This is a genomic window from Streptomyces dengpaensis, assembly GCF_002946835.1.
GTDB classification, from domain to species: Bacteria; Actinomycetota; Actinomycetes; order Streptomycetales; family Streptomycetaceae; genus Streptomyces; species Streptomyces dengpaensis.
This window is the reverse complement of sequence record NZ_CP026652.1, coordinates 3,951,842-4,009,270: the sequence shown is the minus strand read 5'-3', so window position 1 is coordinate 4,009,270 and position 57,429 is coordinate 3,951,842. Positions and strand designations below refer to the sequence as shown.

Below are 57,429 nucleotides of genomic sequence, written 5' to 3'. Positions count from 1 at the left end.
CGCGACGAGCCCGCGGATTCCGGGCCCGCCCCGGCGTCGCGGCGTGCGTGACCGATGTGTGTGTCCGGCGGAGGACGGCAGTATGTAGGTGGTCCCGGGGCTGGTTTCCGGAGTATGCGGCACCTGTCCGGAGGGGGAGCTGTACGTCGGTGGCGGCGCGGACCCGGTCCCCGTCGCGGTGGCCGCGGCGGGCAGCGGCTCGGGCCGGCCCTGCCAGGAACCGCCGGCGAACCAGTCGGCGGCCTGTTGCGCGGTGGGCCGGTCCTCGGGCCGCTTGGCGAGGAGACCGAGGAGGTAGTTCTCGAAGGCGGCCGGAAGTTCCACGCCCAGCTGCCGGGGCGGCACGGGGGAGGCGTCCAGGTGCTGGTGGAGGATCGCGACAGCGGTGTCGGCCCGGAACGGCGGGCGCCCGGTGAGGAGTTGGTAGAGGACGCAGCCCAGGGCGTACACGTCGCAGGCCGGACCGGCGGGCTGACCGAGGGCACGCTCGGGGGCGAGGTAGAGGCTCGTGCCGACGATCTGCCCCGTCGTGGTGAGGGCGGCGGCCGGATCGTCGACGAAACGGGCGATGCCGAAGTCACCGATCTTGAGGGTGCCGTCGGCGTCCAGAAGGAGGTTGGCGGGCTTGATGTCGCGGTGCACGATGCCCTGCTGATGGGCGGAGGCGAGCCCGGCGGCGGCCTGGGCGGCGATCCGGGCCACGTGCTCGGCCGGCAACGGGCCGGCGGCGGTGAGACGGCGGTCGAGACTGTCGCCCTCGACCAACTCCATCACCAGGAAGAGACGATCCTCGAACTCACCGAAGTCGAAGACGCCCACCACATGCGGGTGGTTGAGCCTCCCCGCGGTCTGCGCCTCCAGTCGGAAGCGTGAGGCGGCCGTGGGGTCCGTGTCCTGGGGGAGCAGGAGCTTGACGGCCACCGGCCTTCCGAGGGTCTCGTCGAAGGCTCGCCAGACCTCCCCCATCGCGCCGCGCCCGATCGGATCGTGCAGCCGGTACCGGCCCGCTATCAGCACCTGTGGTTCATCCTCATGCCGTGAGACGTCTCGACCGCCGCAGGCCAAATCACCGCGTGGGTACGGGTGATGGTGGGGGGTGCCGCAGCCGCCCCAGCCTACCGGCCGCGCCAGGAGGAACCTGGCGGGCGTCCCAGACCAACCACAGGAAGCCAGGGCGGGGCTGACCCTGCCCATCCCTCCGCCCGGCGGCGCCGGCCGGGATTGTGCACGGACCACTGCTGACGGTCAAGTCCCGTGTTTTCCTGCCACGCGATTCAGTGGCATGACGCAGTTCGAGGAGCCGGGCCTAATGGACATATGCGCTCCACAGCCCGAAGTGAATCGCATGTCATGAGACGACCCTTTGTTTACGTTCCCGCCACTCTCACCGGATGTGAATTCCCATGACTTTTCATTCCCAGTTCCGGCGCCTGCTGCTGCTCACCGCTTCATCCTCCGTGATCGCCGCAGGGGTACTACTGCCCAGCAGTGCCTTCGCCGCCACGACGGCACCGCAGACCGGCATCGTCGCCACGGTTGGCACCGCTGACGGCAGCTCCGGACCGAACGGCAGTGCCGCTTCCGCCGCGCGGTGGGTGGACACCATCGACGCCAAGAGCGGAATCCGGATCCAGCTTCCAGGAAAATCAGACGTTCAGCACTTCACCGAGGCCAAGGACGGTGGGGACGCTCGTCTTTATATGGTGGATGCGGATTACGCGATCGTCGGCTTCGCTGTGTTCGACGCTCCCGGTACCGCTCCGGCACCCGACGACGATCTGAAGAGCTTCCTGGACGGCTTCAATAAAACACGGTCGCCTGGTGACAAGCTCACCACGACCGGCGCCGACGAGTCCACGATCGATGGTCGGCCCGCCCTCGACGCAGCTCTGAAGAGCAGCAACGGCCTGGTCGGTGCCACGCGCATCATCTACGACGGCGACCATGTAGTTCTCATGGTGACCATCGGCTCCAACGAGAATGCAAAGCCCCTGGACAAGATGCACCAGCACCTCCTGGCCACCCTCCGCATGCCGCACACCAGCGCCGCCCCGACCTCGGAAGCGCCTGCTGCTGCCTGACGCACGCAAATCCCAGGGGCCCGACCCGCTCAGCGGATCAGGCCCCTGACCTGGTGTTTCTCCGCAGCGCCGCTGCGACCGTCAAGCTGAGCCTCTGACGACGGTCTCGGGGTGGTGCAGCGGCGTCCCGTCGGGGTGGCGTCCGTGCAGGCGGTGTGTGAGCACCTGGCGGTGTCCGAGGCAGAGGTCCCGTACGACCGGTGCCAGGACGGCGCCGAGCATCGGGGCGAGCAGATAGACCCACAGGAAGCCGTACTGTCCGGCGGCCAGCGCTGGGCCGAACTGGCGGGCGGGGTTGAGGCTGCCGCCGGTGCTCGTGCCCAGCAGGGCGATGGACAGGCCGATGAGGAGGCCCACCAGATAGGGGATGAAGCGCGTCAGCCGGTGCACCGACAGGAACAGCCCCACGAGGAGCACGATGACGCCCATGGCCGCCGTCTCCGCCAGGAAGAGCCCCGTGGCCGACCAGCGGGGGGCGGGCTGCAGGGCGGCGTAGGCCACCGGAGGAGCGCTGACGACGCTGCCCCACACGCCCCGCGCCGCGAGCACGCCGAGCAGGGATCCGGCGAGCTGGGCCACCATGTAGGGCGCCACCGCCGCGCCGGGGAAGATCCCGAAACGCCACATGGCGAAGGAGATGGCCGGGTTCATGTGGCCGCCGGACTGCTTGCCGGGAGGGCTGAGGATGAGCCCCGTGACAAGGAGGCCGACGGCCACACCGACGACGAGCAGCTTCAGGTGGATTCCGGGGATCGCGTCGGAGACGGCGGACGGGCCGATGACCCAGCGCACGATGGTCGTCACGCCGAACAGCAGGACGGAGGTCAGTAGGAACTCCTGGGCGCTGTGCCGGAAGGCCGGAAAAGGTGCGGTGGGGTCGTTCATGAGGGGCTCCTGATGTGCTGTGCGCGGATTCCCGGGATCAGAGGACGAAGCAGGTGTCGAAGATCTTGGTGGGTTCTTCGGGGGTGAATCCGCGCTGGGCGCGCCACTGGCGGTGCTGCTCGGATTCGGCGACGGCCTGGCCGAGGAGTTCGGCCTGGCGGGCACCGGAGATGCTGGGCTTGACGGTGGCCTGGTAGCCGCCGAAGTGGGCGACGGGGCTCCATTGCGGGCTGATCGCGGGGAGCTCCTCGTCCAGGCCCTCGTATGCGCCGGCGGCGTAGACGATGCGGCCGCCGACGACGGTCAGCAGCGACTCGATGTGCGGTATGTCCTGCTCCGGCACGGTGAAGAAGTCGTCGGAGAGGATGGCCAGGTCGCCGTAGTAGCCGGGGCGCAGGACGCCCTTGACGTCGTCCTCGCCGGTGAGCTTCGCGCCGCCCTGGGTGTAGAGGGCCAGTGCGGTCTCGCGGTCGACGCGGTTGGCGGGGGAGTGGATGGTGAGGTCGCCGACGGTCTTGCCGGATACGAGCCAGTGCAGGGCTACCCAGGGGTTGTAGGAGGAGACGCGGGTGGCGTCCGTGCCGGCGCCCACGGTCAGCCCGCGCTCCAGCATGGCCCGCACGGGTGGGGCCTGCTCGGCTGCGGCGGCACCGTAGCGGCGGACGAAGGCCTCGCCCTGGAAGGACAGCCGGTTCTGGATGGACAGTGCCCCGCCGAGTGCGGCGATGCGGTCCAGACTCTCGGGGGTGACGGTCTCGGCGTGGTCGAACAGCCAGCGGTTGCCGGCCGGGAACAGCCCCTCGGCGGCCAGCTTCTCGAAGACCGCCAGGTCGCGCCGGATGGTTTCGTCGTAGGTGGCGTGCAGGCGGAAGCCCCAGCCGTTCTCCGACAGCAGGCGGACGGCCTGCTCGAACTCGGCTTCGTAGGCGCCGAGCTGGGGGCGGGGTTCGGTGAAGTTCTCGAAGTCGGCCGCCGCCCAGGTGAGGTTCTCGCCGGCGCCGTTGAGGCGCAGCCACTCGTCGCCGTCGCCGGGCCGGACCATCTCGATCCAGCGCTTGAGGTCGTCGATTTCCTGGCCCACGGTCTGGGGGAAGAGGTGGTAGGCGATCCGCAGGGACAGCCTGCCCTCCTTGGCCAGGTCGGTGACGGTGCCGTAGTTGTCGGGGAAGTTCTGGAAGCCGCCTGCGGCGTCGATGGCCGAGGTCAGGCCGAAGCGGTTGAGCTCGCGCAGGAAGTGCAGCGTGGAGGTCTTCTTGTCCTCGCCCTCCAGCACCGGGGCCTTGGCCAGCGTCGAGTACAGGATCGTCGCGCTGGGCGCGGCCAGCAGGAGCCCGGTGGGCTCGCCGTCGCGGCCGCGGACGATCTGCCCGCCCTTGGGGTCGGGGGTGTCCTTGGTGAACCCGGCGGCCTTCAGCGCGGCGCGGTTGAGGATCGCGGACTGGTACAGGTGCAGCACGAAGACGGGGGTGTCCGGGGCGGCCGCGTTCAGCTCCGCGACGGTGGGCAGGCGGCGTTCGGCGAACTGGTCCGCGGTCCAGCCGCCCACCACCCGCACCCACTGTCCCTTGGGGGTACGGGCCGCCTGCTCGCGCAGCATCGCCAGCCCCTGCCGCAGCGACGGCACGCCGTCCCAGCGCAGTTCCAGGACGTAGTTGAGTCCGCCCCGGATGACGTGCAGGTGTGCGTCGTTGAGGCCGGGGACGACCCTGCGGCCGAGTGCGTCGACCACCCGGGTCCGCGGCCCGACAAGCGGTGCGACATCGGCGTCGTCGCCGACGGCGGTGATGCGGCCGTCCCGGATGGCGACCGCGCCGGCCTGCGGGCGGGCGGGGTCGGCGGTGTAGACCTTCGCGTTGCGGACCACCACGTCCGCGGCGTCGTCGGTGGCGACGGGGACCAGCCCGCCGACGGGAATCGTAGTCATGGGAATCTCCCGGAAGTAGGTCAAGAGAGTGTGGGGTGGGGCTCCGGTGAGTGCCTTCCGGCCGCGGAGCTTGGACCGTCGCCTGCGGTGTACGGTCCGGTCACGCGCTGCGGGATTCCGCCGCGGGGACGCGGAGGAGTACGAGGGCCGTGGCCGCGACGCTCACGGCGCTGATGAGCAGGGGCCAGCCCAGTCCGTGGTGCAGCACGAGCCAAGCTCCCAGCAGGGCGCCGGCGAGCATGGCGAGGACCGCGATGACGCGGCGGGCGGCCCGGGGGTTGGTGCCGCCCGCGAGCGAGGAGTCGGATGCCAGTCCGGTGACGGTGAGGGTGAGCACGGTGGTGGTCATGTCGGGGATCGCCAGCTTGCGTACGGTGCCGTTGCGTATGCCCATGGCCACCGCCGTCAGGACGATCAGCGGGTAGCGCGCCTGGTGCGGGACGGCGAACGCCACGGCCGCGGCCGCGAGCAGGAGCACCGCCTCGACGGCAAGGGAGATGCAGACCCAGCGGTGGCGCGGATACTGACGCAATGCCAGTTCCAGGCGCCCTGCGACGACCGCTCCACCGAGGAACGCCGCAAGGGAGACCAGGGAGGCGAGAAGCGAGAAGCCCGGTGCCCCGGCCGCGGCGAACGCCATGATGACGACGTTGCCGGTCATGTTGGCGGTGAAGACGTGGCCGAGTCCGAGGTAGCTGATCGCGTCGACGAGTCCGGTGACGACGGTGAGCGCGGTGAGTGCGACGGGCAGTCGATCGCCGTGGACCAGTGCCTGCCTGGGACCGTGGTTGCCGGGGGTGCTGCTGTTCACGGCGGGTGGAGCTCCTTCGAACGGTGCGCTGTGTCCGCTACCCGGGGCAAGAGGCCGCGATGGGTTGACCGGTGATGGCCCGTCGGCCTCGGTCGGCGGTTCCGGCAGCGGGCCGACAGGCCGGGGACGGAGGATGTCCGGCCCCGGCCTGCCGGGCTCGGTTGGATCAGCCGGCGGCGTTGGCGCCGATGAACTTCTGCGCGTAGACCAGGCCGAGGCCGTAGGCGCCGTCGTGCTCCTTGGCGATGCCGACGACAGCGTCATAGGTCTCGGTGCGGGCCCAGTCGCGCTGCAGCTCCAGCAGGACCGTGATCCAGGTGACCGGGACAACGCCCGCCTGGATCATGCGCTGGATCGCGTGCTCGTGGGCCTCGGGGGTGAGACCGCCGCAGGCGTCGGCGACGACGTACACCTCGTAGCCCTGGGCAAGCGCGGAGAGGGCGGGCAGGGCGACGCACACCTCGGTCCAGAGGCCGGACAGGACGATCTTCTTGCGGCCGGTGGCCTTGATCGCCTCGATGAAGGCGCTGTCCTCCCAGGGATTCATCGTGCTGCGGTCGATGACCGGCTCCTTGGGGAAGACCTCGGCGAGCTGAGGAAGGAGGGGGCCGGAGAAGGTCTCCGCCGCAACGGTGCTCAGGATGACCGGGACGTTGAACGCCTTGGCGGCCTTGGCCAGTCCGACGGTGGCGTTGACGATCGCCGTCCGGTCGCCGCTGCCGACACCGAAGAACATCTGCGGCTGGTGGTCGACAAACAGGAACACCGAGTTGTCCGGGGTCAGCAGGTCCGGGCTCGGGGTGGGGGTGGCCACGATCTCGGCATCGGTGAGCTCGCGATTCAGACCCATGGGAATGTCCTCGTTTCATGACTTCGGCGGATGACGCACTCAGCGCGTCACCTGTCGCCTCTGTTCTTCTCTGTCAGTAGATGGACAGGACAGAACAGAACGGTGTGACACGCGATGACAGTGGGTCCGGCTCGAGTTGGGCCCCGCGCGCAGCTGAGACACCAGTGGATCAGCGACGCGGAAGCCCGGTCGGACCAGTCCGTATGCCGTGCTCCCCGAGCGGGGATGGAGAGGGTGAACTAGGCGGCGCTGCACCTGCCTTGGCGCTGGTACTCCAGCAGCGTCCCTCTGTCTGGCCTGGTCGGACAGGTCGCCTGTCGTGTGCCGCGAAGCCGGGGGTCAGGGACTGGCGCGTTCCCAAGTCGTTTCGCGGGCGTTCCTCTTGAGTCGTCGAACGTTCAGGGCGTGTTTGCCGCGGCTGGCGGGCGGTCAGCAGACGCCCGCTCTGACCGCCGACGACACGACGCACAGGCCGTCCTTGCCGAGGTGTCGACGGAGTTCGTGGACGTAAGCGCGCCGGGAAAAGCCCGAGCCGCCGCTCAGGGCGAAATCAACTGCACTACCGCGCCGCACGACGCGCACGGGGATGCGGGGCATTTCCTCCCGCTTTCCAGCACCGGCCTGCCTCAACGCCCGCTTGATGGCCTGCTGCAAGCGATGTTTCGCGCTGCTCTTGGTCGCCCACACCCACCGCCAGGTGAAACGGCGGCTGCGCCTTGAACCCGTAGACGCCGCCGCGTGGTTCCGCTAGACCTGCCCACCGTCTCACGAGCGATCACGAACCGTTCCCACGCGGCCTCCGCCTCCCGCAACTCGGCCTGAAGGAGCTCCACCCGCTGCCGGGCAGCAGGCTCCCGCTCTGCGTCGGGGCGCGGCGGTGACGATGCGACCAGCTCCCGGCGAGGCCGACGACCGCGGCTTCGGATGCAGGTCAGTCGGGGCTGGCATTAGGCAGTCGATAGGCGTTCGGCCTCCCCCGACCTCATCGCGTGACGTGGATCACGGGAACCTGGGTTGGCGGTTCGACAGCTAATGAAGGTGAGCACTGATACACGTACCCGGGTCCGGGCCGGGGATCCGCGCGTGTTCGTCGAGCTGTACGACAGCTACGCCCGCCTGGTCTACGACCATGCCTTCCGTCTCGCCCCCGACTGAACCGCGGCCGTGGACGTGATAGCCGAGACCTTCGTGAAGGCCTGGCCGGCTGCACGATCGGGTCGATACCGAGGGTGGCTCCCCGCGGCCCCGGCTGCTGGGCGTGGCGTCCGTCTTCATCTGGCGTGGTGGCGGCTCGTCCGACGTCCGCTCCTTTCGCCGCTCCTTCTCTCACCCCACCCTTTTCCACCCTTTTCCACTGGCACCGGCCATTTCGCCGTGCTCGGAAGAAAGGCACGCTTTGAAGCACAAGAGACGAGCGACGGCTGCTGCGGTCGTCCCGCTCACCGCTGTCGCCCTCGCCACCGCCTTGCTGAGCGGTACGGCTGGCGTCACCCAGGCCACGCCGGCTGATGACGGATCCGGTACCGGATCCGGACTCGGGTCCGCGTCCGGGACCGGGTCCGACGGCACCAGGAAGACGGTCACCCTCGTCACAGGCGACAAGGTGACCCTGGACGCCACCGGAAGGGTCGTCGGTGTGACGGCCGCCAAGGGCCGGGAAGGCACGGGATTCCGCATATCCCGGGCAGCCGACGGACACACCTATGCCGTGCCGGGTGACGCCGAGCGGCTGCTCGCGGACGGCACCGCCGACCGACAGCTGTTCGATGTGACGCGGCTGGTGAGCCAGGGGTACGACGATGCCTCGCGGTCCGATCTGCCGCTCATCGTCACCTACGCCGAGGGCGGCTCCGTTGCGGCAAGTTCGCTGGCCGCCTCCGGCGCCCGGGTCACCCGGGACCTGCCCAGCGTCAACGGCGACGCGCTGCGGGCCCGCAAGTCCGAGGCCTCGGCGTTGTGGCAGACCCTCACCGGCAGCGGTGCGGCACCGCGCTCGACGGCTGCCGCCGCGTCGGAGAAGGTCGAGAGAATCTGGCTCGACGGCAGGGTCAAGGCGACGCTCGACAAGAGCCCCGCCCAGATCGGCGCCCCCGGGGCATGGGAGGCCGGTTACGACGGTGAGGGCGTCACCGTCGCGGTGCTGGACACCGGGGTGGACGCCACACACCCGGACCTGAAGGACCGTATCGACGCCGAGAAGAACTTCTCCGGCTCCCCGGACACCGTGGACCGCGTGGGCCACGGCACGCATGTTGCCTCGACCGTCGCGGGCTCCGGGGCCCGGTCGGGCGGGAAGTACAAGGGCGTGGCGCCCGGCGCCCGCATCCTCAGCGGCAAGGTCCTCGACGACAGCGGCTCGGGCAGCGCCTCCGACATCATCGCCGGTATGCAGTGGGCCGTCGCCGAGGGCGCGAAGGTGGTCAACCTCAGCCTCGGCGGCCAGGACACTCCGGAGACCGACCCGATCGAGCAGGCCCTCAACGAGCTGTCCGCCTCCTCCGGCACGCTCTTCGTCGTCGCCGCGGGCAACAGCGGCCCCGCCGCGGCCACCATCGGCACCCCGGGCAGCGCCGCCGCCGCGCTCACCGTGGGTGCGGTGGACCGCGAAGACGCCATCGCGGAATTCTCGAGCCGAGGTCCCGCCGCCGACGGCTCCCTCAAGCCGGACCTCACCGCGCCCGGCGCGGGCATCGTCGCCGCGCAGGCGGCCGAGGGGGTGGAGGGCGACCCGGCGGACGACGGCTACGTCTCGATGAGCGGTACGTCGATGGCCACCCCGCATGTGGCGGGCGCCGCCGCGATCCTCGCCCAGCAGCACCCGGACTGGACCGGCGAGCGGATCAAGGCCGCTCTCACCGGTTCCGCCGTGGCCACCCCGGATCTCTCCACGTTCGCGCAGGGCACGGGCCGCACCGACATCGCGCGGGCCATGCGCCAGCAGGTGACCAGCAGTCCCACCGCGCTGGGCTTCGGTACCGCCCAGTGGCCGCACGCCGACGACCTGCCCGTCACCAAGGAGCTCACCTACCGCAACGACGGCGACCAACCGGTCACCCTCGACCTGGCCACCGAGGCGTTCGGCGAGGACGGGAAGCCGGCAGCCGAGGGCATGTTCGACGTCTCACCGAAGCAGCTCACGATCCCGGCGGGCGGCACCGCGACCGCCGCCGTGACCGCCGACACCCGCGCGGGCACGGCCGACGGCGCGTTCGGCGGCTCCGTGACCGCGACCGCCGGGGACACCACCGTGCGCACCGCCGTCGGCGTGAACCGCGAGGCCGAGTCGTACAACCTCACGGTCAGGCACCTGGACTTGCGGGGCGAGCCCACCGGCGACTCCGGAACGGGCCTGTTCGGGCTGGACGGCAACCTCTGGCAGGACTACTCCGACCCCACGGACGGAGAGTTCACGGTGCGGCTGCCCAAGGGCCGCTACGCCCTCGAGGGCCGCGTTTCCATCGGAGCGGACCTCGACGACGCGAAGCTCGCTGTGCTGCTGCACCCGAAGTTCGAGCTGACCCGGGACACCACGCTGGTCATGGACGCCCGCGAGGCCAAGCCCGTCCGGATCACCGTGCCCGACCGCGCGGCGACGCACACCGCCGCCGCGCTCAACTTCGGCGTCGACATCGGCGGATCGGGCTACACGTCCATCTACGACATGGGCAGCTTCGGTAACCTGCGCGTCGGGCAGCTCGGGGCCCGGCTGCCGGCCGGCGAGGCGTTCGCGCAGTACAGCGGGACGTGGACCCATGGTGCGGTGAACTACCGCCCGGCCTGGAACCGCACCGGCGATCTCTCCGGATTCACCGCGAACCTGCGGCGCCAGGACTTCGCCAAGCTGGGTATCACCGTCGGCGGACCCGCCGCGGGCAAGACCGGGAGCCTCAGTGCCGCGCCCCTGACGCCCGACGGCTCATGGTTCGACTTCTACCCGGACGGGGGCGCCCTGCCGCGCGCCGTCACCGACTACGTCCTGCCGGGCGTGAAGTGGCAGTACGCCTTCAACCAGTACGGCGCCCCTGGCGCGGACGGCGAACCGGTGTGGGAGGGCCGCCAGACGGTCACCGCGGCCAGGTCCTACACCGCGGGCAAGAAGTACACGCAGCGGTTCAACATCGGCGTCTTCGGCCCGCACCTCTACACCGCCGGTCAGGAGGCGTCGGGTGCGGCCCGGCTCGGCGACAGTTTCGCCGCCTATGTGCCGCTGTTCTCCGACGGCGCGGGCCATGTGGGTGTCTCCGACTACACCAAGGCCCAGAGCGCGCTGTACGCCGACGGCGAGCCGGTGTTCACCTCGGACACGCCCCTGAACGGCGAAGAACACACCCTCCCCGCCGAGCGGCGGACCTACCGGCTCACCACGGACGTGTCCCGCGCCGCGTCGCTCTCCGCGGTCAGCACCCGGGTGACGGCCGAGTGGACCTTCCGTTCCGCCCACGTGACGGGGGACACCTGGGAGCGGCTTCCGCTGTCCGCGGTGCGCTTCACTCCCCAGCTCGGGGCGGCCAGCACGGCCAAGGCGGGCACGGCCTTCACCGTCCCGTTCACGGTCGAGGGCGCGGCCTCCGCCTCCACCGCACGCGAGCTCGCGTTCGCCGTCTCCTATGACGACGGCCGGACGTGGAAGACGGTCAGGGCCGTCCAGGGCAAGCAGCTCGAGCTGCGGCACCCCGCCGAGCCCGGCACGGTCTCCTTGCGGGTGACGCTCACCGACGCCGACGGCAACACGGTGAAGCAGACGATCCACCGCGCCTACCGCACCACCAAGTAGGCACCCCGCTCCACGAGCAAGCCCCCGGACCAAGGACGGCCCGGGGGCTTGCCTGCTGTGTGAGCCGTCCGGTCGTGGCCACTTCTGTCTGTCCGCCCCGCACGTGTGACCGACAGCGCTCATCGGAGACCGACCGCGCGGCCCGGGCGCCCGTGACTCGCGTCATATCCGGCTCTACCGCGGGCTGCTCACGGTCTGAAGGGTGAGGTCGCCGAATCGCCCCGAGCCCGTTGCGCCGGGCGGCCTTTCGGGCCGGACCAGGTGGCCCGGCACGACACGTCACGGCCACCGGCGCCTCGTCGTGTGATGTGGGTCATGGGAACCCGGGGCGGTTGATGAGTCAGCTTGGTGAAGTGAGCACTGACATGCGGACCCGTATACGGGCCGGGGATCCGGGCGCGTTTGCCGAGCTGTACGACAGCTATGCCCGCGCCGTCTACAACCACGCTTTCCGCCTCACCGCCAACTGGTCCGCGGCCGAGGACGTGATGGCCGAGACCTTCACGGAGGTCTGGCGGCTGCGTGAGCGGGTCGATGCGGAGGGCGGCTCCCTGCGGCCCTGGCTGCTGGGCGTGGCGACCAATGTCGCTCGCGGCCACCACCGCAGCAACCGGCGTTACCAGGCGGCAGCGATCGCGGCTGCCGAGGCCGAGACCGCCCTGCCCGACCACGCCGACGAGGTGGCGGGTCGTCTCGACGACCGGCAGCGTATCGCCGCGGCCCTGCGCGCGCTTGCCGCACTGCGCAGACCCGAGCGCGAGGTCCTGACCCTGTGCCTGTGGGAGGGGCTGGAGTACACGGCCGCGGCTGAGGCGCTCGGCATCGCCGTCGGCACGGTCCGCTCCCGCCTCTCCCGGGCCCGCGCCAAGCTGCGCAAGCTCACCGAGGCCGAACTCGCGGATCCGTCGGCGCGGGTGGGTGCACGGGATTCGTCCGCCGAGCGGCGGGCCGAGGGGAACTCGGAAAAGATCGTTCCGGAAAATCGGGAACTCGCCCGGCCGGATCGACAGATAAGAGGAGACCGTATCAACACGATCCGGCCCGTATCGGGAGGGAACCGATGAAAGCGAATCAGTCCCGGCAGAGTCCGGCCGAGTGGGAAGAGAGTGCCTCTCTCCTTCCGCAGACTGGACGCGATCTTCCGGCGGGCCGTCACCAGTTCCACAAGGAGCGTCTGATGGCCCAGATTCAGCAGGACATTCAGCGGGAAGAGCACCCGGCGAGCACCGGCCCCGGCCGGTCGCGGACGCGGGGCTTCCGGCTGCCGCGGCTGGCGATCACACTGCCCGCCGCCGCCCTCGCCGTGACCGGCGTGGTCGTCGCCGGCTCGGTGTTGAACGGCGGGGCGGGCGCGAAGTCCGGTGATGTCGCCACCGGGCCGGCGCTGACCACACAGGTCGGCACTGCGAGCACCGAGGGTGTGCCGCAGTTGCTCGACCAGATTTCGCTGGTGGCAGCGGAGGGTTCCCGCCCGACCGTGAAGCCGGGCCAGTACGTCTACATCGAGTCCGAGGCGGCCCGGACCTTCGTCAAGACGGTCGACGACAAGAGCAGCCTCGCCAGCCACCCCCTGCACAAGCGCCAGACCTGGAAGTCCGCCGACGGCACCAAGGGCTGGCTGATCGACCCCACTGTCAACGACGGCCCGGAGGGCGAGACGCTGAGCCTGCCCGACGAGCAGGGCAAGCCCTTCAAGGCGCACATGGGTGCCCCGTCGTACGACTACCTGGCCACGCTGCCCACAGACCCCGATCAGTTGCTGAAGCTGATTTACAAGGAGACCAAGGGACAGGGCAACACCCCGGACCAGCAGGCCTTCACCACCATCGGCGACCTGCTCAGCGAGACCTACCCGCCGGCCGAGCTGTACTCGGCGCTGTTCCGGACGGCGGCGAAGATCCCCGGTGTCGTCGTGGTGAACGACGCCCAGGACGCGATCGGCCGTCACGGAGTCGCGGTGGCCCGGCTGGACGAGACCAGCGGCGCGCGAGAGGAGTGGATCTTCGACAAGAAGACCCATGTCTTCCTCGGTGAGCGCTCCGTGCAGGTCAAGGAGGTCTCCGAGTACGGCGTCGCGATGAAGCCCGGCACCGTGCGGTACACCGACGCCATCACCAACCGCACCATCGTCGACGACATCAAGCAGACGCCCGGGCACAACGCCTGACGTTCCACCCTCACGGGCTGACGCCCGGCGCTGATCCGTACTCGTGGCCGCCGTCCCAGGACGGAGGCCACGAGCAACGGGAGCGAACACCGCGGCACCGCCGCAGGAGATGAAGGCGGGGCCGAGGGCGCTGGTCTTCGACGACACCGGGTCCCTAAGGACGGCAGCGCCTCGGCGATGCGCTGCCCGACGTCGCCGGCGGCTGGATCGCGCGCCACGGTCCACCCGGACTCTCTCCGGCAGCCCGCCCTGCGGCACGAAAGGCTCCTCACGCACCACCGCCGCGCACAGCGCGGCGAGCACCGACTCCCGCGACGGACACCCGGGCGTGACCACCACCCCCATCACCGCGTCGGTGGCGCAGTCCACGAACCAGGTGATCCACGGACGGCCGCCACGCGCGGATTCGACGGTGGGAAGAGGGTGCGGGCAGGTGATGAGCCAGCCCGATTCGCGGCCAGCGTAAGAGGCCATGATCTCTCGCCCCATGGCTGACTTTCCGTTCCCGCCGGCTCATGGACGAACTGACCGAACAGTGGGGGGAGGGGTTGGAGGCACGGTTGGCCATGTATCCGTGGTCCCCGGTACGTGCGCTCGATGCCTTGCTGAGAACGCGTCTGGGGTGACGGTTGGGGAGTGAATTTTCATGATCCACTCCCCAACCACTCCCGAAAGAGCGCGTCACCATCTGTGGGCGTTTGCGCGTCTTGCGCCGTGGTGACTGGTCGCGGGGTCAGCGGGTGGTGGTCTGGGCGGCCTGTTCGATCAGGCGGGTGACGGCGCCCGGGTGGGAGACCGAGACCGCGTGGGACGCCTTGATCTCTACGGTGTGCGCGTGGGCGCGCTGGGCCATGAAGCGCTGTGCGGCCGGCGGGATGTTGTAGTCCTGGGTGGCGATGAGGCTCCAGGAGGGGATGGTCTTCCAGGCGGCCGTGGTGGCCTTCTCCTCCAGGGCGGAGGCGGCCACTGGGCGCTGGGTGGCGGCCATCAGGTCGGTGACCGGCTTGGGCACGTCGGCGGCGAACTGGTCGTGGAACTTGTCGGCCTTGATGTACAGGTCGGTGCCGGTGCCTCCGCCGGGGAGCGGGTACGGCACGGAGTTGAGGGTGGGGCCGAGGGTGCTGCCGGGGAACTTGTTGGACAGTTCCAGCGCGCTCTCGCCCTTGGCGGGGCTGAAGGCGGCGATGTAGACGAGTGCCTTGACCTGCGGGTCGCCGACGGCGGCCTCGCTGATGACGGCGCCGCCGTAGGAGTGGCCGACGAGAACGACCGGCCCGTCCACGCTCTTGAGCATGCTGTGGACGTACTCGGCGTCGCTGGCGAGTCCGCGCAGCGGGTTGGCGGGGGCGATGACCGGATAGCCCTCACGCTGCAGGCGCTTGACCACACCGTTCCAGCTGGAGGAGTCCGCGAAGGCGCCGTGCACGAGTACGACGGTGGGCTTGTTCCCGGTCGGGCGGTGCTCGGCCTTGGCGGCGTTGGCCGGGGTGTTGGCGGTCAGGGTGAGGGCCGCCAGCCCGGCGGCGGCGCCCAGCAGGGCGACGTGCTTGCGGGTGGGGCGGAAGACGGTCTTGAGGTTCATGGTGGCTCTCCTATACGGGCGGGGTGACGCCGGTCTGGTGGCCGCCCGGGTGTTTCTGCCCCGGCGACATGAGAAACCTAGCGCCCGATTCCCTCGTGCACAAGTTAAGTGTGTGCGAGACAATCGTTTGCACGGAAGATGCGACAATGGTGCCAGGGCGACCACCCGACGACTAAGGAAGGGGAAGGACCGTGAGCGACGACGACAGCACCACACCCGCACCGGGCGACTCCGGTGAGCCCTCACTGCTCCTGGACGACCAGCTCTGCTTCCACCTGTACGCGGCCTCACGCGCCGTCACCGGCGTCTACCGGCAGCTGCTCGACGCGGTGGGGATGACCTACCCCCAGTACCTGGTCATGCTCGCGCTCTGGCAGCACGGCATCACACCCGTCAAGGACCTGGTGACCGCCCTGCAGCTGGACTACGGGACCCTGACACCGCTGATCAAGCGCCTGGAGACCAACGGCCTGCTCGAACGGCGGCGGCGTCCGGACGACGAGCGGGTGGTGGAGGTCGTGCTCACCCCGGCCGGGGCCGCACTGCGCGAACGCATCCTCACCGTCCCGCCGGCGATCGGAGACGCCATGGGGCTGACCCCCGAGGAGATCCAGACCGTACAGAACCTGCTCCGCCGACTGAGCGCCAACGTGATCCGCCACACCACCGGCACCGCACCGACGCCACCTTCCTCCTAGAGGCAATGCCGGAGACCTTGTGGGCCCATCTAGTACGAGATGCGGCGTGCTCTCGTGGCGAGGGCGGCTGCGACGGTCGACCACCAGGCGGTGATCGTGCCGAGATTGTGCACGTCGGCCAGTCGGGCGGGACGCATGGAGTGGGCTGCCAGCATTTCGCTGTCGGCGCGCAGGCCGAGTGTCATGGCGAAGGCGAGGGCTTCGAGGGCGTAAAGCAGGGTCTGGGTCCACAGCGCGGAGACCGGGTGGGCGGTGTCCGTGGCCGTGGCCACAGCCGCACCCGCGAGCGACAGTGCGGTGAAGGGGGCTGTACGACGCTCAGGCGCCGGCTGAGATCGACCGACCAGACGTCTCCGTTGTGCGCCAGAACCCGGACCTTGTTCCGCCACCAGCACTCGGAACCGTCGAAATCCTGGTTCGCCACCAGCCAGCGCGGCGGACTGCTCGCATCCTCGTCGCAAATCGAAGTGCCGAACAGATCTGGGATGGCGGACATGTAGGACGTCACGGCCACCGAGGCAAGCAGTCCCAGCAGGAGTAACAGCACCGCGGCCCACCCCTGGCGCACACACAGCACCGCCCTGCGCCATACCTATGCCGAACCCACTGTCCGCCCCGGTCCACGCCTCCGGATCCAGCCCGGCCGTCTCCCGCGGCGCGTTCGCCGAGACCCGCACCGTCGGGGGCGAGTTGACGGCTGGAGTTCGCGAACGTGCAGATGTGCGCCGCTACGTGCGGGGCGCGTCGCACCTGCCCGGCAATCACGTGTTGGGAGAACCCGACCAAGATCTTCTCCCGGAATTCTCCCAAACGATCTCCAGAAACCCGTCAGGGGCCCGATCCACTCGCTGGATCAGGCCCCTGACCTGGTACTTCACTGTCGGGGTGGCGGGATTTGAACCCACGACCTCTTCGTCCCGAAGCAACTCGGAGGGCGCTCGACCTTGGGCCGGTGTGCCTGTCGCCTGCTGTGATGGTCCGCATGTGTGTGCGCGCTTGTCCGCTGCTGTACGTCGGCGTTGTCACGCAGTTAGACACTCACCGCTGCTGTCCTCCGTCGACGTACGGACTCCGTTGTGAGCACCGCTTTAGGAGTTCGATCGCTGTGTGGCGCGACCGCGTGGAAGGGGCCCTCGTGGCTGCCTGGCGTTCCGGCTTGAGTCGCTGTTGTCCGGTCTCGTTCGGCCTCGTTGATGTCAGCCGGTGATGTCAGCCGGACGGTTTATACGCGGTGGGCTTTGCCCTTGCCTGCTCGCGCGCCTTGACGCGCAACGCCTTGAGACGGTCGTGGGTCGACGTGACGACGACATCAGTGCCGTCATGGCTGGACCTGGCGGACCTGCGGGAGCGAGTCCGCCGGTTCATGGACCGTTGAGCACCATGCGTAGCCGCAGGGGCCTGCCAGGTCCCAGCTCGGCGAGTGACCTGGTCGGCTAGCCGTTGACGCAGGCGTTGCCCGCCGCAGGATTGAGCAGTCCGATGACGTTCACGGTGTTGCCGCACGCGTTGACCGGGATGTCCACCGGGGCCTGTACGACGTTGCCGGACAGCAGACCGGGCGAGCCCGTCGCGGTGCCCACGGCCGAGTCCTTTGCCTTGACGGTCAGGGTCGTGGGGTCCGGGAGATTCAGGCCGACCGTGGTGATCGCTTCGGGGCGGTTGACGTAGGTTCCCGCCTTGTCAGCGGTGACATTCACCGTGACCGTGCAGGACTTGTCGCCGGCGGCCAGGTCGCCGCCGGTCAGAGCGACGGACGAGCCCCCCGCCGCCGCGGAGACCGTGCCGTTGCCGCAGGTCGTCGACGTGTTGGGGGACGGGGCCACGCTCACGCCCGCGGGCAGGCTGTCGGTGAAGCCGAAGTCGTTCTTCGCCGCCAGTTCACTGGTGTTGGTCACCGTCATGGTGAGCGTCGAGGTGCCACCCTCGTCAATGGTGGCGGGACTGAACGACTTGTCCAGCTGCGGAGTCGCATCCAGGATCCGGATGTTGTCGAAGGCGTGGTCGTTGCCGTTCCACTCTCCTTGCCCATTGAGCATCTTGATGCCCAACTGGGTGCCGTTGAACAGTACGGCTCTGTCGCTGGCGAACGACCCGGCCATGAGCCCTCTCATTCCTCCGAAGTAGGGCTTGGATTTGGGGTCGGTACAGGGATTGATGGGGGTGGTGAAGGTCGGGATGTCCGGACCGCTGCCGGTCAGATAGAACTTCAGCAGTTGAAGCCCAACCGAGCGGGTTCAGTCGCCGAGGAACCACAGATACAGGTGCGACCCGCGCTCGACGACCTGGCACAACTCGCGGGCCTGAGCGACCCATTCACCACCACAGGCGGCCGGAAGCCGGTCGAGTTCCGCCAGCAGCAGCGGCATCTGCCGCTGGTTGAACACCGCGTCCCCATACGGAGTCAGGGCGCAGAGCATCGGGAAGCCCGCCGCGTCCAGGTCCGCAATGGCAGCGGTCCACTCCACACCGGCCTTAGCGCGAGCCACGATGTCCCCGCTGTCACCACGCACCGCCAGATTAATCACCCGCCGAGCCTATCGGCGACTACCTCGACCAGCGAAGGAATATACGACCGTGACGTTTCCCCAGGCCCCGGCCCTGCCCGAGGAGTTGGACAGGCTGATGCGCCGGATGCGCCTGCCCTATATGCGCAAAGCCGCCCCCGACGTTCTGGCCACCGCCCGCGCGCAACGCTGGATCCCGCCGAGGTCCTGCGGCTGCTGATCGCTGAGGAGGTCACCGGCCGCGACGCCGCCACCCGGCGTCTTCGCCGGCACTCGGCGAACTTCCCCACCGGCAAGACCCTGGGCTCCTGGCGGGCCGAGGACTCCACCATCCCCGAACCCACCCAGAACTCCCTGATCACCCTGGAGTGGATCGGCCGCGCCGAGAACTTGGTGATCGCCGGCCCGTCAGGGACGGGCAAGAGCCACTTCACCGAGGGCCTGGCCCAGGCCGCGATCGAGAAGGACCTGCGGGTGTCCTGGTTCACCCTTGAGACGCTCAGCGCCGCGATCGGGAAGTCGAAGGTCGACGGGTCCACCGCACGGACCGTCGCCCGGATCTGCCGCGCGGACCTCATCGTCATCGACGACATCGGCCTGCTGCCCGTCGGGGAAGACGCCGCCGAGGCGTTCTACCGGATCATCGACGCCGCCTACGAACGCCGGTCCATCGCTGTGACCAGCAACATTCACCCCTCGAAAGCGCACTTGTTCCGGCGAACTCGTGCGAGGTGCTGCCGAAAGTTCACGGGTTCGGCAGGCGCCCGTCGTCGATGTGATCGGCCAGATAGATCAAAGTCGATTCGGCCGTCATTCCGAAGGCCGCCGCCACGAGCTTGGGATCCATGGTGTTCACCAGGTCGACGAGGCGGGTGCTGCGAATCATCCGCGGCGGGTATCCGCAGTCGTCCAGGACGTGGGAAAGATAGGCAGTCGAGGCCGGGCTCCGCCCGGCCTTTGTTCCTTTGGTGACCATCACGTGCGGGTTGTCGGTTCGCCAGCCGTCGCGATGGTCAAGGCATCTCTGCAGCACGGCCCAGGAGGCAGGGTCCAGTGGCACGGGGCGGGGTCGTTTGCCGAGCCCGACCGTCTGGGCCAGCGGGTTCACGTCGGCGATCTGCAGCAGGCGGATGTCCGAGCTGGAGGCTCCGTGCAACAGGGCGAACATGCCCAACAGGGCTTCATGCGGGTGGACTTGGGGTCTGGTGGTCCAGCGGCGGAATAGCTCACGCTGCTGATCGAGGGTGAGTGTCCGGCCGCGGAAGCCGTTCGACTCCTTTGCGGTCAGGGTCCGGGTGGGATCCACCAGCACCATCTTCTGAGAGCGAGCGAAGCGGAAGAACTGCCGCAGCACGGTCAGCCGCCGCTTGCGTCCCTTGGGCAGCGTGACCAGGAATGCCTCGACGTCATGCACATCCACGAGGGCCCAGTCGGTCTTGCCTCGATGGTTCATGAGGAACAGCGCGAGGTCCCGCATGGTGGCCAGGGCCGTTTCCAGCGTGTGATCACTGCGGGGGCGGGTTCCCGCCCGGCGGGCTCGGTCCTGGGCTCGCATCCGAGAGTCATCGAAGGCGACAACGGCCGGTCTCAGCGGTTCGGGCACGGTGTCGACGCGGCGTTTGCGCCGCCCGGCGGCGAGCCGTTCGGACTGGTCAGTGGGCAGGGCCAGGCCGCGGAGGGTGAAGAAGTCCTCAAGCGCGCGGGCGAAGGAGCCCATGGACCGACCCGGTCTGCGGGATCGTTCGATGAGAGCCTGGGGCGAGTTGGAGTGCTCGTCCTGAAGAAGGCGGCCCAGGTCCACGACGAATCCGCAGGCCCGGCCGACACAATGGCGGGCCGCGACATGAGCGACGAAGTCGTCCAACCATGCAGGCGGGTCGGGTAGTTGGTCGCGAAGGTGTTCGCCGCGGATGAAGGGGCGGCCGGGGTGCTTTTGCCAGCAGGCCGAGCACAGCCCCAGCCCGGCATGACGCCTGAGCTGCCCGCACTCGCGGCAGTTCCGCGGCGGCTGTTTCCCCTGTCGGGGCCGTGAACAGGACCCGCACCAGCCGGTCGCCTCGCGCAGATATCCCGCCCTTCCGCAACGGGGACACCGTTGTTGGGAGGCCAGCCGTTCGGCTCGGCGTCGGCAGTCCCGACACAGCCGGTTCTGCGGTGATCGCACCGGATGCCCGCACTCTTCGCAGACTCGCGAGCACAACACACACCGGCCGGTGTCCTCCTGCAGGACACGGTCCAGGCCGCAGGACGGACAAGTCGCCCTCGCTGCTTGCTCCTTGAGGCGGCGAAAGCAAAGGCAGCACAGGTCCCGGTCGAGAAATCCCACCGGGGCACCGCAGGTGCTGCAGTCCCGTTGCTTCTTGCCCACCACACCCTCCGAGTCACAACGGTGGCATCGAGCGGCCCCGGGCGGAGGCGGCCTGCGGAAGATCTGCGACCGGCCGTGGTGGTGCGACGGGCCCGACGGGGGTGGTGTCGACCTGGATCAGGTCGTTGGGAGTGCACTCCAGCGCGGTGCACAACGCGGCCAGCGTGGTCATCTTCACCTGCGAGGGCTCCTTGGTGAACAGCGCGGAAACCGACGCGGAGGACAACTCCAGGCCGGCCTTCTCGGCCAGCAGCCGCCGCAGTTCGGTGCCCGTCCAGACCTCGCGTTGGGCGGCGGCCATCCGCAGCCGCCATTGGATCTTCATGCGGTGGTGTCCTTCCCGGTCAGTTCGGCCAGGGTGCCGGCGACAGCCCGTTGATAGGCGTCCTCGATGAACGTTGCGGAAGGCCGGACATATCGCATGGTCGAACTGACCGTCCAGTGACCGAGCATCTGCTGGATCGCGACCAGGTCGACGCCACGTTCGTAGTTGTGGGTCGCGCAGGCCCGCCGCAGGGCATGCGGACTGAACCGCTCGGCCGCTGGCCGGCCTTCGAGTTCCATGAGATATCGCAGCCGGTTGCGGATGGTTCCGCGATGGAGGCTGCCGCCGGACTCGTCGGCGAACAGCACAGGCGAGTCAGGGAACTTGGGCCGCACGTCCTCCAGGAACCATCGCAGCACCAGGTCGAGGCCGTCGAGCATGGGCACCCACCGCGGCCGCGGTCCCGAAGTATGGGCGCCTTTGCCGAAGCGGACGTGGAGCTTGCCGAACGGGCCGCGGGTGAAGTGCAGGTCTGGCTTCTCCAGCAGCGATGCCTCCTCCGAGCGGAGCCCAGCGTGATAGAGCGTCCGGAACATCGCATAGTCACGGGCGGCAGGTCCGTACTTCCGGGCGGTCGCGATCCGCTGTTTCATGAAGTCGAAGAATTCCGCCACCCGTTCCGGGGTCGGTGGCGGCACCAAGGCCGGGGAGTCATCGCCGACATGCCTTGACGCGTTGAACTCGTCGACTGGGCAGACCAGCCGGACCCCGAAGGCCGCCTCGATCTCGGCCGACTTGCGGGCCTGCAGGAACCGGTGGAAGCCCTTGAAGATCTGCACGTACTCGCGTCGGGTTGAGGTCTTGCGGCCCTTCACCGCGAGGTCACCGACCACGCGGTCAACGTCCTCGGGCGTCACTTCCCAGGCTGGTCGTCCCAGAGCCGTGAGGGTCCGCTCCAGGAGACCGATGTCGTTGTCGATGGTCACCGGGCTGAACCCGCGAGCCCGCCATGAGGCGACGAACGCATCGACGCACACTGCCTGGAACTGCCAGGGGTCCGTCATCAGCGGCCCCTGCGGAACGGCACCGCCTGCGATGACCTGCAGTCTCGCCTCGCCCACCGGCACACCTTCCTCGCGCCTGAACGGTCAAGGTGGCACCTGGAGAAACTGAGTGCCGCCACGAGATTCAACGAGGACCCCAGGAACGGGATACGGCCAGGTGGCAGCAGGAACTCTCGATGGGGAACAAGTGCCAGCCCCAGATGGCTTCGACACGATCATGCCGAAGACTCTCGCGGGCGCGAGCACCGACCGTCTCATGCACCACGCTCACCTCGTGACCACCACCGGCGACTCACATCGCCTCGCGGAGGCCCTCGCCGGGAAGGGAGTGGTCCCCTTGAACTGACCCCACCCCCAGGAACACCACTGGCCACACGCCTGGGTTTCTGATGGCCACCAGCCTGGACCCCCAACGGCCACCCACCTGGGCATCTCAATGGCTGTTGACAGCACGGGAGGGGCACGTCGTCGGGCGGTCACTAGACGGCAAGCAGCCCGGCGAGCAGCACCACGGCTGCCGCCGAGAAGACTCGCGGCTTCCTCCAGCCCGGTCCCGAAGCCTGGCGGTTCATCTCCCACATGAACACCAGGCCGCCGACCAGGCCCAGCGTGCTCCGCAGCAGGAAAACGAGGGTGTTCACTGGGCGCTTCATGGCCGGGGATCGCATACGCACAGGTGAGGCCACTCGCCACCGCCTGATGTGCCACGGAAGCCGGTGCTGCCGGGCTCGCGAGCTGGGGCTGTGGGACCAGCTTCCCTGGGGGTTAAGATCCGCTGCCGACCTGCGGGAAGTCCGAACGGGCGGTTTCCAGGGGGTGTGAAGTGGCTGGATCGGTCAGGGTGCCGCGCGGGCAGGCCCGGTTCGCCTGCGGCGCGCTCGCCGCGTTCGCGCTGGTGACCCTCGCGGCCGGGCTGGCAGCGTGGCACAAGTACCAACTGCTGACCGGACCGCTGATGCCAGGGCCGTACGTCGACAACCCGTTGGTCGAGGTCGACACGTATTTTAGAAACCTGATGGGCTGGCGGACGGCTCTGCTCCTCGTGGCCCTGCTCCAGTTCAGCATCTGGCTCGCCGACATGCGCGACGTCGCGGATGTGATCTGGCGTCAGGGACAGCGCCGGCGTAGGGCGTGGCTGGTCTTCGGCTGGGTGATACCGGTGGCGCAGCTCTTCATACCCAAGATGTTCGTCAACGACCTGTGGGCTGCCAGTCGGCCGGAGCCGCAGCGTCGTCGCGGACATCCCTTGCTCACGGCATGGTGGCTGTCCGTCCTCGTCGCGGCGAATGCATACAGCGATGCCTCCGACGATTTGAAGAAGGCGATCAGCGCGAGCCAGGCTCGTCATGCCCTGCGACAGCTGATGGTCAGCGATGGTCTGCACGTCTGTGCCGCTGCGCTGTCGATCGTCGTCGTCTGGCAGCTCATTCGCAGGTTGGAGCGCGCCGCACTGGCTGCGATTGTGCCCGTTGAGGTCTGACCGACGGGCCCAGCTAGATCCCGAGGATCTCTGTGAACCCTGGCGGGCCTGCCCCCTAGATGCGAACTACGGGCGGCTAGGCCGCTGAGGTCATCCGTCCTGGTCACGAGGATGTTAGCGGTTGCGGAAGGTCGTGTGCAGTCAGCACGGTTGCTGTACTTCTCTGCTGTACCGCAGTCAGCCTGCGCGTGCCCACGTGTGGCTTCGACAACGTGAGCTGGCTCCGCTCGACAGCCGGTTTCGGCCCCACTTAGCGATCTTTGGGCCAGATCGGTGGCGCTCATGGGTCGCGCCGGACGGATTCACTCCGGCGTCTTCGAGCGCTTGGGCCAGATCGCGGAGCAGACGGCGAGGCGCTTTGGGGCATCGGCGTAGGACATGCGTGGCGCCTTCCGTATCGGTATCGCAGACCCAAACCCTATCGGGTGCCACTGGCGCCGGGGTGGTGGTCACAATTGGAGGTGAGGGGTCCGGTAATTCCTGCAACTCGCGGGCGGCGTGAATATGCAGGTCGTCGCCCCAGTCGCCTCCCAAAAGTCCTACTAGTACGCGTAGCGGGGAACCTCAGATCTCGCTCAAGTTTTTAATCTTCGTTGACACTGTCGATTCGGCGCCCATAGCTTTAGGGCAGTCAAATCCACGACAAACAACCGGGATTGAGGTACCAGTGCGTACAACACTCAGGGCGCTTCTGGCGGGCTCGGCAATGGTCGGATTCGCCGTCTCGACCCCCGTCGCCGCGTCGGCCGGTGAGATTGAAGTGAAAGCCCGCCCAAGCAGCTGCACCTATGGAATAGCGGACGCGTACCGCACTTGGGCCATTTGCAAGAAGGGTAACGGCGGCGCCTTCCGTGCCATCGCGGTCTGCAAGGATCCGGAGACCGGAAAGAAGACGACCGCCGAGGGCAACTGGCAAAGAACCGGAGGGACCGTCTCTTTCGCGTATTGCAACGGGTCAACTAATCCCTCGTCCGCGGGCGTCGAGACCAAGCCCTAGTGGGAAGACCGCAAACATCGCACGTCAGTCTACGGTTTCACGGAAGCGATCAAGAGGGAGCTCAGGGTATGAAGAAGCATTTGGCAGTGCTGATCTCCGGCGGTGCGCTGGCGGTGTCCGTCCTGGGACTCCAGGGGGAGGCTATGGCGGCCTCCACGGTTGGCGACATCAGTGTGAAGGCTCACCCGAGCGGTTGCACTTACTCAAAGTACAACCCGGACGGGCATCAGGGCGCGATCGCGAACTGCAGCAAGAGCAATGGTGGGCATTACAAGGCGATCGTCGTGTGCAAGCGATACCTTGACGGCTCCAAGGTGACACGGGAGTCCGCGACCTGGAAGTCCAGTGGCGACTCTATCGTCTGGTGCCCGCCCGAGACCTTCTCCGTCAGCGCGGGAGTTATGACCAAGGCCTCCTAGCAGCCTTGATCTGTGCAGGGAACCCGGCAGGAATATTCGGGTTCCCTGCGCGCTAGTGTGTCGGATGTTTTCTGATGTTGTCGCCCATATGGTCAGACAGTCGGCTCGGTGGAAAACGCTTCTGTGTTTCAGAGAGTACGTGGTTCCGATGATGCGGGCCTGGCTGATTTCCTAGCGCACTGGCTGCGGCGATAAGCAGTGCGAACTCCCGCAGCGTCAGCTCGGCATTCTTCACGGTGCCCCGCCGCATCGTCCCGGCGATCTGCTGGAGATACTGCGGTTGAACTCGCGGTGGCGGGCCCGGCGATCATCCGGCACTCATGATCAGCCCGGTCTCGGTGAGGCAGCCGTCGATCAGTTCCGGGCGGTACTGGATCTTCTTGAGCTTGCGCTTCATGATGCGGGACAGGTGGTCGAGGTTGGCGGCGGCGAAGTCGGCCAGGCCACGCTTGACCAGCGACCAGATGCCCTCCTGCGGATTGAGCTCAGGAGCGTACGACGGCAACTGGAACACCGTCAGCCACTCCTCGTTCTCCATGAAGAACAGCGCGAGCTCGTCGACCAGGTGGACGTTGAGATTGTCCCAGACCCAGACCACGGGGGCCTTGAGCTGGTTGTGCGCCACGACGATCAGGTCGCGGTAGTCCTGCCATCCGAAGCTCTTCGCCTCGCCCTTCCGCCCCCGGTACATGTGCAACCGGTAGAACAGGCGGGATCGTTCGCCGCTCTTGTAGCAGACCACGCCCGCCACGGAGACCCGTCCCCGGTTCGAGCCACGCACTCGCACCTGCGGTGTCCGACCTCTCGGTGCCCACGTGTGCCCCTTCGGCGGCCTCAGCCCCTGTCCTGCCTCGTCCTCGAAGCAGATGTAGGCGTCCTGGGCCGCCGCGGTGGCTTTACCGTCTCCCACACCTCGCTCCGCCACCGCTCGACACTCGCGTCGTCCCGCTCCAGCGCCCGCCGGGCCGGCACCTGCGGGGACCACCCGTGCCGTCGCATCAGCTTCCAGACCCCCTGCACCGTGTACTCCACCAGGAACAACCGGATGATCAGCGCACGGATCCGCACCAGCGTCCAGCCCTGCTCCTCATCCCACCCGTGCGCCAGGGTGCCGCGCTCCAACTCCCGCACGAGACGCTCCCATTGAGCAGGGCTCAAAAGCTCCACGCACATCGGCCCCTTCGACCGCAGCGCCTCCGCCCCGCCCTCACGCCACGTTCTGCGCCACTTCTCCACCTGGCGCTCCCCGACCCGAAGCTCACGCGCGACGTCCCTGGTCTTCTCCCCCCGCGCGAACCGCTCCGCGGCCTCCAGCCTCAGCTGTTCACGAGCAGCCTGCTTCTTCGGTGTCAGCCCGCCTCCCTGCGCGTACCTCATAGCTCCGGCATACCGCAACGATCATGAAACGTCAGATCCCCACCCGCCACTGCGAGTTCAACCGCAGTAGTGCTGCATGGTGTCCGCGATTCCGGCCGGGACGCGGGCCCACTCGCGAGCTCGCATGTCGGCCCGGTCCGGGGAGCGTTCCTCGACGGAGCGACCATCCTGACCGGGAACACGAGATCGCCGAAGAGTTGTCACGCACATGACCGCCCAGCACCCTGAAGGCATGCACGTGTCCCTCGAAGAACGCCTCCTGTCCCTCCGAGGCGAAGATCCGGTGGGCCGCCTTGCCCGAGTACGACAGGCGGAAGGTGAACAGCGAGCACTTCGTCGAGACGCCGGCCAGCTTCACGTAGACGTCGCCGAAGTCCTGGGGGGTGACGTCGCTCATCAGGACGGCGGCACCGACTCACGGACCCCCGCCACGACACCCCATCCACGGTCGACTCCCGCGAGATCACCCGTACCGCACACCACCGGAGCGGTGACGGCGGCCTGTACTGGGATGAGAAGAGACAGCGGTGGATCGCCACGGCGAACCTCGGTTTCGATCCGAGCGGCAAGCGGATCGTCAAGCGGGGGAGCGGCAAGACCAAGACGGAGGCGAAGAACAAGTTCAAGGAGGTCTTGCGGGACCACGAGGACGGTCTGGCGATCGCGCCCACGGGCTACACAGTCGCCGACGCCGTGAACGACTGGCTTACATACGGCCTGGCTGGTCGCGACCCCCGCACGGTCGAGAAATGCACCACTTTGAGCCAGAAGCATGTGATCCCGGCCCTAGGCGCCCGGAAGCTCCGAGACCTCAGCGCGGAAGACGTCGACCGCTGGCTGGCTGCCAGGGCCAAAACGCTCAGCACACGCACACTGCAAGATGTCCACTCCTGCCTGAACCGCTCGGTCAAGCGGGCCATGGCGCGCGACAAGGTGAAGCGCAATGTCGTCGAGCTGTGCTCGGTACCTCAGGGTCAGCCGGGGCGGCCGTCCAAGGCGCTCACCTTCGCCCAGGCCGAGGCGGTGCTGAGGGCGGCCGAGGGGACCTCGATGCACGCGTACATCGTCGTCGCCCTGCTGACCGGCGCACGGACCGAGGAACTGCGGGCGCTGACCTGGGACCACGTGTTCCTGAAGGGAAGGCCCGACGCCGACCCGCCGCAGCCTCCGCACATTGCCGTGTGGCGCTCGGTCCGGCGCGGTGGGGACACGAAGACCAGGAAGTCTCGGCGCACGCTCGCTCTGCCGGCACGTTGCGTCGATGTCCTCTGGCAGCACTTCGATAACGGCTCGCCGCTGGTGACGAGTGGGAGGAACACGGGCTGGTCTTCTCGTCGGCCGTGGGCAAGCCGCTCGACGCGACCAACGTACGGCGGGCTTTTCGCCAGGCGCTCAAGGACGCCGAGGGGGTCAACGCTGACGAGTGGACGCCCCGGGAGCTCCGGCACAGCTTCGTGTCGCTGCTCTCGGACCGAAGGGTGCCCCTGGAGGAGATCTCTCGGCTCGTCGGCCACTCCGGTACGGCCGTGACCGAGGAGGTCTACCGCAAGCAGATCCGCCCCGTGATCCAGACCGGCGCCGTGGTCATGGACGGCATCTTCAAGCGGGATCCGGAGCGGTAGTCACGCAGATAGACACGCAGACGAAACAGGTGAGGCACCTACCAAAACTGGTAGGTGCCTCACCTGGTGTTTCACTGTCGGGGTGGCGGGATTTGAACCCACGACCTCTTCGTCCCGAACGAAGCGCGCTGCCAAGCTGCGCTACACCCCGATTGTCGCTGCTTGTCGCGGCGACGTCGTTTACTTTAGCCCACCGGTGGCCGGAGACGAAATCCGGTTTTCGGGGCGTCTGACGCGGCGGCGGACGGGGTCGGGGCGGAGGTGGTCGAGGGTGACGGTCAGGAGGGCCAGGGCGCAGAAGGCGACGCCGAGGATCGCGGCGTTGCCGAGGACCCAGCCGTAGCCGTGCCGCTCGGCGTCCACGAACGGGTAGAGGTAGCGGTCCGGGGTGCCGGGGGACATTGCTGCGCCGCGGGCCAGGGAAAAGCCCAGGTAGACGACGGGGTAGAGAACCCAGGTCGCCGCGTTGCGTACGGTCAGCGGGGTCGGGCTGGTCAGCAGGAGCCAGTCGATCAGTACCGCGATCGGCGTCGCCGTGTGCAGCAGCTGGTTGGCCACCGCCTGCCAGCCCGAGGGTGAGTCGGCCTCTCCGGTCATCGAGAAGCCGCCGGACTGGTTCGCCAGGATCAGGTGGTAGACCAGGCCCGTGATCACGATGTAGACGAGTGTGCCGCCCGTCACTGCGCCGGGCAGGGGGCGGCGGGCCGTCCACGCGTGCCAGGCCGAGGCGGCGAAGGCGATGGCCACGACCACGTTGCTCTGGATGGAGAAGTAGCTGAGGACCCGCAGCGGGCTGCCCAGGATCAGGTCGATGGTCACACCTGCTACCGCCGCGAGGGCCACGAGGAGGCGGAAGGCCGCCGCCGCCGGGCGGCGCGCGGGCGCGACCACCGCGCCCGCGGGGACGATGAAGGGGACAGGCGGTGGGATACCCGGTATCGCGGGGAGGTCGGGTATGTCCCTGGGGATGGGGGCGATCATGGCCCCACGCTAAGCGGATCGGGCGAATCGGGCGATATGGGTCGCCTGGGTGGGTTACGCCCGCCCGCCTTGTCGCCGACAGGGGGCTGGTTCGGCAGGGGCTCACACCGACTGGGGGCTCGGTTCGGTGACGCGCGGAGTGGCGGAGGGATCGGATCGGCGGCGGATCGCACCGAACGGTTCGGCGGCGGATCGCACTGACAGCGGCTCTCGTGACGGCACCGGCTCGTTACGGCACCCGCTCGAGCCGTCCATGGGCCGCGCCGTCAGCCGCCCCCGCCTGCTCCCCCTACCGCCGCTCCATCAACGCCAACTACGGCCGCTCCACCAACGTCAACAGCGACGCCTCCGGCGGGCAGGCGAACCGTACCGGCGTGTAGCGGTTCGTTCCGCAGCCCGCTGAGACGTGCATGTACGCCGTCCGGCCCTCCGCCGTATGCGTGGACAGGCCCTTTACGCGGTCCGTGTCCAGGTCGCAGTTGGTGACGAAGGCGCCGTAGAAGGGGAGGCAGAGCTGGCCGCCGTGGGTGTGGCCGGCGAGGATCAGCGGGTAGCCGTCGGCGGTGAAGGCGTCCAGGGTGCGCAGGTACGGGGCGTGGACCACGCCCATCGAGAAGTCGGCCGACTCCGACGGGCCGCCGGCCACGCGCGCGTAGCGGTCGCGCCTGATGTGCGGGTCGTCGAGGCCGGTCAGCTCTATCTCCATGCCCTCGACCTTCAGCGTCCCCCGCGTGTTCGTCAGGTTCAGCCAGCCCGCCGTGTCGAAACCGTCGCGCAGGTCCTCCCACGGGTTGTGGATGGCTCCCACCACGGGTGCGTTGCCGTTCAGGCCGTGGCGGCCCTGGGTCTTCTCGATCAAGTAGCGGGCGGGGTTGCGGAGTTTGGGGCCGTAGTAGTCGTTCGAACCGAAGACGTACGCCCCCGGGAACTCCATCAGGGGGCCGAGCGCGTCCAGGACCTCGGGCACGCCCTCAGGGTCCGAGAGGTTGTCCCCGGTGTTGATCACGAAGTCGGGGCGCAGGCCGGCCAGGGAGCGCAGCCAGCGCTGCTTCTTGCGCTGTCCGCTCACCATGTGGATGTCGGAGACCTGGAGGATGCGGAGCGGTTGCATCCCCGGCGGCAGGACCGGGACCGTCACCCGCCGCAGGCGGAAGGAACGGGCCTCGAAACCCGCCGCGTACAACAGACCGGCGGCGCCCACCGCCGTGATTCCCAGGGGTACTCCGTATCGCGCGCGCATACCTCCATCGTGTCAGACCCTCGCGAGCCCGCGTGCCCGCCTGTGGACAACCCGGGGACAACCCGGGGACAACCCGAGGACGCCCCGCCGAGCACAAACCGAGCACATCCCGAGGACGCCCCGCCGAGCGCAACCCGCGCCCAACCCGAGCCCACCCCGATCGCAGCGACAGCGCGCTCCGAAATCAACAGGCGACCGCCTCACCACACCTGCGACAATCGTCGGCATGACCAAGCTCAAGTCGAAGCTGCAGGATGACCTCAACGCCGCGATCAAGGAGCGCGATGAGCTCCGCTCCTCGACGCTCCGGCTGACCCTCGCCGCCATCACCAAGGAGGAGGTCGCGGGCAAGACCAAGCGCGAACTCTCCGACGACGAAGTGCAGAAGGTGATCACCCGCGAGGCGAAGAAGCGCCGCGAGGCCGCGGACGCCTTCGCGCAGGGCGGTCGCGCCGAGTCGGCCGAGCGGGAGAAGGCGGAGGGCGAGATTCTCGCCGCGTACCTGCCCAAGCAGCTGTCCGACGACGAGCTTCAGCAGATCGTCGCCCAGGCCGTCGAAGAGGCGAAGGCGGCGGGTGCCGAGGGGCCGCGTGCCATGGGCCAGGTCATGAAGATCGTGAACCCGAAGGTGGCCGGCCAGGCCGAGGGCGGTCGCGTCGCCGCGGTGGTGAAGAAGCTGCTCGCGGGCTGAGGCGGCGTCAGAACGCCGGCAACCGGAAAGTCTTCGTGGGCCAGGAGTTCGTCCTGGCCCACTCTGCTGCCACCTGCCGAGTGGCCCTACGACTCAGGGGCGGGAGTACCCCTCAAGAGGCTGTCGCGACTGACGGGTACGGATACGGGTACGGGTCAGCCGCGCTGGCCGCCGTTTCCACCGCCCCTGTTGGTGGTCCCCTGAATCCATCCCTCGGGAATGGAGAAGGAAGGCGTCGGGAACGGTCCGCCGGTGGGCAGGCCGCCGATGGTGTTCCCGTTCGGGCCGTTCCCGTTCCCGTTGTCCCCGTCGTCACGGTCCCGGCCCTTGTCCTTGTCCCTGTCCTTGTCCCTGTCGAGGTCGGGAATGTCGACCAGGTTGAAGGACGGGGCCTCCTTGCCCGTGAGGGCGCCGGACATCAGGTCCCGCCAGATGGGCCCGGGGACCTGGCCGCCGTACACCTTGGCGTGGTAGACGCCGCCGATGCGGATGTTCACCATCTTGACCTGCTGGGTGGGGCTGCCGACCCAGACCGCGCCGGACAGGTTCGGCGTGTAGCCGACGAACCAGGCGTTCTTGCGCTCGTCCGTCGTACCCGTCTTACCGGCGTTGGCGCGGGCGGTGAGACCGGCCTGCTGGCCCGTACCGGAGTCGACCACGCCGCTCAGCAGTGTGTTGATGCTGTCCGCGGTCTTCTCGGACATCGCCCGCTCGCACGTCGACCGCGGGACCTCGAGGGCCTTCTCCTTGCCGTCGATCTTCTGCGTGATCGACTCTATGGCGATCGGGGTGCAGTACATGCCGCGGGAGGCGAAGGCGGCGTACGCCGTGGCCATCGTCAGCGGGGAGATGCCCTTGGATCCGAGGGAGATGGCGGGCACCTCGGGGAGCTTGTCGCCGTTGCCCTGGACCACGCCGAGTTTGTCGATCTGCTGTATCACCGGGCAGAGGCCGATGTCCGAGATCATCTGCACGAAGTAGGTGTTGACCGACAGGGCCATCGCCTTCTTCAGCCGGTACGGACCGACCTCGGACGTGCTCTCGTTCGGTACCTGCTCGTTGGCCTGGTTGGTCCAGGGCTTGCCGCTGCACGTCTGTACGGGGCTGGGGTAGGGCATCTTGTACGGCGCCGAGTACTCCTGCGTCACCGGCCGGCCCTGCTCCAGAGCGGCCGCCGCCACGAACGGCTTGAAGGTCGAACCGGTCGGGAAACCGTAGTTCGAGCCGCCCATGGCGTAGTCGACCGAGAAGTTGTACTCCGTCTCGTTCTTCCCGTAGCCGTACGGCCTCGACTGGCCCATGCCGACGATCTTTCCGGTGCCCGGCTCGACCAGCGTGGCCGCCGCGGCGACCGAGTCCGACTTGTTGACGTGCGACTTGAGCGAGGCCTGCACCGACTCCTGGGACTGCGGGTCGAGCGTGGTGCGGATGGTCAGGCCGCCCTGGTTCCAGATCTTCGCCCGGGCCTCCTTGGTCTTGCCGAAGACCGGGTCGCTCAGGAAGACATGCTCCACGTACTTGCAGAAGAAGCTGGCGCCCTTGACGGCCGTGATGCAGCCGTTCTTCGGCCTGCTGACGTTCAGGCCGAGCTTCTTCTCCTTGGCCTCGTCGGCCTCCTGCTGCGAGATGTCGTGCACATCGGCCATGCGCTGCAGCACGGTGTTGCGGCGCTTGGTGGCCTCCGCCTCGTCGTTGACCGGGTCGTACCGGCTGGGTGACTGGACGATGCCCGCGAGCAGCGCCGACTCCTGGAGGTTCAGCTGCTTGGCGGGCTTGGAGAAGTAGCGCTGGGCGGCGGCCTCGATGCCGTAGGCCTGCTGGCCGAAGAACGTGATGTTCAGGTAGTTCTCGAGGATCTTCTTCTTGCCGAGCTTCTCCTCGAGCTGGATCGCGTACTTGAGCTCGCGGATCTTGCGGCCGAGGGTCTGCTGGGTGGCCTGGGCGACCTTCGTCGGGTCGTCGCCGGCCTCCTCCACGAAGTAGTTCTTCACCAGCTGCTGGGTGAGTGTGGAGGCGCCCTGGGCCACTCCGCCGTTCTGCGCGTTCTGGTTCAGGGCACGCAGGATGCCCTTCAGGTCGATCGCGCCGTGCTGGTAGAAGCGCGAGTCCTCGATCGCGACGATCGCCTTCTGCATGTACGGCGAGATGTCCTTGAGGTCGACCACCGTGCGGTCGCGCGAGTAGACCGTCGCGATCTGACCGCCCTTGCTGTCCAGGATCGTGGTCCGCTGACTCAGCGACGGACTCTTCAGGTTGTCGGGAATCTCGTCGAACCCCTGGACGGACCCCTTGGCCGCCAGGCCGAGCGCGCCCACGGCGGGCAGCGCTATTCCGGCCATGACGGCGCCTGCGAGCACGCTGACACCGAGGAACTTGGCGGCCTGCTGCGTTGGCGACAGACCACCGCCCGAGCGCTTCTTTGGCATGAGGGCAGCCTACGTTCTCAATCGCCGGACACGCGTATATCCCTTGGCCTAAGCTGCTCCCAACTGTCACAGCAGTGCGGCCACGTATCAATACGTCCGGCGGCCCCGAATCGTTCCGGAGGTTCCGCGGGTTTGTGTGGGGCGCGTGTCCGAATCCGCCTTGTGTGTCACGCGGCGTCCGTTGTGACTCAACTGAACTGTCCCGGTTTGCCGGGATGGTCACGCATGTCCTCAGCTCACTCCCCCGGGTGATCTGCCGCTTACGCATAGTCCGTTCGGGCCATTCAAGATTGGGCCCGAAGGGGGTGTTGCGCTGTGCCCACCTTCCGTAACGTCCTCAACTGGCGGCGGTGAATATGCCGCTGCCGCCGTGGGGGAGCCTCGATTCGGGAGAGGACGGCGCCGGTATGGGCTGGGTAACCGACTGGAGTGCGCAGGCGGCCTGCCGCACTACCGATCCAGATGAACTGTTCGTTCAAGGAGCAGCGCAGAACAGGGCCAAGGCGGTGTGCACCGGATGTCCGGTACGCACGGAATGCCTCGCTGATGCGCTCGACAACCGCGTCGAATTCGGCGTATGGGGCGGCATGACGGAGCGGGAGCGCCGCGCGCTGTTGCGCCGGCGACCGACCGTCACCTCGTGGCGCCGCCTGCTGGAGACTGCGCGTACAGAGTACGAGCGCGGCGCGGGCTTGCTGCCCCTCGACGAGGAAGAGGTGTACGAGCGCTACGCGGCGGTGGGTTGAGGGCGCTCCCCTCGGGCTGGCGAGAGGCTTCCCTCGGGCCACTGAGGGCTCCCTTCGGGCCACCCGGGGCTCTCACGCCCCGGTTTCGGGCAGCTCCGGCCGACTGGCCGCGAGCCGGTCCCCGATGTCCCGCAGCCCGGCGAGATCGTGTACGTCGCCCGGCAGCGCGGCCACTTCGACCACCGCCACCTCGGGGTGGAGCGCGGCGAAGCGGTCACGCGTGCGCTGCTCGCGGGAGAGCAGCTGCATGCGTTCGGCATGCAGCCTCAGCAGGCCTGCGGTGAGTTGTTCAACGGTCCGGTCGGTGTCCGTGGCGGCGGTCCGGCCGTCGTCCGTGGTGGCTGCCCTGTGCTCGTCGGTGACGTCGGTTCTGTCCGTGACGGCGGGCCTGTCCGTGGCGGCGGGGGAGCCTTCGTCGGGACCGTCAGGAGCTGATGTTTCGGAAGCGGGAGATTCTGAACTGTCGTACGTGTCGGGAGAGTTACGAAGTCCAGCTTTCCCGTCCCTCTGATCCACAATGCGGACCTCGTCAAGATTTTCTGAGGCCACGGAATCAAGATCTTCCGCGGCGGCGAGCGCCCGCTCGGCGGACAACTGGGCGGCACCGCTGCCGTGCACCCGGTTGAGCACCAGACCGGCGAACGGCATGTCCTCCGCGGCCAGCCGCTCCACGAAGTACGCGGCCTCGCGCAGCGCGTCCCGCTCCGGGGCCGCCACCACCAGGAACGCCGTGCCGGGCGCCTGGAGCAGCTTGTACGTGGCGTCCGCGCGCGTACGGAAGCCGCCGAACGTCGTGTCCATCGCGGCCACGAACGTCTGGACATCCTTGAGGAGCTGACCTCCGAGCAGCTTCCCCAGGGTGCCGGTCATCATCGACATCCCGACGTTCAGGAACTTCATCCCCGCGCGGCCGCCCAGCTTCGCAGGCGCCGTCAGCAGCCGGATCAGCCGGCCGTCCAGGAAGGAGCCGAGCCGCTTCGGGGCGTCCAGGAAGTCCAGCGCCGAGCGCGAGGGCGGCGTGTCGACGACGATGAGGTCCCATTCGTCACGGGCCCGCAGCTGGCCCAGCTTCTCCATCGCCATGTACTCCTGCGTGCCCGCGAAGCCCGCCGAAAGCGACTGATAGAAGGGGTTGTTGAGAATCGCGGCCGCCTGCTTGCCGTTGGCGTGCGCCTCGACGATCTCGTCGAAGGTGCGCTTCATGTCGAGCATCATGGCGTGCAGCTCGCCGTCTCCCTCGATGCCCTTCACGCGCCTCGGGGTGTTGTCAAGCGAGTCGATGCCCATGGACTGCGCCAACCTGCGCGCCGGGTCGATCGTGAGCACGACCACCTTGCGGCCTCGCTCGGCGGCGCGCAGCCCCAGCGCCGCCGCCGTGGTCGTCTTGCCGACTCCGCCCGAGCCGCAGCACACCACGATGCGGGTCTCCGGGTCGTCGAGCAGGGGGTCGACGTCGAGTACGCGGGCGGCGTTCAGGCTCATGAGATCCCTTGCGTGCGCAGTTCCGTGGCGAGCTCGTACAGGCCCGCCAGGTCCATTCCCCCGGCGAGCAGCGGGAGTTCGTGCAGCGGCAGGCCCTGCTCCGTGAGCACGGTCCGCTGCTCGCGCTCCAGGGCGTACCGCTCGGCGTACTCCTCGGCCTGCTCGAGCAGCGGGTCCACGAGCCGCTCGGCGAGTCCGCCGCGGCGGGCGCCGCCGAGTCCGGCCGCGGAGAGCGACTTGGCGATCGCCGTACGGGGGACGGCGCTCGTCAGCTCCAGGTCGGTGTCGTCGAGGAGCGCGGGCCGCACCATGTTGACGATGATCCGGCCCACCGGCAGCTTCGCGGCCCGCAGCTCGGCGATGCCGTCCGCGGTCTCCTGGACGGGCATCTCCTCAAGGAGCGTCACCAGATGGACCGCCGTCTCCGGGGACTTGAGGACGCGCATGACGGCCTGTGCCTGATTGTGTATCGGGCCGATCTTGGCGAGCCCCGCCACCTCGTCGTTGACGTTCAGGAAGCGGGTGATGCGTCCGGTGGGCGGCGCGTCCATGACGACGTAGTCGTACGCGAACCGGCCGCTCTTGTCCTTGCGGCGTACGGCCTCACAGGCCTTGCCGGTCAGGAGCACGTCCCGAAGACCCGGTGCGACGGTGGTCGCGAAGTCGATGGCGCCGAGCTTCTTCAGGGCGCGGCCCGCGCTGCCCAGTTTGTAGAACATCTGGAGGTAGTCCAGAAGGGCCAGTTCGGGGTCTATGGCGAGGGCGAACACCTCCCCGCCCCCCGGAGCGACCGCGATCTTCCGCTCCTCGTAGGGCAGCGCTTCTGTCTCGAAGAGCTGCGCGATGCCCTGTCTGCCCTCGACCTCGACGAGGAGGGTGCGCTTGCCCTCGGTCGCGAGGGCGAGCGCGAGGGCCGCGGTCACCGTGGTCTTGCCGGTACCGCCCTTGCCGCTGACGACCTGGAGCCTGCTCACGTATTCGAGCCTAACCAGTCCGCCGCCGGACTACGCAGGAGGCTGTGGACAACGTGGGCGAGAGGCTGCGCACAGCAGCGGCTACAGTCGGCCCCATGACCAAGGGGGGGATAAGTGATGTGGGCCGGTAGGCCGTGGGTGCGCTCACGAGCCGTGCGCGTGCCTGCGGATTCCCACGTTCAGGCCGCGGGCCCGGGACGGGTCCCCTCGCATCCTGGCGTCCGTGCGCTGCGAATCCAGCGCTAAGTGTCGGCTCCGGAAGTTCTTCGGGGGTTGACGCGCCGGTTGTTTCCGTGGCCCGAGGTGCTCAGGTGTGCAGACCACTGAAGGGATGCGATCAGTACGGTCTTTAGCGAGGTAGCCACAGCTCGCCCGCACGCAGCCCGGCCTGGAAGCGGGAGTCGGCCTCGAGCTTGGCCATCAGCTCGGCCACGCGCCGCCGGTAGGTGCGCAGCGAGACACCGAGCCGTTTGGCCGCCGATTCGTCGGTGAGTCCCGAACCGAGGCTGTACGACGACCGGGCCCTGTACGAGGGCGACCCTGTCGGCCGGGCCCGGTCACACGCCCGACGTCCTCATGGTGACCGCACCAGGTGGCTTCACGGCCCTGCCGCGGACCCTCAGCGGCGAACGACTCGAACCGTGCGGCGTTCGCCTCGCGCTGGCTTGCCGGGCTTGCCTCGCTGCCGTTGACCCGTCCGTAGGACTGGCGCGTATAGCCTGCAACGTGAAGATTCATGCCGGTAACAACCTGGGGTGTTGTGATGCCTGAAAGTAGCCGTCGTTCGTGGGAATACGCAACCGTGCCGCTGCTCGTCCATGCCACGAAGCAGATTCTGGACACCTGGGGCGAGGACGGCTGGGAGCTCGTCCAGGTCGTGCCCGGGCCGAACAACCCCGAACAGCTGGTGGCCTACCTGAAGCGGGAGAAGTCGGCGTGAGCGGCGCCGTCGAGGCGAGGCTGGCGGAACTCGGGCTGAGCCTGCCGGACGTCGTCCCGCCGCTGGCGGCGTACCAGCCGGCCGTGCAGTCGGGTGTGTACGTCTACACCGCGGGGCAGCTTCCGATGGTGGACGGCACGCTTCCGGTCACCGGGAAGGTGGGCGCGGAGGTCACGGCCGAGGAGGCCAAGGAGCTGGCCCGTACGTGTGCGCTGAACGCTCTTGCCGCGGTCAAGTCGGTCGCGGGTGACCTGGACCGCATCGCGCGCGTCGTGAAGGTCGTCGGTTTCGTCGCGTCCGCCTCGGACTTCACCGGTCAGCCGGGTGTGCTGAACGGTGCGAGTGAGCTCCTGGGTGAGGTCCTTGGTGACAAGGGGGTCCATGCCCGTAGTGCGGTGGGGGTGGCGGTGCTGCCGTTGGATGCTCCGGTGGAGGTCGAGGTTCAGGTGGAGTTGACGGAGGCGTAGGCGCTGCCGCTGTTGCTTGGCGGTTCGCTGTACGCGAGTGGGTGGGTCGGGGCCGTGCCGTGCCGGTACATCCGCCCGTCGCCGGTGGACCAGACGTTGGCCTGTAGGGAGACGTTTCCAGATCCGGGCGTAAGCGACGGGCATGTGATGTACCGGCACGGCACGGCCCCTTCCGTGCGCTGGCGACTGCGGGTGCACCCCCTCAGCCCGTCCGGCGTTTGAGGATGAGGCCGTTCAGGCCGATGCGGGGGGGGCTGGGGGCGGCAGCCCCCAGGGACGATGGGGGTCCCCCCCGCTCTGGGGGTACCTCCCAGGCCCTTAAGGCACTGGGGGAGAAGCCGAGAGTGGGGGAGGGTAGGGGCGGAGGGGCCGAAAACCCACCGGGCCGCACCGCCGGGCAGGGGGAGGCGGACGGGGAGGGGAGCGAGGGGCTCTCGAACATCCGCCCGGCTCGGGATAGCCTCCGGCCATGGCGAATGGGCAGTGGTACCCACCGGAGTGGCCAGAGCGGATCCGCGCGCTGGCGGAGGGCACGCTGACGCCCGTGGCCCCCAGACGCGCGGCCACCGTCATGCTGCTCAAGGACACCGACGACACCCCCGTGGTGCACATGCTGCGCCGCCGCGCCTCCATGGCCTTCGCCGGCGGCGCGTACGCGTATCCGGGCGGCGGCGTGGACCCACGCGACGACGAGCACCAGATCCGCTGGGCGGGCCCCACGCGCGCGTGGTGGGCGAAAAGGCTGGGCGTGGACGAGACCTCCGCCCAGGCCATCGTCTGCGCGGCCGTCCGGGAGACGTACGAGGAGGCGGGCGTCCTGCTCGCCGGAGCCGCCCCGGACACCGTGGTCGGCGACACCACGGGGGACGCCTGGGAGGCGGACCGCGCGGCCCTGGTCGCCCGCGACTTCTCCTTCGCCGAGTTCCTCGACCGCAGGGGGCTCGTGCTCAGGTCCGACCTCCTGGGTGTGTGGACCCGCTGGATCACCCCGGAGTTCGAAACACGCCGCTACGACACCTGGTTCTTCGTGGCCGCCCTCCCCGAGGGCCAGCGCACCCGCAATGTCTCCACCGAAGCCGACCGCACGGTGTGGATCCGACCGGCGGACGCGGCAGCCTCGTACGACAAGGGCGAGCTGACCATGCTGCCGCCCACCATCGCGACCCTGCGTCAGCTCAGCCTGTACGACCGTGCCGCGGACGTCCTCGCCGCGGCGCCCGACCGCGACATGACCCCCGTCCTGGCCAAGGCCCGCCTGGAGAACGGCGAAGTGATCCTCGCCTGGCCCGGCCACGACGAGTTCACCAAGCGCATCCCGACCGGTGGAGCCCCCGCATGACCGACGCAGCCGCCCTCCCCGGCCAGCCCAGAGGCGGGGTCCTCTCCGGCCCCGCCACCGCGCGTGCCGTGAACGTCCTCGCGCCCAACGCGTCCGCCATGACCCTGGACGGCACCAACACCTGGATCGTCTCCGAGCCGGACTCCGACCTCGCGGTGGCGATCGACCCGGGTCCCCTGGACGACGTACACCTCCGGAGTGTGGTGGATACGGCCGAGAAGGCCGGGAAACGGGTCGCGCTGACGCTGCTCACACATGGGCATCCGGATCATGCCGAGGGTGCGGCGCGGTTCGCCGAGTTGACGGGAACCAAGGTGCGGGCCCTGGATTCGGCGCTGCGGCTCGGGGACGAAGGGCTGGGCGCGGGGGACGTCATCACCGTCGGCGGGCTCGAGCTGCGCGTCGTGCCCACGCCCGGGCACACGGCCGACTCGCTGTGCTTCCATCTCCCGGCCGACCGGGCCGTCTTGACGGGTGACACCATCCTGGGCCGCGGCACGACCGTGGTGGCCCACCCTGACGGCCGTCTGGGCGACTATCTCGACTCCCTGCGCCGGCTCCGCTCCCTCACGGTCGACGACGGCGTCAACACCGTCCTGCCGGGCCACGGCCCCGTCCTCGAGGACGCCCAGGGCGCCGTCGAGTTCTACCTCGCCCATCGCGCCCACCGACTCGCCCAGGTCGAGACGGCGGTCGAGAACGGCTACCGGTCGCCGGATGCGGTCGTCGCGCATGTCTACGCGGATGTGGACCGTTCGCTGTGGCCCGCGGCCGAGCTGTCGGTACGGGCGCAGCTGGACTACTTGCGCGAGCACGGCCTCATCTAGCGCGAGCGCAGCCTCATCTGGATCGCCTGGGCGCCGAGGTGCTTGTTGAGGCCCCTAGGGGCGTGTTTTACGGGCGTGGTGCCTTAACGCCATGCACGCGCGCGTACTCCTCGGCGAGCCAGGGGCCGAGGTCGTCGACGTACGAACGGAGGATGGCGAGATCGCCGGCGTTCGGCTCGTAGCCGAGGACGGCCACCCTCAACATCTGGGCGGCGCGCTCCGGGTAGTACGCGCCGAACAACTCCGCCATCTCCTTCAGGTCGCTGGTCCAGCCGTTCCAGCGGGGCATGACCAACGTGAAGCCGGTACGGACGAGATGGCGTGACATGAAGCGGATGAGCGGGCGCCGAGCCTCGTCGGTGTCGGGGGTTTCGCCGATCCGCTCGCGCCAGCGCGGCAGGAGGAGGGCCAGGTCGCCGTTCGTCTCGCGGGCAAGGCGGGAGTCCAGGCGGTAGCGGGGCAGGTACTCGGCCAGGTCCTCGCCCAGGAGCGGCGTACAGAGGCAGGCGACGAACCAGCCCAGGTCGTACGTCTCCAGGTCGCTCAGGAGCCGCGTGCGGCTGAACAGCAGCGTGCCGACGCCGTCGATCTGCGCGAACTCCTTGTCGAGCGCCTCGCCCAGTGCGTCGGCGTCCGCCCGGTCCGCCTCGGTGGGCTCCCCGCGCAGGGCGAGCAGCAGATCGAGGTCGCTTGCGCCCACGCGGGCAGTGCCGCGCGGGATGGATCCGTAGAGGTATGCGCTGGTGAGCCGGTCCCCGAAGACATCGGGAAGTCGGTCGCGGGCCGTGGCGACAACGGGCCGAAACGCCCTCGGGATCCGCCCGAGTGCCCCCTCCCGCTCGATGTACCCCTGGGCGTCGAGTCCCCTGCGGCGCGCGCTTTCGGCCATGCGCCCACTGTGCCGTGGTGGGGGCGGCGGGGCAGGCCATTTTCGGCTGAGCGTGGGGTGGCCCCAAAGCCCTCAAGCACGACGGGGTCCCGCCTCCCAAGAAGGCGGGACCCCGTCGTCGTACAGCGGAGAAACAGCGTCAGCGTGAGCGCTTCGCGAGGCGCTCCACGTCCAGGAGGATCACGGCGCGGGCTTCCAGGCGGAGCCAGCCGCGACCCGCGAAGTCCGCGAGCGCCTTGTTGACCGTCTCGCGAGACGCACCGACCAGCTGGGCCAGCTCCTCCTGCGTGAGGTCGTGCACGACGTGGATGCCCTCCTCGGACTGCACGCCGAATCTGCGCGAGAGGTCCAGGAGCGCACGGGCGACACGGCCCGGAACGTCCGAGAAGACGAGGTCGGACATCTGGTCGTTGGTCTTGCGCAGGCGCCGGGCGACGGCGCGCAGCAGCGCGGCGGCCACCTCGGGCCGCGCGTTCAGCCAGGGCTGGAGGTCGCCGTGGCCGAGGCCCAGCAGCTTGACCTCGGTCAGCGCGGTGGCGGTCGCCGTGCGCGGGCCCGGGTCGAACAGCGACAGCTCGCCGATCAGCTCACCGGGGCCGAGGACAGCGAGCATGTTCTCGCGGCCGTCGGGGGAGGTGCGATGGAGCTTCACCTTGCCCTCGGTGACCACGTAGAGGCGGTCCCCGGGGTCGCCCTCATGGAAGAGAGCGTCACCGCGTGCGAGGGTCACCTCACTCATGGAGGCGCGGAGCTCCGCGGCCTGCTCGTCATCGAGCGCCGCGAAGAGCGGGGCGCGCCGCAGAACGTCGTCCACGAGTTCTCTCCTTGTCGACCTGCTCAGGGGATCTTGCTCCCCCGTGTACCAGGGGACCGTGTTCCCCATCTTGCTGGACGGTCCAAACAGTGTGATCAGTCACAAGTCTGCCGCACTGACGTCCCATCCAGTGCGGCAGGGGGCCAATTGGGGGCCGATCTCCTGGGTCCGAGGCGGATGTCGGTGCCGGGCTTTAGGCTGGCCGGGTGTCCAAATCGCCGGTGAGAGCGCAGGGTAAGGGGGCAGGGCGGGTGGTTGTACGTCGCGATTCCGCCGTGGGCGAACAAGCCCTCGACGAGGCGAAGAAACCGACAAAAGCGACAAAATCGACGCCGGCAAAAGTGCCGGTGAAGGCGGCGGAGGCGGCGAAGACGGCAACGGCGAAGAAGATCTCGAACAAGACCGCCAAAAAGGCGACAGGCTCGGTCAAGAAGTCGACAGGCCCGGCCAAGAAAGCGGCGCCCGCGAAGAAGGCCGCAGCCACGGCCAAGGGAGCCACGGCGGCCAAGAAAGCCGTAGCCACGGCCAAGAAGGCCGCCGTGCCTGCCAGACCGCCCAAGAACGAGTCGCACACCGCCCTCGTCCGCCGCGCCCGCCGTATCAATCGCGAGCTCGCCGAGGTGTACCCGTACGCCCACCCGGAGCTGGACTTCGAGAACCCCTTCCAGCTGATCATCGCCACGGTCCTGTCCGCCCAGACGACCGACCTGCGGGTGAATCAGACGACCCCGGCGCTCTTCGCCAAGTACCCGACCCCCGAGGACCTGGCTGCCGCCAACCCGGAGGAGGTCGAGGAAATCCTCCGCCCCACCGGGTTCTTCCGGGCCAAGACCAAGTCGGTGATGGGGCTCTCGAAGGCGTTGCGGGACGACTTCGGCGGCGAGGTTCCCGGCCGTCTCGAGGATCTGGTCAAGCTCCCCGGCGTAGGGCGCAAGACCGCCTTCGTCGTGCTCGGCAACGCCTTCGGGCGGCCGGGGCTCACCGTGGACACCCATTTCCAGCGGCTCGTACGCCGTTGGCAGTGGACCGACGAGACCGACCCGGACAAGATCGAGGCGGCCGTCGGCGCGCTCTTCCCGAAGAGCGAGTGGACGATGCTGTCCCACCACGTGATCTTCCACGGCCGCCGTATCTGCCACGCCCGCAAGCCCGCCTGCGGCGCCTGCCCCATCGCCCCGCTCTGCCCGGCGTACGGGGAGGGCGAGACCGACCCGGAGAAGGCGAAGAAGCTCCTCAAGTACGAGAAGGGCGGCTTCCCCGGCCAGCGACTCAAGCCCCCGCAGTCCTACCTGGACGCGGGCGGCATCCCCGCACCTCCACTGGGCGCCGGATGACGGAACGAACAGGGCAGCGGCAGGCGTTGGGAAGAGCAGAACGGGGGTGGCGATGACGCACGCGAGCAACACACAGGGCGGGCCGGTGACGCTCAGCAAGGAAGGTCTGCCCGAGTGGCTGGCTCCGGTGGTGCGCGCCGCCGAGACGGTCGAACCGCTGCAGCTGAGCCGTTTCCTGCCCCCGGCGAACGGCGCGGGGCGGCAGTCCGCCGTCCTCATCCTGTTCGGCGAGGGCGACCGCGGCCCCGAGCTGCTGCTCATGGAGCGCGCCGGCTCCCTGAGATCGCACGCCGGGCAGCCCTCCTTCCCCGGTGGAGCCCTCGACCCCGAGGACGGCGACCCGAAGGCCGACGGGCCGCTGCGGGCCGCTTTGCGAGAGGCCGAGGAGGAGACCGGGCTCGAACCGAGCGGCGTCCAGCTCTTCGGCGTGCTGCCCGCGCTCTACATCCCGGTGAGCGGCTTCGTGGTCACCCCGGTCCTCGGCTGGTGGCGCCGCCCGACCCCGGTCGGCGTGGTCGACCCGAACGAGACGGCCCGCGTGTTCACCGTCCCCGTGGCGGATCTCACGGACCCCGCCAACCGTGCCACCACCGTTCACCCCAGCGGCCACCAGGGTCCGGCATTTCTGGTCGAGTCGGCCTTGGTCTGGGGGTTCACCGCCGGAATCATCGACCGGATCCTGCACTACGCCGGCTGGGAGCGCCCCTGGGACCGCGCCAAGCAGGTCCCACTCGACTGGCGCTCATGACAAGGTGACCTCCGTGCTGTGTTTTCCCGGTGGACGCGGTATCCCCTTGCCGCTGTGCGGCGGGCCGGTCCCCCGGCCGGACGATCGCGACCGGAAAGTGATGAGGCGAGGCTTGAAGCGGTGAACGTGCTGGACATCCTGTTGCTGGTCGCCGCCGTGTGGTTCGCGATCGTGGGCTATCGCCAGGGCTTCGTCGTCGGCATCCTGTCGGTGATCGGCTTCCTGGGCGGTGGCCTCATCGCCGTCTACGTGCTCCCCGTCCTCTGGGACTGGCTGACCGACGACAGCGAGGTGAGTACGTCCGCCGCCGTCGTCGCGGTGATCATCGTGATCGTCTGCGCCTCCGTGGGCCAGGCCCTCACCACCCACCTCGGCAACAAGCTGCGCCGGTACATCACCTGGTCCCCGGCCCGCGCTCTGGACGCGACGGGCGGCGCCCTCGTCAACGTCGTGGCGATGCTGCTCGTCGCCTGGCTGATCGGCTCGGCCCTCGCCGGTACGACCCTGCCGACGCTCGGCAAGGAGGTCCGCAACTCCAAGGTGCTGCTCGGCGTGTCCCGCGCCCTGCCCGCGCAGGCCAACACCTGGTTCGCCGACTTCTCCTCCGTCCTCGCGCAGAACGGCTTCCCGCAGGTCTTCAGCCCCTTCGCCAACGAGCCCATCAACGAGGTCCAGCCCCCCGACCCCGCGCTCGCCCGCAGCGCCGTCGCCATCCGCGCCCAGAAGTCCATCGTCAAGGTCACGGGCACCGCCCAGAGTTGCGGCAAGGTCCTCGAAGGCACCGGCTTCGTCTTCAGCGACCGCCGGGTGATGACCAACGCGCACGTGGTCGGCGGCGTCGACGAACCCACCGTCCAGATCGGCGGCGAGGGCCGGAAGTACGACGCCACGGTCGTCCTGTACGACTGGGAGCGCGACATCGCCGTACTCGACGTCCCGAATCTGAACGCGCCCGCGCTGCGGTTCACCACCCAGGACGCGACCCGAGGCAACAGCGCGATCGTCGCCGGGTTCCCGCAGAACGGGGCGTACAACGTCCAGCCGGCGCGGGTGCGCGGCCGTATCACGGCCAACGGCCCGGACATCTACCACCGCAAGACGGTGCACCGCGACGTCTACTCGCTCTACGCGAACGTCCGCCAGGGCAACTCCGGCGGCCCGCTGCTCACACCCGACGGCAAGGTGTACGGCGTGGTCTTCGCGAAGTCGCTCGACGACACCAACACCGGGTACGCGCTCACCGCGGACGAGGTCCAGGAGGACATCGCCCAGGGTCGTACCGCGAACCAGCAGGTGGACAGCGACAGCTGCGCGCTGTAATCCGGCGGGCGGAACGGCCCGGTGGGCTCAGCCGCGCGGATGGCGCAGCCGTACCGAGACCCAGCGGGCCCGGCGGCGCAGAATGCGCGGGATCCCCACTCGGAGGTCCGTGCCCGGCAACTGCGGGGTGCCCCTCTGATGGGAGCTCAGGCCCGTGGCCGAGCGGCGGTTGCGTGCTGCGTCACTGTAGTCGTGCGTCCAGCCCATACCCCGACGTCTGCCCCTGCCCCAAGGTCGATAACCACGCCTCGGCCCCCCAATTGGCCTATGCGCCAGGCAATTGGCCGTTCGCAGGACAGGCGTTCCCGTTCGCGTGCCGGGCGCGTCCGGGCGGGTGGTCACCGACCGGGTCGGACGTCACGGATCGGGCTCGTCCGGGTGGTCACGACCGGGTGAGGACGTCACCGATCGGGTTCCGGATCCTTCAGCCAGTTGACCAGTTCCGTCGAGAACGCGACCGGGTCCTCCTCCTGCGGGAAGTGCCCGAGACCGTCGAACAGCCGCCAGCGGTACGGCGCTTCGACGTACTCCCCGGATCCGGCCGCGCTCCGCGTCCGCATCACCGGGTCGAGCGAGCCGTGCAGATGCAGCGTCGGCACCCGCACCGGCCGCTTCATACGACGGTTGAACTGGATGCCGTCCGGGCGGGCCATGGACCGCACCATCCACCGGTAGGGCTCGAGCGAGCAATGCGCCGTCGACGGGATGCACATGGCGCGGCGGTACGTCTCCACGGCCTCGTCGTCCGGCAGCCGCGGCCCCGACCAGTCCCGTACCAGACGACCCACCAACGCGCCGTTGTCGGCGGTCAGCTGCCGCTCGGGAATCCAGGGGCGCTGGAACCCCCAAATGTATGAACTCGCGGACGTCTGCTTGACGTCGGAGAGCATGGCCGAACGCCAGCGCCGGGGATGGGGCATCGACGACACCGCGAGACGGCGTACGAGCTTGGGGCGCATGACGGCCGCCGTCCACGCCAGATAGCCGCCCAGGTCGTGCCCGACCAGCGCGGCGTCGGGCTCGCCGAGGGACCGTACGACCCCGGTGATGTCGAGCGCGAGGTTGGCGGGGTCGTAGCCGCGCGGGGTGCGGTCGCTGCCGCCGACGCCCCGCAGATCCATGGCCACGGCCCGGAAGCCCGCGTCGGCGAGCGCCACCAGCTGATGGCGCCAGGTCCACCAGAACTGCGGGAAGCCGTGCAGCAGCAGGACGAGCGGCCCGTCGCCCATCTCGGCGATGTGGAAGCGTGCGCCGTTGGCGGCGACGTCCCTGTGCGTCCAGGGTCCGTCGAGCCGTACGCCCGAAGTGGGTTGGGCCGGAGGTGTGGCGGGGTCCGTCATGACGACGAGCGTGCCACAGGCCTGGCGGTGCCCTCGACCCGCTGCCGGGGGTGCGGCTTGGCGGTCTGCAGGACGCCCGCCGTCTGCTTCATCGAGGCGGCGACCTTCTGCGGGGCCTGGCTCTTCTTGGCCTTCTTCGCGAAGACCAGGCCGATCAGTGCGAGCACGACGGCGACCAGCACGTTCGCGGCGAACGACAGCAGGAAGCAGATCGCGAGGTTCCAGCCGCTCCAGGTCCGGATGCCGTACGCCAGGGCGAAGTTCAGCATCGGCAGCGAGAAGACCAGCACCGCCGCGGCCACCGCGAACGCGCCGCCGCTGACCGCGCCGCGCTTGACATCCCGCTTGAGCTGGGCCTTCGCGAGCGCGATCTCGTCGTGCACCAGCGCGGACATCTCGGTCGTCGCCGAGGCGAACAGCTGGCCAATGCTGCGTTCGGCGCCGACCGGGCTGCCGTCAGGTGCGCTCATCGCGGACTCCCTTTTTCGGGTGCTGGTCTCTCTTGGATTGTTTTGTCGTCTCAGATCATGCCGGACTGTCGTCTCCCTCGCTTGCCCCGCCCGCCACTTGGGCAAGCCTGCGATGTTCGGCGGCCTTCCGCTCGTAGATCTCCGCCATCCGCAGGTGGTATGCCGGTTGGCCCTGCTCGTAGATATCGGGGATGCCGTCGAGGTCCTCGTCGCGCTCCTCCGCCTCGCACAGCGCGCGGTACTTGGCGTTACGTATCTTCAGCAGCGTCGTGGCGATGACGGCCGCGATGAGCGAGCCGATGAGGACGGCTGCCTTGCCCTCGTCGGCGAGTACCGGGTCGTCGCCGAAAGCGAGCTCGTCGATGAGCAGCGAGACGGTGAAGCCGATGCCGGCGAGGCTCGCGACGGCGAAGACATCCGGCCAGGCCAGGTCCTCGCTGAGTGACACCCTGGTGAAACGCGCCGTCAGCCACGTACCGCCGAAGATGCCGACCGCCTTGCCGACGACGAGCCCGAGAACGATCCCGAGCGTCTCGGGTCGTGTGAACACATCCCCCAGCGCTCCTCCGGAGACCGTGACCCCCGCGCTGAACAGCGCGAACAGCGGCACGGCAAGCCCGGCCGACAGCGGCCGTACGAGATGCTCGATGTGCTCACCGGGGGAGTGCTCCTCGTCCTCGTGCCGGTGGCAGCGCAGCATCAGGCCCATCGCGACACCGGCGATGGTGGCGTGGATGCCGCTGTTGTACATCAGCCCCCAGATGACGAGGGCGAGCGGGACGTACAGGTACCAGCCGCGTACGCCCTTGCGCAGCAGCAGCCAGAACACCCCGAGCCCGATGACCGCCCCGCCGAGCGCCACGAAGTTGATCTTCTCGGTGAAGAAGACGGCGATGATCAGGATCGCGAACAGATCGTCGACGACGGCGAGCGTGAGCAGGAAGGCGCGCAGGGCGGACGGCAGTGACGTCCCGATGACGGCGAGCACGGCGAGCGCGAAGGCGATGTCGGTGGCGGTGGGGATGGCCCACCCGTCGAGGGTGCCTCCGCCGAGGACATTGGTGAGGGTGTAGACCAGCGCGGGTGCGGCCATGCCGCAGATCGCGGCGACCACCGGCAACAGCGCGGCCTTCGGGTCCCTGAGGTCCCCGGCGACCAGCTCGCGCTTGAGCTCGATCCCGGCGACGAAGAAGAACACGGCGAGCAGCCCGTCGGCCGCCCAGTGCTCGACCGACAGATCGAGCCCGAGGGAAGCGGGCCCGATGTGGAAGTGAGCGATGCTCGCGTAGCTGTCCCGCAGCGGGGTGTTCGCCCAGATCAGCGCGGCGATCGCGGCGACCAGCAGCAGCACGCCACCCACGGTCTCGGTACGCAGCGCGTCCGCGACGAAGTTCCGCTCGGGCAGCGACAGTCGTCCGAGCAACTTGCGGGGGGATGTGGTGGTGCGGGGCGCGGCCACGGGGACGACCTCCGGTCGGGTAGGCAGGACAGAGCGCTTGCCGACCAGACTTCCCGGCACACCTTGGGCACTTCTTGACGTGTTGTTTACGTGATCCTTAGCTTACCTAGGATGTGGCCGGGTTTACGCGGTGATCTTCACATTAAGCGCGGAGGGGGATTTATGCGCGTTGCGCGGGGAGGGGGAGGCCTTATCAGGGACGCCGAGAGGAGCGCCCCGTCAGGGGCGCGGGGAACCGCGCGATCAGAGCCCCCACGGGCCTGCAGGTTATAGGCGGGCATAGGTCGCCCCCCGGGGCGCAGAGGCACAGGTGCGCAGGGGTTCCGGGATGCCGGAGTTCCGTGACTCCGGGATTCGGGATTCCGGGGCGAAGCCCAGCGTCGCCCGGGGGTGTGGGGGGCACGCAAGGTGCCCCCCGGTGGAGAAGGCCCCGCTCAGTCCTCGCTGGGCGCCGCCGGCAACTTCGCCTGGATCAGGTCCATCACCGTGGAGTCCGTGAGCGTGGTGACGTCCCCGAGCTCACGGTTCTCGGCAATATCACGCAGCAGCCGCCGCATGATCTTCCCGGACCGCGTCTTCGGCAGCTCGGCCACCGGCAGGACCCGCTTCGGCTTGGCGATGGGCCCCAGTGTGGTTCCCACGTGCTTGCGCAGGTCGGCCACGAGCCCGTCGTCGTCGGCGGAAGCCGTCCCCCGCAGGATCACGAACGCGACGATGGCCTGGCCGGTCGTCTCGTCCGCCGCGCCCACGACCGCTGCTTCGGCGACCGACGGGTGCGAGACGAGCGCCGACTCGACCTCGGTCGTCGAGATGTTGTGCCCGGACACGAGCATCACGTCGTCGACCCGGCCGAGCAGCCAGATGTCCCCGTCCTCGTCCTTCTTGGCACCGTCCCCGGCGAAGTACTTCCCCTCGAACCGCGACCAGTACGTGTCGATGAACCGCTGGTCGTCCCCCCAGATCGTCCGCAGCATCGACGGCCACGGCTCGGTGAGGACGAGGTAACCGCCCCCGCCGTTCGGCACTTCCTGCGCCTCGTCGTCGACGACGGTCGCGGAGATGCCGGGCAGCGGACGCTGCGCGGACCCCGGCTTGGTCTCCGTCACGCCCGGCAGCGGCGAGATCATCATCGCGCCGGTCTCGGTCTGCCACCAGGTGTCCACGATCGGCGTGCGGTCGCCGCCAATGTGCTTGCGGTACCAGATCCAGGCCTCGGGGTTGATCGGCTCACCCACGGACCCCAGCACCCGCAGGCTGCTGAGGTCGAACTTCGCGGGGATGTCGTCCCCCCACTTCATGAACGTACGAATGGCCGTGGGCGCCGTGTACAGGATCGTCACCCCGTACTTCTGCACGATCTCCCAGAACCGCCCCTGGTGCGGCGTGTCCGGCGTGCCCTCGTACATCACCTGCGTCGCGCCGTTCGCCAGCGGTCCGTACGTGATGTACGAGTGCCCGGTGACCCAGCCGATGTCGGCCGTGCACCAGTACACATCGGTCTCCGGCTTGAGGTCGAAGACGGCGTGGTGCGTGTACGAGGCCTGCGTGAGGTAGCCGCCCGAGGTGTGCAGGATGCCCTTCGGCTTCCCCGTCGTCCCGGAGGTGTAGAGAATGAACAGCGGGTGCTCGGCGTCGAACGCCTCCGGCGCGTGCTCGGTGGACTGCCGCACGACGATCTCGTGCCACCACACGTCGCGGCCCTCGGTCCAGGCGACGTCCTGCCCGGTACGGCGTACGACGAGGACGTGCTCGACGCGGTCCACCCGGTTGATGGCGTCGTCGACGGCGGGCTTGAGCGCGGCGGGCTTGCCGCGCCGGTAACCGCCGTCCGCCGTGATGACGACCTTGGCGTCGGCGTCCTCGATACGGGTGGCGATCGCGTCCGCGGAGAACCCGCCGAAGACGACCGAGTGCGTGGCGCCGATACGGGCACAGGCCAGCATCGCGACGACGGCCTCGGGAATCATCGGCAGGTATACGGCGACTCGGTCACCCTTGCCGACACCCAGCTCGGTCAGGGCATGTGCGGCCCTGCTGACCTCGTCCTTGAGCTCGGCGTAGGTGATGGCCCGGCTGTCGCCCGGCTCGCCCTCGAAGTGGATGGCGACGCGGTCGCCATGGCCCGCCTCGACATGCCGGTCCACGCAGTTGTACGCGACGTTGAGCTTGCCGTCCTTGAACCACTTGGCGAACGGCGGGTTCGACCAGTCCAGCGTCTCGGTCGGCTCGGTGGCCCAGGTCAGCCGGCGGGCCTGCTCGGCCCAGAAGCCGAGCCTGTCAGCCTTGGCCTGTTCGTACGCCTCTGCCGTGACGTTGGCGTTAGCGGCCAGGTCAGCGGGCGGCGCGAAGCGTCGCTCCTCTTTCAAGAGGTTGGCCAGGCTTTCGTTGCTCACGACATCTCCCTTTCCCAGGGTGTCCGTTGTGTCCCAGGCCACAGCTCATCAGACCGAGGGGCTCGATGACAAGGGTCGACCGAAAATTGGTTTAGACCTATTGGCGAGGTCTTCGGGTGGTCTGCGGGCTGCGGGTCCGTGCGAGTCCCCAGGGGACGCACTCTGAGGCACGTACGGACCGGCCGTCGGGTTCACCACCCTCGGCCCCTCGACCTCCCTCGAACGGGAGGGACCCCCGGGCGATCCGGTCCCTGGTACCGCGATCTCCGGCACATGGTCCGCGCCCCCGTCGACTGGGGCCGCGCACCACGGCCAGGTCACGCGGGACGGCGCAGATCCTCCGCCGCCCCCACGTGATCGAACAGCTCGTCCCCGTCGCCGTCGGCCAGCAGATACGCCTGCGCCTCCCCTACGTGGAAGTACATCCCGTGCAGTTCGAGTACGCCCTCCCGCAGGGCCCGCGCCACGGACTCATGCGCCCGCAGGTGCTCCAACTGCTGCACCACGTTGGTCAGGCAGAGCTGCTCCACCGCGTCGGCCGGCGCCCGCCCGTCGAGCCGCGCCCACGGCCGGTCCTTGGCGGCCATCCGCTCAAGGCTCGGCTGCCCGTGCCGCAGCCACCGTCTGAGCGGAGTGAGCGGCGTCCCTCCGGGCTCCGAGGCCAGCAGGGCCTGCATCGCCCCGCACCCGGAGTGCCCGCACACCGTGATGGACCGCACCTTCAGCACGTCCACCGCGTACTCGATCGCCGCGGCCACCGAGTCGTCCCCATGCTCCTCCCCGGGCAACGGCACGAGGTTGCCCACATTCCGTACGACGAAGAGGTCACCCGGACCACTGGAGGTGATCATCGATGTGACGAGCCGCGAGTCGGCGCAGGTCAGGAACAGCTGGGACGGCTGCTGCCCTTCCCGCGCCAGCCGCGCCAGCTCACCCCGAACCAGCGGCGCGGTGTTGTGCTGGAACGCGCTGATCCCGCGCACCAGTTGATGCCCGCTCTGGTCGCTCTGCCCGCCACCCCCGCTCGCCCCGGAGGCGTCGGCCGCCTCACCGGCCCCGTCCGGCGGGCCGTCGGCAGATACGGACTGCGGGATCGCGGAGGCCGCGCAGTGGTGGTTGCGCCAGGGTGTCCAGGGCCGGCAGCGGCAGTGGGCAGTGTTCGCGGGCTCGGCGATCCGGGTTCCGACACGCCCCGAGAACTCGGCCGTGCCGCCTGCCGCGATGTGAGCGCTCTGCCAGTCGTGCAGGGACTCGTACGCCGCGTGGTCCATGAACGAGCCGTCCAGCTCCACGACGACGTCGGCATCGTGAGGCACCAGGTGCAGGGAGCGGCTGAGCCGTGGCACCGCGAGAAACGTCAACTGCCCTCGTACGCGTACGTAATGGACTCCTCCCTTTTCGTGGTGCGTGATACGGGTGCGGGTGAGGCGGTGCAGGGCGACGCCGATGGCCACGGAGACCCCCAGCGCCACGCCCTCGAGAACTCCGAGGAACACGACGCCGAGCGTGGTGGCGGCGTACACCAGCACCTCACGGTGGCGGGTGACCGTGCGGATGTGGTGCAGGGACACCATCTTGATGCCGACGGCCATCACCAGGGCGGCGAGCGATGCGAGGGGGATCAGCTCCAGGATCGGGACCATCAGCAGCGCGGCAACTACTACGAAAACGCCGTGCAGCATCGTGGAGTTCCGGCTCACGGCACCGGCGTGCACATTCGCGGCACTTCGTACGGCGACCCCGGTGACCGGCAGTCCGCCGAGCGTGCCGGAGACGACATTGGCGGCGCCCTGCCCGAACAGCTCCCGGTCGAGGTCGGAGCGAGGGGGCGGCGGCGTCGGACGTGCGGCCGCGAGCCTGTCCACGGCGACGGAGCCGAGCAGCGACTCCACGCTGCACACCAGCGTCACGGTGAGGACGGCGGCGGCGATCCCGGGCACCGGCCCCTCGGGCAGCCCGGCCAGCGCATGGCTGCTCCAGGACGGCAGATCGACCTTGGGCAGGGTCAGCCCGGCGAGGGAGGCGGTCGCGGTGGCCCCGGCGACGGCGACGAGCGCGGCGGGGACCTTGCGCAGTACGTGCCCGACCCGCCCGGGAATCCGCGGCCAGGCGAGGAGGAGCACCAGTGTCAGCGAGCTCATCGACAGCGCGGCGGGGTGGGTGTGCGCCAACTGGTCCGGCAGTGCACGGAGGTTGTCGAGGACGGAACTCTGCGGGTTGCCGCCCAGCACGATGTGCAGCTGGGCGACGGCGATGGTCACGCCGATGCCGGCGAGCATGCCGTGGACGATCGCGGGGCTGACGGCCAGTGCCGTACGAGCCACGCGCAGGCAGCCCAGGCCCAGTTGGGTAAGTCCGGCGAGAACGGTGATGGCGCAGGTCGTACGCCATCCGTAGCGGTGGATGAGCTCGGCGGTGACGACCGTGAGCCCGGCGGCGGGTCCGCTCACCTGGAGCGGGGTGCCACCGAGCCGTCCGGCGACGAGTCCGCCCACGGCGGCTGCGACGAGGCCGGCCTGGAGCGGCGCGCCGGTGGCGAGGGCGATGCCGAGGGACAGCGGCAGGGCGATCAGGAAGACCGCGATCGAGGCCGACAGATCGGCGCCCGCGATACGGAATCGGCGGGGCGGGGCCGGCGGGGGACTGTGGGGCCGGTGGCTGCGCTTCGATCGAGTCGAGCCGGTGATGGGGGTCCCCGCTCTGACGAAGTCGGGGGCTTGGGGGTGGGTGGGGATGCTGGCGGACATGGTTCCCGTCTCCTCCGGGGCAGCGCGGTCGCGGAACAGGTGGTGCCCCCGCCCGAAGCGGCGGGAGGCGGATCGCGGCCGTGGGTCACGGCGTACAGCGGCGGGATTCTCAACACTCGGTAAACGGATCGTAATGGAGAGTAAAGGTCTGGTGCGAAAAATCAGGTCAAATGGGGCACTAATTCACTCTCTAGGGTGAACCGGGCATTTGATCGGCTTGTCGCATTTATTCCTTCTCGGTCCCGTGCGACCTTGGCGACGCTGTCGGCGAAACCACTGCATAACAGCCCATAACGCCCTTTCAGCGTTGCCCTGACCGAAGGAAGAAGGAGGGCGGAAGATGGCCGCCACCCAGAGGATCGCTGCGGGCGCAGCACTCGCCGCGGCCTGTGCCACGGCGCTCGCCGGCTGCGTAGGTGCCCAGGAAGGCGCGAAGAAGGGGGCGGGGGCCCCGGCGCCCAAGAGCGCGGTACGCCCGATCGGCGACGGCTCCACCGCGTACACCGGTGCGCAGCCGTATCTGCCCAGGCCCGTGCGGCTGAAGCCCGGGGAGAAGCCCCCGCAGTTCGTGGTCTTCTCATGGGACGGTGCCGGCGAGGACAGCCAGAAGCTCTTCTCACACTTCCGGAAGATCGCCAAGGCCAACAACGCGACGATGACGTACTTCCTGAGCGGCGTGTACATGCTGCCGGAGGACAAGAGCGACCTGTACAGGCCGCCGCAGCACTCGCCCGGCAGCTCCGAGATCGGCTTCAACGACGAGCAGGGCATCGAGGACACCGTGAAGCAGTTGCGCGGCGCGTGGCTGGAGGGCAACGAGATCGGTACGCACTTCAACGGCCACTTCTGCGGCAGCGGAGGCGGGGTCGGCGAGTGGTCGGTCGCGGAGTGGAAGAGCGAGATCGCCCAGGCGAAGTGGTTCGTGAAGTCCTGGAAGACCAACACGGGCATGAGGGAGTCGTCCCCGCTGCCCTTCGACTACGACAAGGAGCTCATCGGGGCCCGCACGCCGTGCCTGGAGGGCCAGGAGAACTTCAGGAAGGCGGCCCGCCAACTGGGCTTCCGCTACGACACCAGCGGCGTCAACGACCAGGTCTGGCCCGAGAAGAAGGAGGGCCTGTGGGACCTGTCGATGCAGCTCGTGCCCTTCCCCGGGCACACCTACGAGCAGCTCACCATGGACTACAACTTCATGGTGAACCAGTCGGGCACGCAGACCCAGGGAGACCCCGCCAAGTACGCGGAGTGGGGCAACCAGATGCGTGATGGCCTGGTCAGGGGTTTCTACCGCGCCTACGACGGCAACCGCGCGCCGCTGGTCATCGGCAACCACTTCGAGTCCTGGAACGGCGGCACCTACATGCGTGCCGTCGACGAGGTCATCGAGCATGTCTGCACCAAGCCCGAGGTGCGCTGCGTCTCCTTCCGGCAACTCGCGGACTGGCTCGACGTCCAGGACCCGGCGACCCTCGACAAGCTCCGCGGCCTCAAGGTGGGCGAGGCCCCGAAGCAGGGCTGGGCGTCCTTCCTCTCGGGGCGCCCGGCCCCTGCCCCGAGGGGCGTCCCCGGGGCGCCCGCGGTCAAGCCCTAGCAGCCCCTTGGGGGCTGTGGCTCCATCCCGCGGCGGCTCCCCGCGGGCCGACTGCTCAAGCCGTGGCCACCAGGCCCTCGCCGAGTACGAATCCGGGGTCGACCTGGGCCGCCAGGTCCGCCCCGGTTTTCTCGTTGCCCCAACTGCTCGCGTTCTTCAGGTGGAAGTGCACCATCTGGCGCATGTAGCGCTCCCAGTCGCGCAGCTCGTACGTGGCGTCGGCGGCGGAGTGCAAGGTCTGCAGGGCGTGGCAGTTGGCCTCCTCCAGGTGCTCGAACCTGGGCGGGCGGCCCTTCTCCATGTCGCGCACCCAGTTCGAGTGCCCGACCGTGACCAGGAGGTCGTCACCGACTTCGGCGCGGAGGAAGTCGATGTCGTCCTGGCCCTGCACCTTGTTGCCGACGACCTTCAGGGTGACCCCGAAGTCGCGGGCATACTCCTTGTACTGGCGATAGACGGAGACCCCCTTCCGGGTCGGCTCGGCGACGAGGAACGTGATGTCGAAGCGGGTGAACAAGCCGGACGCGAAGGAGTCGGAGCCCGCCGTCATGTCGACGACGACGTACTCGCTCTGGCCGTCGACGAGATGGTTCAGGCAGAGCTCCACTGCACCGATCTTGGAGTGGTAGCACGCCACTCCCAGATCGGCCTCGGTGAACGGGCCGGTGACCATCAAACGGACGGCGCCGCCGTCGAGTTCCACCGGCCGCGCGCAGGCGTCGTACACCGCATTGTCCTCGCGCACCCGCAGCAGTCGCGACCCCTCGCCGGGCGGGGTCGTCTTGATCATCGTGTCAGCGGATGCGATGCGGGGGTTGGAGCCGCGCAGGTAGTCCTTGATCAGCGGCAGTCGCTGGCCCATCGCGGGCAGTCCGGCTGACTCCGCCTCGGCGAGGCCGAGCGCGACCCCCAGGTGCTGGTTGATGTCGGCGTCCACCGCGACGACCGGCAGGCCGGAGGCCGCGAGGTGGCGCACGAAGAGCGAGGACAAGGTGGTCTTGCCGCTGCCGCCCTTCCCAACGAAAGCAATTTTCATGTTCACCAAGGGTAGTGGAGTCATTGCTCTGAGTGCATCGCGTGCGGGAAGAAAACCACTCCTTCGTGGGGTGTTTCCGAACAGAAGGGGTGCGCGGATCTACGAGGGGTGGCAGTCGGGTGACGGGGCGGGCGCGTACTGTCGTACTCATGGGTACGACAGGTGCGACCGCCGATCCGCTCGCGGCCTTGGGCTCGCTTCCCGGAGTGGCCGAGTCCGTGGAGTCCGTCCGCAAGGCCGTGGACCGGGTCTACGGCCACCGGATCATGCGGCGCCGCAGCAACGAGATCACGTCCGAGGCGGCGCTGCGCGGCGCACGCGGTTCCGCGGCGCTGTCCGGTGCCGACTGGGCGCTCGAAGAGGTGCGCCGCCGCACCGATTTCAGCGCGGACTACGAGGCCCGCACAGTGGGCGCGGCCCTCAGACTGACCGCCGAGGCGGGCCAGCTCCTGTCCATCTGGCGGCAGTCGCCCCTTCGGGTACTGGCCCGGCTGCACCTGGTGGCGGCCGCGGACAAGCGTGACGAGGTCGGCCGGCCACGGCAGAACGGCGAACCGGTCGACGAGCCCCTCGTCGAGCTGCCACTGCCGGATGCGGACGAGGTGGCCGGGCGTCTCGAAGGGCTCTCGCAGCTGATCATCGCGGGAGGTTCGGCCCCCGCCCTGGTGACGGCGGCGGTCGTCCACGGCGAACTGCTCGCCCTGCGCCCCTTCGGTTCCCACAACGGCCTGGTCGCGCGCGCGGCCGAGCGCATCGTCCTGGTCGGCAGCGGTCTCGACCCGAAGTCGATCTGCCCAGCGGAGGTCGGTCACGCCGAACTCGGTCGCGCGGCCTATCTGGCGGCTCTCGACGGCTATGTCTCCGGCACCCCGGAGGGCATGGCGGCCTGGATCGCTCACTGCGGCAAGGCGGTTGAGCTGGGCGTCAGGGAGTCGACGGCGGTCTGCGAGGCGCTTCAGCGCGGGGCGGCGTAAGGGAACTCAAGGAGGCCCGAAAAGCGCCTCCACAACAAAATCGCCCTCTACGAAGAGGGCGAAAACTCTCTGGACAGGGTTGCGGCGGTACGAGTTTCCGTACCGCCGCTGGCACGTTCACCGGGTTACCAAGCGTCCTCGATATATTGCCCATCAGGTCGGGAACTCCGCCCGTCACCTGGTGCGGCTGGCCCGTAATCGACGGGTCGACGTCGCGTGGGTGCTCGATGTTCATGCTCGGTCCGTGGGGCCATTGGTTGCGGTTAAAGGTGATCCTCTCGGATGTCCTTGGTCTCGCGGGCCGTTAAACCCTTTGTACTCCAGGCCCTGAGG

49 protein-coding genes, 1 tRNA gene and 4 pseudogenes (1 of these 54 running past the window's edge) are annotated in these 57,429 nt (G+C 68.9%); 22 read left to right on the top strand and 32 right to left on the bottom strand.

The features are described 5' to 3' along the window. Positions 1–1,017, bottom strand: partial view of a serine/threonine-protein kinase gene (locus tag C4B68_RS18370; RefSeq protein ID WP_180289341.1) — the 5' portion only. Its footprint begins 294 nt before the window's first position; 1,017 of the gene's 1,311 nt are visible here — the first part of the coding sequence; the start codon lies at positions 1,015–1,017; its stop codon lies beyond the left edge, outside the window. Between the two features lie 386 nt (positions 1,018–1,403). Between C4B68_RS18370 and C4B68_RS18365 the strand changes: the two genes are divergently transcribed. After that, positions 1,404–2,081 carry a hypothetical protein gene (locus C4B68_RS18365; protein WP_099504812.1) on the top strand — a complete coding sequence of 226 codons (678 nt, stop codon included), beginning with the start codon at positions 1,404–1,406 and terminating at the stop codon, positions 2,079–2,081. Positions 2,082–2,162: 81 nt separating this feature from the next. Here C4B68_RS18365 and C4B68_RS18360 read toward each other — a convergent pair whose 3' ends face one another. From C4B68_RS18360 to C4B68_RS18345, 4 genes are all read right to left on the bottom strand, one after another. Continuing rightward, a complete protein-coding gene (locus tag C4B68_RS18360; protein WP_099504811.1) occupies positions 2,163–2,966 on the bottom strand; it encodes an MIP/aquaporin family protein in 804 nt (267 codons plus the stop codon). Positions 2,967–3,003: 37 nt separating this feature from the next. Continuing rightward, on the bottom strand, positions 3,004–4,890 hold the full coding sequence (locus tag C4B68_RS18355; protein ID WP_099504810.1) for an amidohydrolase: 1,887 nt from the start codon (positions 4,888–4,890) through the stop codon (positions 3,004–3,006). Between the two features lie 100 nt (positions 4,891–4,990). After that, positions 4,991–5,701 (bottom strand): YoaK family protein, encoded by a 711-nt coding sequence (locus C4B68_RS18350; RefSeq protein ID WP_373682255.1) that lies wholly within the window; start codon positions 5,699–5,701, stop codon positions 4,991–4,993. Positions 5,702–5,867: 166 nt separating this feature from the next. Further along, positions 5,868–6,551: a hydrolase gene (locus C4B68_RS18345; protein ID WP_099504808.1), complete on the bottom strand. Its 684-nt coding sequence runs from the start codon at positions 6,549–6,551 to the stop codon at positions 5,868–5,870. A gap of 1,396 nt (positions 6,552–7,947) precedes the next feature. On the opposite strand from C4B68_RS18345, the gene C4B68_RS18335 reads away from it, so the two are divergent. The 3 genes from C4B68_RS18335 (at position 7,948) to C4B68_RS18325 (ending at position 13,492) form a co-directional block, all read left to right on the top strand. Then, positions 7,948–11,325, top strand: coding sequence for a S8 family peptidase (locus C4B68_RS18335; protein WP_099504806.1), 3,378 nt, complete (start codon positions 7,948–7,950; stop codon positions 11,323–11,325). 365 nt (positions 11,326–11,690) lie between these two features. Next, positions 11,691–12,389 carry an RNA polymerase sigma factor gene (locus C4B68_RS18330; protein ID WP_099504805.1) on the top strand — a complete coding sequence of 233 codons (699 nt, stop codon included), beginning with the start codon at positions 11,691–11,693 and terminating at the stop codon, positions 12,387–12,389. Beyond that, positions 12,386–13,492, top strand: coding sequence for a CU044_5270 family protein (locus C4B68_RS18325; protein WP_099504804.1), 1,107 nt, complete (start codon positions 12,386–12,388; stop codon positions 13,490–13,492). Before C4B68_RS18330 ends, C4B68_RS18325 begins: the two co-directional genes overlap by 4 nt. Positions 13,493–13,705: 213 nt before the next feature. Here the strand turns inward: C4B68_RS18325 and C4B68_RS43305 are convergent. After that, positions 13,706–13,882 (bottom strand): annotated as a pseudogene (locus C4B68_RS43305) (Mu transposase C-terminal domain-containing protein); the annotation flags it as partial. A 343-nt stretch (positions 13,883–14,225) separates the two neighbouring features. Continuing rightward, a complete protein-coding gene (locus C4B68_RS18315) occupies positions 14,226–15,074 on the bottom strand; it encodes an alpha/beta fold hydrolase (RefSeq protein ID WP_099504803.1) in 849 nt (282 codons plus the stop codon). 191 nt (positions 15,075–15,265) lie between these two features. Here C4B68_RS18315 and C4B68_RS18310 point away from each other — a divergent pair, with 191 nt between their 5' ends. Next, the gene (locus tag C4B68_RS18310; protein WP_240634395.1) at positions 15,266–15,772 is read left to right on the top strand and encodes a MarR family winged helix-turn-helix transcriptional regulator; all 507 of its coding nucleotides are present in this window, start codon (positions 15,266–15,268) and stop codon (positions 15,770–15,772) included. 29 nt (positions 15,773–15,801) lie between these two features. On the opposite strand, the gene C4B68_RS18305 is transcribed toward C4B68_RS18310, so the two are convergent. The 3 genes from C4B68_RS18305 to C4B68_RS18290 all read right to left on the bottom strand — a co-directional run bounded on the left by C4B68_RS18305 (position 15,802) and on the right by C4B68_RS18290 (position 18,297). Next, positions 15,802–16,044: a hypothetical protein gene (locus C4B68_RS18305; protein WP_099504802.1), complete on the bottom strand. Its 243-nt coding sequence runs from the start codon at positions 16,042–16,044 to the stop codon at positions 15,802–15,804. Between the two features lie 1,161 nt (positions 16,045–17,205). Then, a complete protein-coding gene (locus C4B68_RS44080) occupies positions 17,206–17,808 on the bottom strand; it encodes a chaplin (protein WP_276311623.1) in 603 nt (200 codons plus the stop codon). A 198-nt stretch (positions 17,809–18,006) separates the two neighbouring features. After that, the gene (locus tag C4B68_RS18290) at positions 18,007–18,297 is read right to left on the bottom strand and encodes a hypothetical protein (RefSeq protein ID WP_206337083.1); all 291 of its coding nucleotides are present in this window, start codon (positions 18,295–18,297) and stop codon (positions 18,007–18,009) included. Between the two features lie 49 nt (positions 18,298–18,346). Between C4B68_RS18290 and C4B68_RS43295 the strand changes: the two genes are divergently transcribed. Then, the gene (locus C4B68_RS43295; protein WP_240634394.1) at positions 18,347–18,496 is read left to right on the top strand and encodes a hypothetical protein; all 150 of its coding nucleotides are present in this window, start codon (positions 18,347–18,349) and stop codon (positions 18,494–18,496) included. Then, positions 18,466–18,924: pseudogene (locus C4B68_RS18285) on the top strand (ATP-binding protein); the annotation flags it as partial. The gene C4B68_RS43295 and the pseudogene C4B68_RS18285, both read left to right, overlap by 31 nt. Positions 18,925–19,021: 97 nt before the next feature. On the opposite strand, the gene C4B68_RS18280 reads toward C4B68_RS18285, so the two are convergent. The 3 genes from C4B68_RS18280 to C4B68_RS18270 form a co-directional block, all read right to left on the bottom strand. Further along, positions 19,022–20,140, bottom strand: coding sequence for a tyrosine-type recombinase/integrase (locus C4B68_RS18280; protein WP_240634393.1), 1,119 nt, complete (start codon positions 20,138–20,140; stop codon positions 19,022–19,024). Between the two features lie 517 nt (positions 20,141–20,657). Beyond that, the gene (locus tag C4B68_RS18275) at positions 20,658–20,969 is read right to left on the bottom strand and encodes a helix-turn-helix domain-containing protein (protein ID WP_099506771.1); all 312 of its coding nucleotides are present in this window, start codon (positions 20,967–20,969) and stop codon (positions 20,658–20,660) included. Beyond that, a complete protein-coding gene (locus C4B68_RS18270; RefSeq protein WP_206337082.1) occupies positions 20,966–22,030 on the bottom strand; it encodes a tyrosine-type recombinase/integrase in 1,065 nt (354 codons plus the stop codon). Before C4B68_RS18270 ends, C4B68_RS18275 begins: the two co-directional genes overlap by 4 nt. 130 nt (positions 22,031–22,160) lie before the next feature. Between C4B68_RS18270 and C4B68_RS41920 the strand changes: the two genes are divergently transcribed. Then, positions 22,161–22,319 carry a hypothetical protein gene (locus tag C4B68_RS41920; RefSeq protein ID WP_158711643.1) on the top strand — a complete coding sequence of 53 codons (159 nt, stop codon included), beginning with the start codon at positions 22,161–22,163 and terminating at the stop codon, positions 22,317–22,319. 133 nt (positions 22,320–22,452) lie between these two features. On the opposite strand, the gene C4B68_RS41915 is transcribed toward C4B68_RS41920, so the two are convergent. Beyond that, positions 22,453–22,614 carry a hypothetical protein gene (locus tag C4B68_RS41915; RefSeq protein WP_167459106.1) on the bottom strand — a complete coding sequence of 54 codons (162 nt, stop codon included), beginning with the start codon at positions 22,612–22,614 and terminating at the stop codon, positions 22,453–22,455. Positions 22,615–22,814: 200 nt separating this feature from the next. Between C4B68_RS41915 and C4B68_RS18265 the strand changes: the two genes are divergently transcribed. Continuing rightward, on the top strand, positions 22,815–23,453 hold the full coding sequence (locus tag C4B68_RS18265) for a DUF4328 domain-containing protein (protein WP_099506772.1): 639 nt from the start codon (positions 22,815–22,817) through the stop codon (positions 23,451–23,453). 1,065 nt (positions 23,454–24,518) lie between these two features. Next, entirely contained in the window at positions 24,519–24,869 is a 351-nt protein-coding gene (locus tag C4B68_RS18260; RefSeq protein WP_099506773.1) for a hypothetical protein, read from the top strand. Positions 24,870–25,176: 307 nt separating this feature from the next. On the opposite strand, the gene C4B68_RS44760 is transcribed toward C4B68_RS18260, so the two are convergent. Together C4B68_RS44760 and C4B68_RS44755 are read right to left on the bottom strand one after the other, a co-directional pair. Next, positions 25,177–26,246, bottom strand: a protein-coding gene (locus C4B68_RS44760; protein ID WP_420824026.1) for an IS630 family transposase whose coding sequence is annotated in 2 segments (ribosomal slippage) — positions 25,177–25,779 and positions 25,782–26,246 — 1,068 coding nt in all. Because the reading frame shifts where the segments join, the coding sequence is not laid out codon by codon here. Between the two features lie 31 nt (positions 26,247–26,277). Then, positions 26,278–26,643: a hypothetical protein gene (locus C4B68_RS44755; protein WP_420824025.1), complete on the bottom strand. Its 366-nt coding sequence runs from the start codon at positions 26,641–26,643 to the stop codon at positions 26,278–26,280. Positions 26,644–26,708: 65 nt separating this feature from the next. Between C4B68_RS44755 and C4B68_RS42475 the strand changes: the two are divergent. Beyond that, a pseudogene (locus C4B68_RS42475) lies at positions 26,709–27,868 on the top strand (tyrosine-type recombinase/integrase). Positions 27,869–27,945: 77 nt separating this feature from the next. Here the strand turns inward: C4B68_RS42475 and C4B68_RS18230 are convergent. The 3 genes from C4B68_RS18230 to C4B68_RS18220 form a co-directional block, all read right to left on the bottom strand. After that, positions 27,946–28,019, bottom strand: a tRNA-Pro gene (locus tag C4B68_RS18230). A 29-nt stretch (positions 28,020–28,048) separates the two neighbouring features. Continuing rightward, a complete protein-coding gene (locus tag C4B68_RS18225; protein ID WP_099504973.1) occupies positions 28,049–28,849 on the bottom strand; it encodes a Pr6Pr family membrane protein in 801 nt (266 codons plus the stop codon). A 313-nt stretch (positions 28,850–29,162) separates the two neighbouring features. Next, on the bottom strand, positions 29,163–30,089 hold the full coding sequence (locus tag C4B68_RS18220; RefSeq protein ID WP_099504972.1) for a metallophosphoesterase: 927 nt from the start codon (positions 30,087–30,089) through the stop codon (positions 29,163–29,165). A 226-nt stretch (positions 30,090–30,315) separates the two neighbouring features. On the opposite strand from C4B68_RS18220, the gene C4B68_RS18215 reads away from it, so the two are divergent. Beyond that, entirely contained in the window at positions 30,316–30,780 is a 465-nt protein-coding gene (locus tag C4B68_RS18215) for a GatB/YqeY domain-containing protein (RefSeq protein ID WP_099504971.1), read from the top strand. A gap of 155 nt (positions 30,781–30,935) precedes the next feature. Here C4B68_RS18215 and C4B68_RS18210 read toward each other — a convergent pair whose 3' ends face one another. Beyond that, positions 30,936–33,206 carry a transglycosylase domain-containing protein gene (locus C4B68_RS18210; RefSeq protein WP_099504970.1) on the bottom strand — a complete coding sequence of 757 codons (2,271 nt, stop codon included), beginning with the start codon at positions 33,204–33,206 and terminating at the stop codon, positions 30,936–30,938. A gap of 407 nt (positions 33,207–33,613) precedes the next feature. Between C4B68_RS18210 and wblA the strand changes: the two genes are divergently transcribed. Continuing rightward, positions 33,614–33,952, top strand: coding sequence for a transcriptional regulator WblA (wblA, locus tag C4B68_RS18200; RefSeq protein ID WP_028799159.1), 339 nt, complete (start codon positions 33,614–33,616; stop codon positions 33,950–33,952). Positions 33,953–34,024: 72 nt separating this feature from the next. Here wblA and bagB read toward each other — a convergent pair whose 3' ends face one another. From bagB to C4B68_RS43290, 3 genes and pseudogenes are all read right to left on the bottom strand, one after another. Beyond that, positions 34,025–35,434 carry an ATPase BagB gene (gene bagB, locus C4B68_RS18195; protein ID WP_099504969.1) on the bottom strand — a complete coding sequence of 470 codons (1,410 nt, stop codon included), beginning with the start codon at positions 35,432–35,434 and terminating at the stop codon, positions 34,025–34,027. Then, entirely contained in the window at positions 35,431–36,408 is a 978-nt protein-coding gene (gene bagA, locus C4B68_RS18190; protein ID WP_099504968.1) for an ATPase BagA, read from the bottom strand. The genes bagB and bagA overlap by 4 nt, the downstream gene beginning before the upstream one ends. Before the next feature lie 349 nt (positions 36,409–36,757). Further along, positions 36,758–36,916 (bottom strand): annotated as a pseudogene (locus C4B68_RS43290) (helix-turn-helix domain-containing protein); the annotation flags it as partial. Positions 36,917–37,171: 255 nt separating this feature from the next. On the opposite strand from C4B68_RS43290, the gene C4B68_RS18180 reads away from it, so the two are divergent. From C4B68_RS18180 to C4B68_RS18165, 4 genes are all read left to right on the top strand, one after another. Continuing rightward, complete coding sequence (locus C4B68_RS18180) at positions 37,172–37,348, top strand: Sp36 family protein (RefSeq protein WP_099504967.1); 177 nt, start codon at positions 37,172–37,174, stop codon at positions 37,346–37,348. Then, entirely contained in the window at positions 37,345–37,815 is a 471-nt protein-coding gene (locus C4B68_RS18175; protein WP_099504966.1) for a RidA family protein, read from the top strand. Before C4B68_RS18180 ends, C4B68_RS18175 begins: the two co-directional genes overlap by 4 nt. Positions 37,816–38,284: 469 nt before the next feature. Then, positions 38,285–39,154 (top strand): NUDIX hydrolase, encoded by an 870-nt coding sequence (locus C4B68_RS18170; protein ID WP_099504965.1) that lies wholly within the window; start codon positions 38,285–38,287, stop codon positions 39,152–39,154. Then, entirely contained in the window at positions 39,151–39,981 is an 831-nt protein-coding gene (locus C4B68_RS18165) for an MBL fold metallo-hydrolase (protein ID WP_099504964.1), read from the top strand. The genes C4B68_RS18170 and C4B68_RS18165 overlap by 4 nt, the downstream gene beginning before the upstream one ends. Positions 39,982–40,048: 67 nt before the next feature. On the opposite strand, the gene C4B68_RS18160 is transcribed toward C4B68_RS18165, so the two are convergent. After that, complete coding sequence (locus C4B68_RS18160; RefSeq protein WP_099504963.1) at positions 40,049–40,870, bottom strand: nucleotidyltransferase; 822 nt, start codon at positions 40,868–40,870, stop codon at positions 40,049–40,051. Between the two features lie 139 nt (positions 40,871–41,009). Next, the gene (locus C4B68_RS18155) at positions 41,010–41,684 is read right to left on the bottom strand and encodes a Crp/Fnr family transcriptional regulator (protein WP_006382668.1); all 675 of its coding nucleotides are present in this window, start codon (positions 41,682–41,684) and stop codon (positions 41,010–41,012) included. 275 nt (positions 41,685–41,959) lie between these two features. Here C4B68_RS18155 and nth point away from each other — a divergent pair, with 275 nt between their 5' ends. The 3 genes from nth to C4B68_RS18140 all read left to right on the top strand — a co-directional run bounded on the left by nth (position 41,960) and on the right by C4B68_RS18140 (position 45,086). After that, a complete protein-coding gene (gene nth, locus C4B68_RS18150) occupies positions 41,960–43,018 on the top strand; it encodes an endonuclease III (RefSeq protein ID WP_099504962.1) in 1,059 nt (352 codons plus the stop codon). A 52-nt stretch (positions 43,019–43,070) separates the two neighbouring features. Further along, on the top strand, positions 43,071–43,766 hold the full coding sequence (locus tag C4B68_RS18145) for an NUDIX hydrolase (protein WP_099504984.1): 696 nt from the start codon (positions 43,071–43,073) through the stop codon (positions 43,764–43,766). 120 nt (positions 43,767–43,886) lie between these two features. Beyond that, a complete protein-coding gene (locus C4B68_RS18140; protein ID WP_099504961.1) occupies positions 43,887–45,086 on the top strand; it encodes a MarP family serine protease in 1,200 nt (399 codons plus the stop codon). 27 nt (positions 45,087–45,113) lie between these two features. On the opposite strand, the gene C4B68_RS43285 is transcribed toward C4B68_RS18140, so the two are convergent. From C4B68_RS43285 to C4B68_RS18110, 6 genes are all read right to left on the bottom strand, one after another. Beyond that, a complete protein-coding gene (locus tag C4B68_RS43285) occupies positions 45,114–45,293 on the bottom strand; it encodes a hypothetical protein (RefSeq protein ID WP_099504960.1) in 180 nt (59 codons plus the stop codon). 194 nt (positions 45,294–45,487) lie between these two features. Continuing rightward, the gene (locus tag C4B68_RS18130; RefSeq protein ID WP_099504959.1) at positions 45,488–46,426 is read right to left on the bottom strand and encodes an alpha/beta fold hydrolase; all 939 of its coding nucleotides are present in this window, start codon (positions 46,424–46,426) and stop codon (positions 45,488–45,490) included. Continuing rightward, complete coding sequence (locus C4B68_RS18125; RefSeq protein WP_099504958.1) at positions 46,423–46,896, bottom strand: phage holin family protein; 474 nt, start codon at positions 46,894–46,896, stop codon at positions 46,423–46,425. The genes C4B68_RS18130 and C4B68_RS18125 overlap by 4 nt, the downstream gene beginning before the upstream one ends. Before the next feature lie 55 nt (positions 46,897–46,951). Beyond that, positions 46,952–48,355 carry a Na+/H+ antiporter NhaA gene (gene nhaA / locus C4B68_RS18120; RefSeq protein WP_099504983.1) on the bottom strand — a complete coding sequence of 468 codons (1,404 nt, stop codon included), beginning with the start codon at positions 48,353–48,355 and terminating at the stop codon, positions 46,952–46,954. 434 nt (positions 48,356–48,789) lie between these two features. Further along, the gene (gene acs / locus C4B68_RS18115) at positions 48,790–50,790 is read right to left on the bottom strand and encodes an acetate--CoA ligase (RefSeq protein WP_099504957.1); all 2,001 of its coding nucleotides are present in this window, start codon (positions 50,788–50,790) and stop codon (positions 48,790–48,792) included. Positions 50,791–51,065: 275 nt separating this feature from the next. Continuing rightward, positions 51,066–53,495: a bifunctional SulP family inorganic anion transporter/carbonic anhydrase gene (locus tag C4B68_RS18110; protein ID WP_099504956.1), complete on the bottom strand. Its 2,430-nt coding sequence runs from the start codon at positions 53,493–53,495 to the stop codon at positions 51,066–51,068. 340 nt (positions 53,496–53,835) lie between these two features. On the opposite strand from C4B68_RS18110, the gene C4B68_RS18105 reads away from it, so the two are divergent. Next, complete coding sequence (locus tag C4B68_RS18105; protein WP_099504955.1) at positions 53,836–55,086, top strand: polysaccharide deacetylase family protein; 1,251 nt, start codon at positions 53,836–53,838, stop codon at positions 55,084–55,086. 55 nt (positions 55,087–55,141) lie between these two features. Here C4B68_RS18105 and C4B68_RS18100 read toward each other — a convergent pair whose 3' ends face one another. After that, on the bottom strand, positions 55,142–56,122 hold the full coding sequence (locus C4B68_RS18100) for an ATP-binding protein (RefSeq protein WP_167459105.1): 981 nt from the start codon (positions 56,120–56,122) through the stop codon (positions 55,142–55,144). A 149-nt stretch (positions 56,123–56,271) separates the two neighbouring features. Here C4B68_RS18100 and C4B68_RS18095 point away from each other — a divergent pair, with 149 nt between their 5' ends. Then, entirely contained in the window at positions 56,272–57,096 is an 825-nt protein-coding gene (locus tag C4B68_RS18095; protein ID WP_099504953.1) for a Fic family protein, read from the top strand. The last annotated feature ends 333 nt before the right edge of the window (positions 57,097–57,429 follow it).

Bases quoted from the DNA above. Each gene is read 5' to 3' on its own strand.
- C4B68_RS18365 (WP_099504812.1), top strand. From the start codon at position 1,404: ATGACTTTTCATTCCCAGTTCCGGCGCCTGCTGCTGCTCACCGCTTCA.
- C4B68_RS18360 (WP_099504811.1), bottom strand. From the start codon at position 2,966: ATGAACGACCCCACCGCACCTTTTCCGGCCTTCCGGCACAGCGCCCAG.
- C4B68_RS18355 (WP_099504810.1), bottom strand. From the start codon at position 4,890: ATGACTACGATTCCCGTCGGCGGGCTGGTCCCCGTCGCCACCGACGAC.
- C4B68_RS18345 (WP_099504808.1), bottom strand. From the start codon at position 6,551: ATGGGTCTGAATCGCGAGCTCACCGATGCCGAGATCGTGGCCACCCCC.
- C4B68_RS18330 (WP_099504805.1), top strand. From the start codon at position 11,691: ATGCGGACCCGTATACGGGCCGGGGATCCGGGCGCGTTTGCCGAGCTG.
- C4B68_RS18325 (WP_099504804.1), top strand. From the start codon at position 12,386: ATGAAAGCGAATCAGTCCCGGCAGAGTCCGGCCGAGTGGGAAGAGAGT.
- C4B68_RS18315 (WP_099504803.1), bottom strand. From the start codon at position 15,074: ATGAACCTCAAGACCGTCTTCCGCCCCACCCGCAAGCACGTCGCCCTG.
- C4B68_RS44080 (WP_276311623.1), bottom strand. From the start codon at position 17,808: ATGCTCAATGGGCAAGGAGAGTGGAACGGCAACGACCACGCCTTCGAC.
- C4B68_RS18275 (WP_099506771.1), bottom strand. From the start codon at position 20,969: ATGAAGATCCAATGGCGGCTGCGGATGGCCGCCGCCCAACGCGAGGTC.
- C4B68_RS18260 (WP_099506773.1), top strand. From the start codon at position 24,519: ATGAAGAAGCATTTGGCAGTGCTGATCTCCGGCGGTGCGCTGGCGGTG.
- C4B68_RS44755 (WP_420824025.1), bottom strand. From the start codon at position 26,643: ATGAGCGACGTCACCCCCCAGGACTTCGGCGACGTCTACGTGAAGCTG.
- C4B68_RS18225 (WP_099504973.1), bottom strand. From the start codon at position 28,849: ATGATCGCCCCCATCCCCAGGGACATACCCGACCTCCCCGCGATACCG.
- C4B68_RS18220 (WP_099504972.1), bottom strand. From the start codon at position 30,089: ATGCGCGCGCGATACGGAGTACCCCTGGGAATCACGGCGGTGGGCGCC.
- C4B68_RS18215 (WP_099504971.1), top strand. From the start codon at position 30,316: ATGACCAAGCTCAAGTCGAAGCTGCAGGATGACCTCAACGCCGCGATC.
- C4B68_RS18210 (WP_099504970.1), bottom strand. From the start codon at position 33,206: ATGCCAAAGAAGCGCTCGGGCGGTGGTCTGTCGCCAACGCAGCAGGCC.
- wblA (WP_028799159.1), top strand. From the start codon at position 33,614: ATGGGCTGGGTAACCGACTGGAGTGCGCAGGCGGCCTGCCGCACTACC.
- bagB (WP_099504969.1), bottom strand. From the start codon at position 35,434: ATGAGCCTGAACGCCGCCCGCGTACTCGACGTCGACCCCCTGCTCGAC.
- C4B68_RS18180 (WP_099504967.1), top strand. From the start codon at position 37,172: ATGCCTGAAAGTAGCCGTCGTTCGTGGGAATACGCAACCGTGCCGCTG.
- C4B68_RS18170 (WP_099504965.1), top strand. From the start codon at position 38,285: ATGGCGAATGGGCAGTGGTACCCACCGGAGTGGCCAGAGCGGATCCGC.
- C4B68_RS18165 (WP_099504964.1), top strand. From the start codon at position 39,151: ATGACCGACGCAGCCGCCCTCCCCGGCCAGCCCAGAGGCGGGGTCCTC.
- C4B68_RS18160 (WP_099504963.1), bottom strand. From the start codon at position 40,870: ATGGCCGAAAGCGCGCGCCGCAGGGGACTCGACGCCCAGGGGTACATC.
- C4B68_RS18145 (WP_099504984.1), top strand. From the start codon at position 43,071: ATGACGCACGCGAGCAACACACAGGGCGGGCCGGTGACGCTCAGCAAG.
- C4B68_RS43285 (WP_099504960.1), bottom strand. From the start codon at position 45,293: ATGGGCTGGACGCACGACTACAGTGACGCAGCACGCAACCGCCGCTCG.
- C4B68_RS18130 (WP_099504959.1), bottom strand. From the start codon at position 46,426: ATGACGGACCCCGCCACACCTCCGGCCCAACCCACTTCGGGCGTACGG.
- C4B68_RS18125 (WP_099504958.1), bottom strand. From the start codon at position 46,896: ATGAGCGCACCTGACGGCAGCCCGGTCGGCGCCGAACGCAGCATTGGC.
- C4B68_RS18110 (WP_099504956.1), bottom strand. From the start codon at position 53,495: ATGTCCGCCAGCATCCCCACCCACCCCCAAGCCCCCGACTTCGTCAGA.
- C4B68_RS18105 (WP_099504955.1), top strand. From the start codon at position 53,836: ATGGCCGCCACCCAGAGGATCGCTGCGGGCGCAGCACTCGCCGCGGCC.
- C4B68_RS18100 (WP_167459105.1), bottom strand. From the start codon at position 56,122: ATGAAAATTGCTTTCGTTGGGAAGGGCGGCAGCGGCAAGACCACCTTG.
- C4B68_RS18095 (WP_099504953.1), top strand. From the start codon at position 56,272: ATGGGTACGACAGGTGCGACCGCCGATCCGCTCGCGGCCTTGGGCTCG.